General features: G+C 64.0%; 37 protein-coding genes (1 of these 37 running past the window's edge). 21 read left to right on the forward strand and 16 right to left on the reverse strand.

What is annotated here, in order from left to right; all coding sequences use genetic code 11:
- From JH25_RS28960 to JH25_RS23565, 6 genes are all read right to left on the reverse strand, one after another.
- On the reverse strand, nucleotides 1-405 hold a 405-nt coding region (locus tag JH25_RS28960), incomplete at its 3' end, for an ATP-binding cassette domain-containing protein (RefSeq protein ID WP_236648016.1).
- Complete coding sequence (locus JH25_RS23585; protein WP_108240717.1) at nucleotides 402-1,388, reverse strand: substrate-binding domain-containing protein; 987 nt, start codon at nucleotides 1,386-1,388, stop codon at nucleotides 402-404. The genes JH25_RS23585 and JH25_RS28960, both read right to left, overlap by 4 nt.
- Nucleotides 1,389-1,425: 37 nt before the next feature.
- Entirely contained in the window at nucleotides 1,426-2,289 is an 864-nt protein-coding gene (locus JH25_RS23580; protein ID WP_032876464.1) for an SMP-30/gluconolactonase/LRE family protein, read from the reverse strand.
- 16 nt (nucleotides 2,290-2,305) lie between these two features.
- Complete coding sequence (locus JH25_RS23575; protein ID WP_032876467.1) at nucleotides 2,306-3,886, reverse strand: aldehyde dehydrogenase (NADP(+)); 1,581 nt, start codon at nucleotides 3,884-3,886, stop codon at nucleotides 2,306-2,308.
- Between the two features lie 10 nt (nucleotides 3,887-3,896).
- Nucleotides 3,897-4,889, reverse strand: a complete 993-nt coding sequence (gene araD1, locus JH25_RS23570; RefSeq protein ID WP_032876470.1) for an AraD1 family protein — start codon at nucleotides 4,887-4,889, stop codon at nucleotides 3,897-3,899.
- A 16-nt stretch (nucleotides 4,890-4,905) separates the two neighbouring features.
- Entirely contained in the window at nucleotides 4,906-6,210 is a 1,305-nt protein-coding gene (locus tag JH25_RS23565; protein ID WP_032876472.1) for an MFS transporter, read from the reverse strand.
- Nucleotides 6,211-6,401: 191 nt separating this feature from the next.
- On the opposite strand from JH25_RS23565, the gene JH25_RS23560 reads away from it, so the two are divergent.
- Both JH25_RS23560 and JH25_RS23555 read left to right on the forward strand, forming a co-directional pair.
- The gene (locus JH25_RS23560) at nucleotides 6,402-8,138 is read left to right on the forward strand and encodes an IlvD/Edd family dehydratase (RefSeq protein WP_005787482.1); all 1,737 of its coding nucleotides are present in this window, start codon (nucleotides 6,402-6,404) and stop codon (nucleotides 8,136-8,138) included.
- Between the two features lie 48 nt (nucleotides 8,139-8,186).
- Complete coding sequence (locus tag JH25_RS23555; protein ID WP_005787481.1) at nucleotides 8,187-8,909, forward strand: FadR/GntR family transcriptional regulator; 723 nt, start codon at nucleotides 8,187-8,189, stop codon at nucleotides 8,907-8,909.
- A gap of 16 nt (nucleotides 8,910-8,925) precedes the next feature.
- Here JH25_RS23555 and JH25_RS23550 read toward each other — a convergent pair whose 3' ends face one another.
- The 3 genes from JH25_RS23550 to JH25_RS23540 all read right to left on the reverse strand — a co-directional run bounded on the left by JH25_RS23550 (nucleotide 8,926) and on the right by JH25_RS23540 (nucleotide 13,197).
- Nucleotides 8,926-9,576: a hypothetical protein gene (locus JH25_RS23550; protein ID WP_177327391.1), complete on the reverse strand. Its 651-nt coding sequence runs from the start codon at nucleotides 9,574-9,576 to the stop codon at nucleotides 8,926-8,928.
- A gap of 189 nt (nucleotides 9,577-9,765) precedes the next feature.
- On the reverse strand, nucleotides 9,766-11,901 hold the full coding sequence (locus JH25_RS23545; protein ID WP_032876478.1) for a TonB-dependent siderophore receptor: 2,136 nt from the start codon (nucleotides 11,899-11,901) through the stop codon (nucleotides 9,766-9,768).
- Between the two features lie 204 nt (nucleotides 11,902-12,105).
- Complete coding sequence (locus JH25_RS23540) at nucleotides 12,106-13,197, reverse strand: NADH:flavin oxidoreductase/NADH oxidase (protein ID WP_032876480.1); 1,092 nt, start codon at nucleotides 13,195-13,197, stop codon at nucleotides 12,106-12,108.
- A 91-nt stretch (nucleotides 13,198-13,288) separates the two neighbouring features.
- On the opposite strand from JH25_RS23540, the gene JH25_RS23535 reads away from it, so the two are divergent.
- Nucleotides 13,289-13,588, forward strand: a complete 300-nt coding sequence (locus tag JH25_RS23535) for an ArsR/SmtB family transcription factor (RefSeq protein ID WP_050549300.1) — start codon at nucleotides 13,289-13,291, stop codon at nucleotides 13,586-13,588.
- 15 nt (nucleotides 13,589-13,603) lie between these two features.
- Here the strand turns inward: JH25_RS23535 and JH25_RS23530 are convergent, their stop codons facing one another.
- Both JH25_RS23530 and JH25_RS23525 read right to left on the reverse strand, forming a co-directional pair.
- Nucleotides 13,604-14,632, reverse strand: coding sequence for a GGDEF domain-containing protein (locus tag JH25_RS23530; RefSeq protein WP_032876486.1), 1,029 nt, complete (start codon nucleotides 14,630-14,632; stop codon nucleotides 13,604-13,606).
- 2 nt (nucleotides 14,633-14,634) lie between these two features.
- On the reverse strand, nucleotides 14,635-15,486 hold the full coding sequence (locus tag JH25_RS23525) for a hypothetical protein (protein WP_228309729.1): 852 nt from the start codon (nucleotides 15,484-15,486) through the stop codon (nucleotides 14,635-14,637).
- A 331-nt stretch (nucleotides 15,487-15,817) separates the two neighbouring features.
- Here JH25_RS23525 and JH25_RS23520 point away from each other — a divergent pair, with 331 nt between their 5' ends.
- The 3 genes from JH25_RS23520 (at nucleotide 15,818) to JH25_RS23510 (ending at nucleotide 20,516) form a co-directional block, all read left to right on the forward strand.
- Nucleotides 15,818-16,693 carry a bestrophin family protein gene (locus tag JH25_RS23520; RefSeq protein WP_005787467.1) on the forward strand — a complete coding sequence of 292 codons (876 nt, stop codon included), beginning with the start codon at nucleotides 15,818-15,820 and terminating at the stop codon, nucleotides 16,691-16,693.
- Between the two features lie 114 nt (nucleotides 16,694-16,807).
- On the forward strand, nucleotides 16,808-19,216 hold the full coding sequence (locus tag JH25_RS23515) for a glucose/quinate/shikimate family membrane-bound PQQ-dependent dehydrogenase (protein ID WP_032876491.1): 2,409 nt from the start codon (nucleotides 16,808-16,810) through the stop codon (nucleotides 19,214-19,216).
- A 55-nt stretch (nucleotides 19,217-19,271) separates the two neighbouring features.
- Nucleotides 19,272-20,516 carry a carbohydrate porin gene (locus JH25_RS23510; RefSeq protein WP_032876494.1) on the forward strand — a complete coding sequence of 415 codons (1,245 nt, stop codon included), beginning with the start codon at nucleotides 19,272-19,274 and terminating at the stop codon, nucleotides 20,514-20,516.
- On the opposite strand, the gene JH25_RS23505 is transcribed toward JH25_RS23510, so the two are convergent.
- Complete coding sequence (locus tag JH25_RS23505) at nucleotides 20,517-21,500, reverse strand: helix-turn-helix domain-containing protein (RefSeq protein ID WP_236648017.1); 984 nt, start codon at nucleotides 21,498-21,500, stop codon at nucleotides 20,517-20,519.
- 238 nt (nucleotides 21,501-21,738) lie between these two features.
- Here JH25_RS23505 and JH25_RS23500 point away from each other — a divergent pair, with 238 nt between their 5' ends.
- On the forward strand, nucleotides 21,739-23,787 hold the full coding sequence (locus tag JH25_RS23500) for a TonB-dependent receptor (RefSeq protein ID WP_236648018.1): 2,049 nt from the start codon (nucleotides 21,739-21,741) through the stop codon (nucleotides 23,785-23,787).
- Nucleotides 23,788-24,415: 628 nt separating this feature from the next.
- Here the strand turns inward: JH25_RS23500 and JH25_RS23495 are convergent.
- Genes JH25_RS23495 through JH25_RS23485 form a run of 3 tightly spaced genes read right to left on the reverse strand, consistent with a single transcriptional unit; the run spans nucleotide 24,416 to nucleotide 30,540 of the window.
- Nucleotides 24,416-26,563, reverse strand: a complete 2,148-nt coding sequence (locus JH25_RS23495; RefSeq protein WP_032876503.1) for a TonB-dependent receptor — start codon at nucleotides 26,561-26,563, stop codon at nucleotides 24,416-24,418.
- A gap of 33 nt (nucleotides 26,564-26,596) precedes the next feature.
- Nucleotides 26,597-29,659: a membrane protein gene (locus tag JH25_RS23490; RefSeq protein WP_032876504.1), complete on the reverse strand. Its 3,063-nt coding sequence runs from the start codon at nucleotides 29,657-29,659 to the stop codon at nucleotides 26,597-26,599.
- Entirely contained in the window at nucleotides 29,656-30,540 is an 885-nt protein-coding gene (locus tag JH25_RS23485; protein ID WP_032876507.1) for an ABC transporter ATP-binding protein, read from the reverse strand. The genes JH25_RS23490 and JH25_RS23485 overlap by 4 nt, the downstream gene beginning before the upstream one ends.
- Before the next feature lie 300 nt (nucleotides 30,541-30,840).
- Between JH25_RS23485 and JH25_RS23480 the strand changes: the two genes are divergently transcribed.
- Genes JH25_RS23480 through JH25_RS23415 form a run of 14 tightly spaced genes read left to right on the forward strand, consistent with a single transcriptional unit; the run spans nucleotide 30,841 to nucleotide 57,112 of the window.
- Nucleotides 30,841-37,251, forward strand: a complete 6,411-nt coding sequence (locus JH25_RS23480; protein ID WP_032876510.1) for a non-ribosomal peptide synthetase — start codon at nucleotides 30,841-30,843, stop codon at nucleotides 37,249-37,251.
- A 38-nt stretch (nucleotides 37,252-37,289) separates the two neighbouring features.
- Nucleotides 37,290-42,743 (forward strand): non-ribosomal peptide synthetase, encoded by a 5,454-nt coding sequence (locus tag JH25_RS23475; RefSeq protein ID WP_032876513.1) that lies wholly within the window; start codon nucleotides 37,290-37,292, stop codon nucleotides 42,741-42,743.
- Entirely contained in the window at nucleotides 42,740-44,479 is a 1,740-nt protein-coding gene (locus JH25_RS23470; RefSeq protein WP_032876516.1) for an ABC transporter ATP-binding protein, read from the forward strand. The genes JH25_RS23475 and JH25_RS23470 overlap by 4 nt, the downstream gene beginning before the upstream one ends.
- Nucleotides 44,476-46,221, forward strand: a complete 1,746-nt coding sequence (locus JH25_RS23465) for an ABC transporter ATP-binding protein (RefSeq protein ID WP_032876518.1) — start codon at nucleotides 44,476-44,478, stop codon at nucleotides 46,219-46,221. Before JH25_RS23470 ends, JH25_RS23465 begins: the two co-directional genes overlap by 4 nt.
- Complete coding sequence (locus tag JH25_RS23460) at nucleotides 46,215-47,318, forward strand: saccharopine dehydrogenase NADP-binding domain-containing protein (RefSeq protein WP_032876520.1); 1,104 nt, start codon at nucleotides 46,215-46,217, stop codon at nucleotides 47,316-47,318. The genes JH25_RS23465 and JH25_RS23460 overlap by 7 nt, the downstream gene beginning before the upstream one ends.
- Complete coding sequence (locus JH25_RS23455) at nucleotides 47,315-48,343, forward strand: class I SAM-dependent methyltransferase (protein WP_032876523.1); 1,029 nt, start codon at nucleotides 47,315-47,317, stop codon at nucleotides 48,341-48,343. The genes JH25_RS23460 and JH25_RS23455 overlap by 4 nt, the downstream gene beginning before the upstream one ends.
- A 2-nt stretch (nucleotides 48,344-48,345) precedes the next feature.
- Nucleotides 48,346-50,022, forward strand: a complete 1,677-nt coding sequence (locus JH25_RS23450) for a class I SAM-dependent methyltransferase (protein WP_032876526.1) — start codon at nucleotides 48,346-48,348, stop codon at nucleotides 50,020-50,022.
- Nucleotides 50,019-51,197 carry a cytochrome P450 gene (locus tag JH25_RS23445; protein WP_032876529.1) on the forward strand — a complete coding sequence of 393 codons (1,179 nt, stop codon included), beginning with the start codon at nucleotides 50,019-50,021 and terminating at the stop codon, nucleotides 51,195-51,197. The genes JH25_RS23450 and JH25_RS23445 overlap by 4 nt, the downstream gene beginning before the upstream one ends.
- Complete coding sequence (locus JH25_RS23440) at nucleotides 51,194-52,333, forward strand: Gfo/Idh/MocA family oxidoreductase (protein ID WP_032876532.1); 1,140 nt, start codon at nucleotides 51,194-51,196, stop codon at nucleotides 52,331-52,333. The genes JH25_RS23445 and JH25_RS23440 overlap by 4 nt, the downstream gene beginning before the upstream one ends.
- On the forward strand, nucleotides 52,330-53,049 hold the full coding sequence (locus JH25_RS23435; RefSeq protein WP_032876535.1) for a VOC family protein: 720 nt from the start codon (nucleotides 52,330-52,332) through the stop codon (nucleotides 53,047-53,049). Before JH25_RS23440 ends, JH25_RS23435 begins: the two co-directional genes overlap by 4 nt.
- Nucleotides 53,042-54,640, forward strand: coding sequence for a (2,3-dihydroxybenzoyl)adenylate synthase (locus tag JH25_RS23430; RefSeq protein WP_032876538.1), 1,599 nt, complete (start codon nucleotides 53,042-53,044; stop codon nucleotides 54,638-54,640). The genes JH25_RS23435 and JH25_RS23430 overlap by 8 nt, the downstream gene beginning before the upstream one ends.
- Nucleotides 54,637-55,383: a thioesterase II family protein gene (locus tag JH25_RS23425; RefSeq protein ID WP_032876541.1), complete on the forward strand. Its 747-nt coding sequence runs from the start codon at nucleotides 54,637-54,639 to the stop codon at nucleotides 55,381-55,383. Before JH25_RS23430 ends, JH25_RS23425 begins: the two co-directional genes overlap by 4 nt.
- The gene (locus JH25_RS23420; RefSeq protein WP_005787433.1) at nucleotides 55,380-55,688 is read left to right on the forward strand and encodes an isochorismate lyase; all 309 of its coding nucleotides are present in this window, start codon (nucleotides 55,380-55,382) and stop codon (nucleotides 55,686-55,688) included. Before JH25_RS23425 ends, JH25_RS23420 begins: the two co-directional genes overlap by 4 nt.
- Nucleotides 55,685-57,112: an isochorismate synthase gene (locus JH25_RS23415; protein WP_032876543.1), complete on the forward strand. Its 1,428-nt coding sequence runs from the start codon at nucleotides 55,685-55,687 to the stop codon at nucleotides 57,110-57,112. Before JH25_RS23420 ends, JH25_RS23415 begins: the two co-directional genes overlap by 4 nt.
- Here JH25_RS23415 and JH25_RS27795 read toward each other — a convergent pair.
- Nucleotides 57,000-57,671: the 3' portion of a XylR family transcriptional regulator gene (locus tag JH25_RS27795; RefSeq protein WP_081883272.1), read on the reverse strand. Its footprint extends 534 nt past the window's final position; the window shows 672 of its 1,206 coding nt (coding positions 535-1,206); its start codon lies off the right edge, out of view; it ends in the stop codon at nucleotides 57,000-57,002. The genes JH25_RS23415 and JH25_RS27795 overlap by 113 nt on opposite strands.

Consider the following 57,671-nt stretch of genomic DNA (forward strand, 5'->3'; position numbering starts at 1 on the left):
AGGGTCGATCTCATCGGCCAGGCCCTTGAGACATGCCAGCGCCTGCTGGCGCAGCACGCCGCGGTTGACCACACCGAAACGCGTCGGCAAGTGCCCGAGGAACAGGTTCTCGGCCACGCTCATTTCCGGCACCAGGTGCAGTTCCTGGTGGATCACCGCGACACCGTTGGCGATGCTGTCGGCAGCGCTCTTGAACGCCATGACCTGCGCGCCGATCTGCACGCTGCCGCTGCTGGGAATGTAGGCGCCGCCGAGGATTTTCAGCAGCGTCGACTTGCCCGCACCGTTCTCGCCCATCAGGGCGTGCACCTGCCCGGGGTGGGCGGTGAAGCTGATGCCGTCCAGCGCCTTGACCCCGGGAAAGGTTTTGCCGATCGCGTCAAAACGCAGGGCCGCAGCGGTCATTTCCACAACCCGATTTTGGTCAACTCTTCCTTGAAGTTCTCGCGGGTGATCAGGGTGACTTCGTCCATGGCGGTGTACTTCGGTGGTTCAGTGCCTTTGGTGACCCACTCGTACATCATCAGTGCGGTGTTATAGCCCTCGATGTGCGGGCTCGGCAGCATGGAGCCGAAGAAACCGCTGTCGGCTTTCTTCAATTCGCCGATGGCGTCGGTGCCATTAATGCCGATGCCGATCACGTTGGCGGCCTTGAAGCCGGCGCTTTCAGTGGCGCGCACGCCGCCGAGCACGGTGTTGTCGTTCATGCCGCCGATGATCAGGTTTTTAGCGCCGCCGGGCAGCTTGACCAGGGCCGAGTTGGTGGCGTCCATGCTGCCAGGCACGTCAAGAGTCTTGAGGGCAGCGGTGAGGATGTGATCCTTGGGGATGCCGGCTTCTTCCAGGGACTTGATCGAGCCGTCAGTGCGCTTTTTACCGGTATCGAGCTCGTTGAAGGTGTTGATCACCGCGTAAGTGTCCTTCCAGTCCCAACCGCGTTTTTTCGCTTCGGCGGCCATGGCGGCCCCTTGTTTCTGGCCCACTTCAAACGCGGCCATACCCAGGTACGGCACGTCTTCCATGAAGTTGCCCTTGGCATCGACAAAGCGGTCATCCACAGCCATGACTTTCAGGCCATTGACCTTGGCCTTGGCGACGATGGCCGGGCCCAGGGACACGTCCGGTGGGCAGATCACAAAGCCCTTGGCACCGTTGGCGGCGAGACTGTCGATGGCCGAGAGGGTTTTCTCGCCGTCGGGCACGGCGATCTTGATCACGGTGAAGCCATGCTCCTTGCCGGCTTTTTCGGCGAAAGCCCATTCAGTCTGGAACCACGGCTCTTCGGCCTGCTTGACCAGGAAGCCGATCTTCACTTCTTCGGCGGATACGATGCTGCTGAGGCTGCTTAACGCAACAGCGGCAGCCAGAACGCGTAGAACCTTTTTCATGAACGACACCTCTTGTTGTTGTCTTTGAGTCTTGGGTTTAACCGGCGAAACGATGGCAAGGCTTGCCAGGGATATCGACTTCAATGGCCAACAGCGCACCGTCCAAAGGGTGATCCAAGGGACTCGCGGCACTGGTGATATACAAGGTAGTGAGGTCGGGCCCACCGAACACGCAACTGGTGGGACGACTGACCGGCAGCTCGATGATGCGATCGACCTCACCTGCGGGCGTCAGGCGCAGCAGGCAACTGCCGTCCCAACGGGCGTTCCAGATGTAGCCCTCGCTGTCCATGGCCGAGCCGTCCGGCCCACCGCGCTCATGGGGTGCAAACCATACCTGGGCGGGTTCGAGCTGGCCGTCGGACTGGATCGAATGCTGATACAGCGTGCCGTCCATGCTGTCGCCGAAATGCACCTGGCTACCCTCCTCGTTCCAAAGCAACGTGTTGGGAATGCCCAGCCCGGTCAGCAACGGCGTGACCCGCGCATCGGCATCGACACGGAACAGGCCGCCGGAGCGCCGGGTGATGGGCAGGTCTTCGCCCTGCTCACCGATATTGTTCTGCATGGTGCCCAGCCACAGCCGGCCCTGGGCATCGCAGCGCGCTTCGTTGCCACGGTTGCCCGGTTGCGGGTCGGCCACGCACAGCAGGGTCAGCGCCTGGGTAGCCAGGTCGAGGCGATACACACCGCTGCTCAAGGTCACCAGCGCATCGCCGCTTTCACACGGAATGAACGCCGAGACATGCTCGGGCAACTGCCACACCTGCAACTGCCCGTCCATCCAGCGCAGTGCCTGTTTGGCGGCGATATCCACCCAGTAAAGCGCCTGGGATCGAACATCCCAGAACGGCCCTTCGCCCAACCGGGCACGGTGTGGGGTGACTGCGCTCAACGACATGAAGCCTCCTGATGACTTACAGCGATTCTCGAGACGGTGCGCCATCCACCAAGCGCTGGATACGCAACGGGTTGGCGTTTTTCAACGCGTCGGGCAGCAGGCTATCAGGGTAATTCTGGAAGCACACGGGCCGCAGGAAACGGTCGATGGCCAGGGTGCCGACCGAGGTGCCGCGGGCGTCGGAGGTCGCCGGATACGGCCCGCCGTGCACCATCGAATCGCAGACTTCCACCCCCGTGGGGTAACCGTTGAGCAGGATGCGCCCGACCTTCTGCTCCAGCAGTGGCGTCAACTCGGCGAACTGTTGCAGGTCAGCCGGTTCGCCGATGATCGTGGCGGTCAACTGGCCGTGCAGCCCATGCAGGGCGGCGCTGAGTTGAGCCTGGTCGACGACCTCGACAAACACCGTGGTGGGGCCGAACACTTCTTCCTGCAGCACTTCGTCGCCGTCGATCAGCAAGCGTACATCCGCCTTGAACAGTTGCGGTTGAGCCTGGTTGCCCACTTGCGTACTGCCTGCCAGATGCTGGATGCCCGGGTGAGACAGGAGTTTTTCCAGGCCCTTGCCGTAGCTGTCCAGGGTGCCGGTGTTGAGCATGGTTTGCGCCGGTTGCTCACCGATCAATTGCGCGACCTGTTGCGTGAACGCGGTGAACGCAGGCGAAGCGATGCCAATCACCAGTCCGGGGTTGGTGCAGAACTGGCCGCAGCCTTGTACCACCGAGGCAGTCAGGTCGCGGGCGACGCTCTCGGCACGCGTTTGCAGGGCCTGGGGCAGCACGATGACCGGGTTGATGCTCGACATTTCGGCAAATACCGGGATCGGTTGCGGGCGTGCGGCCGCCATATCGCACAGGGCACGACCACCCTTGAGCGAACCGGTAAAGCCCACCGCCTGGATTGCCGGGTGCTTGACCAGCGCTTCACCGACACCGCCGCCGAAGATCATGTTGAACACGCCCGCCGGCATCTCGCTGGCCTCGGCGGCGCGAATGATCGCATCGGCCACGCGCTCGGCGGTCGCCATGTGCCCGCTGTGCGCCTTGAACACCACCGGGCAACCGGCGGCCAGCGCAGCGGCGGTGTCGCCACCGGCGGTGGAAAACGCCAGGGGGAAGTTGCTGGCACCGAACACTGCCACCGGGCCCAGGCCGATACGGTATTGGCGCAGGTCCGGACGCGGCAACGGCTGGCGGTCCGGCAGGGCTTTGTCGATACGCGCCCCGTAGAAATCACCACGGCGCAGCACGGTGGCGAACAAGCGCATCTGGCCACTGGTACGCCCGCGCTCGCCTTTGATACGGGCAGCAGGCAACGCAGTTTCGCGGCAGACCAACTCGACGAAATCATCGCCCAGCGCGTCCAGCTCATCGGCCACCGCGTCCAGAAACCGCGCACGCCGTGCGGCGCTCAAGGCGCGGTAGGCCGGGTAAGCGGCCGCTGCGGCTTTGGCGGCGGCATCCACCTCTTGCGGGGTGGCCTGGTAGAAATCCTGGGGCAAGGCTTCGCCGGTGGTGGCATCGATACTCTGCAGCTTGACGCTGCCGTTGGCGCTGCGCTGGCCGCCGATGTAGTTGTGGCCGAGGAACTGGGTCATGTAGGTCTCCTTAAAGGGTGATGACGTGGCCGGGTTCGAATACCGCGTCGACCGTGCCGATGCCGTTGATCAATGGCGCGCCGAACTCAGCCTGGCTGATCTGGAACACATCGCCCGGTTGAGTACGTATACCGTCGGCGAATGACAGGGTAGCGGTGCCGAAGAAGTGAATATGCACATCGCCCGGTTTGAGAAACTGACTGTATTTGAAGTGGTGGTATTCAAGATTTTCCAGGCTGTGGCACATGTTGGCTTCGCCGCTGAGGAATTCGTTCTGCCAGATCACCTCGCCGTTACGCAGGATGCGGCTGGTACCGGCCAGATGCGCGGGCAACTCGCCCACGCGCAACTCCGGGCCATAGCTGCAACTGCGCAGTTTGGAATGGGCCAGGTACAGGTAGTTCTTGCGTTCCATCACATGGTCGGAGAACTCGTTGCCCACCGCGAAGCCCAGGCGATAAGGCTTGCGGTCATGACCGATCACATACAGGCCGCCGATTTCCGGCTCCTCGCCGGCGTCTTCGGCAAACGGCGGCACCGGGAAGGCGGCGCCTGGACGCACGACAATGCTGCCGTCGCCCTTGTAGAACCACTCCGGCTGCACACCGGCCTGGCCGGCAGCGGGTTTGCCGCCCTCCACGCCCCATTTGAAGATGCGCATGGTGTCGGTCATCGCGCTGTCATCACCGGCCTGCTGGTGCATCTTGTCGCGGGCCGAGGCACTGCCCAGGTGGGTCAGGCCGGTGCCGCTGATCAGCATATGGACCGGGTCCGGGTGGTCCAGCGGTGGCAGGATTTTAAGTTCGGCCAGCAGCGCCGCGTAGTCATGACTGGCGCCCAGGCCCAGGCTCTGTACCTGTTGCTGCAATTTGACCCCGGCTTCGATGGCGGCCAGGGCCAATTCGCGCACGCTGTATGCGCCCTGCACTTCCCGCAGGGTGTTGCCTTCCACCACGCCGACGCGGCGCTCACCGTTGCTCAACTCGAACTGAACTAAACGCATGCAGGTTCTCCTGGATTTAAGTACGTGTGGCGCCACGGGCGCTGGCGGCAAATTGATCGACGGGCAGTACGTGCTTGCGCTCCAGCAAGCGGTAGACCACGAGGGTCAGCAGCAACCCGAACAGCATCACGCCGGATAGGAAATACAGGCCCGAGGCGAGGTTGCCGGTGTACTCCTTGAGCGCCCCGATCACGAACGGGCCGATATAGCCGCCAAGGTTGCCCACCGAGTTGATCAAGGCGATGCCGGCCGCCGCGCTGGCACCGGCAAAAAACCGTCCCGGCAAGGTCCAGAACACCGCAGTGCAGGAAAACATCGCGAAGGCCATCTGCAGCACCGGCACACTCAGCCAGGCACTGCAGAACAGGCCAATGGCGCCGAGCACATAGAGCACGGCGAGATGGCCATAGCGATCGTTCAATCGATCGGAACTGCGCGGGATGATCAGCAGGCCGATGATGCCGAAGATATACGGCACGGCCGAGATGAAGCCGGTGGTGAGGTCACTGCCACCGAACTGCTTGATCAGGGTCGGCAACCACAGGCCCAGGCCGTAGATGCTCAGGGTCACCGGCAGGTAGAACAGCGCCAGCAACAGCACGCGTTTGTCTTTGAGCGCGTGCAGCGGGTTGCCGTGACGGGTCTGGCCGTAGGCTTGCAGGTCTTTTTCCAGCTCGCCGGTAAGCCAGGTTTTCTCTTGCTCGCTCATCCAGCTGACCTGCCTGGGACCGTCCGGCAGGTAGCGCAGCACCGGCCAGGTCAGCAGGATCGCCGGGGTGCCGATCACGATAAACAGCCACTGCCAACCGTGCAGGCCAAGAATGCCGTCCATGCCGAGCAAACCACCGGACACGGGCCCGGTGATCATCATTGCAATGGGTTGGGAGAGAATGAACAGCCCAAGGATCTTGCCGCGATGGCGCACCGGGAACCACTGGGTGATGTAGTACAGCACGCCGGGGAAGAACCCCGCTTCCGCCGCGCCCAGCAGAAAGCGCATCACATAGAAACTGTGCGGCCCCTGCACAAAGGCCATGCCGATGGTGATGGCGCCCCAGGTAATCATGATGCGCGCAAACCAGCGCCGCGCGCCGAAGCGGTCGAGCATCAGGTTGCTGGGGATCTCGAACAGGAAGTAGCCGATGAAGAACAGCCCGGCGCCCAGGCCATAGGCAGCATCACCGATACCAACGTCGGCGCCCATGTGCAGCTTGGCGAACCCTACGGCGGAACGGTCCACGTAGGCGATCAGGTACAGCAGGATCAGGAAGGGAATCAGTTTCAGCGTGATGCGCCGAATAAGCCGCAATTCCTGGCTCATGGGGTCGATCTCCGATTGTTGTTTTTATAGAAGCTCGGGGGACGCCTCTCGCGAAATCCGCCAGGGTCATACCTCAGTTGAGAAAGACTATATAGTAGGACTATTTACAAAACAACACTTCCAAAGCAGCGATTTTGCGCTTATGTTTAAGCACGCATAGAACATATAGTCATACAATAAGAGAATCGATCATGCCTGACAAAAAGCCCGGCCTACGCTCCGCCCAGTGGTTTGGTACCGCCGACAAAAACGGCTTCATGTACCGCAGCTGGATGAAGAACCAGGGCATTGCCGACCACCAGTTCCATGGCAAGCCGATCATCGGCATCTGTAACACCTGGTCGGAGCTGACCCCGTGCAACGCGCATTTCCGCCAGATCGCCGAGCACGTCAAGCGCGGCGTGATCGAGGCCGGTGGCTTCCCGGTGGAGTTCCCGGTGTTCTCCAACGGCGAATCCAACCTGCGCCCTACCGCGATGCTGACCCGCAACCTGGCAAGCATGGATGTGGAAGAAGCGATTCGCGGTAACCCGATTGACGGTGTGGTGCTGCTGACCGGCTGCGACAAAACCACCCCGGCGCTGCTGATGGGCGCCGCCAGTTGCGACGTGCCGGCTATCGTGGTCACCGGCGGGCCGATGCTCAATGGTAAACACAAGGGCCAGGACATCGGCTCGGGCACGGTGGTGTGGCAGCTCAGCGAACAGGTCAAGGCTGGCACCATCACCCTGGATGACTTCCTCGCGGCCGAAGGCGGCATGTCGCGCTCGGCAGGCACCTGCAACACCATGGGCACCGCCTCGACCATGGCGTGCATGGCCGAGGCACTGGGCACGTCCCTGCCCCACAACGCGGCGATCCCAGCGGTGGATGCGCGGCGTTATGTGCTGGCGCACATGTCCGGTATGCGTGCGGTCGAGATGGTGCGCGAAGACTTGAAGCTGTCGAAGATCCTCACCAAAGAAGCGTTTGAAAACGCGATTCGCGTGAACGCGGCCATCGGCGGTTCGACCAACGCGGTGATTCACCTTAAAGCCATCGCCGGGCGCATCGGCGTGGAGCTGGACCTGGATGACTGGACCCGCATCGGGCGCGGCATGCCGACCATCGTCGACCTGCAACCCTCAGGGCGCTTCCTGATGGAAGAGTTCTACTACGCTGGCGGCCTGCCTGCCGTGTTGCGTCGCCTGGGTGAGGCCAACCTGATCCCCCACCCGAACGCCTTGACCGTCAACGGCAAGTCCCTGGGCGAGAACACCAAGGACTCGCCGATCTACGGCCAGGACGAAGTGATCCGCACCCTCGACAACCCGATTCGCGCCGACGGCGGCATCTGCGTGCTGCGCGGCAATCTGGCGCCGTTGGGTGCGGTGCTCAAGCCGTCTGCCGCCAGCGCCGAACTGATGCAACACCGTGGCCGTGCGGTGGTGTTCGAAAACTTCGACATGTACAAGGCGCGCATCAACGATCCGGAGCTGGACGTGGACGCCAACTCGATCCTGGTCATGAAGAACTGCGGCCCCAAGGGTTACCCAGGCATGGCCGAGGTCGGCAACATGGGACTGCCGGCCAAACTGCTGGCCCAGGGCGTGACTGACATGGTGCGCATTTCCGATGCGCGCATGAGCGGCACCGCCTACGGCACGGTGGTCTTGCACGTGGCACCGGAAGCCGCTGCCGGCGGGCCATTGGCGGCCGTGAAGGAAGGTGACTGGATTGAACTCGACTGCGCCAATGGCCGCCTGCACCTGGACATCCCCGACGCCGAGCTGGCGGCGCGCATGGCTGATCTGGCGCCACCGCAAAAGCTGATCGTCGGTGGCTATCGCCAGTTGTACATCGACCATGTGCTGCAAGCCGACCAGGGCTGCGACTTTGACTTCCTGGTGGGCTGCCGCGGAGCGGAAGTCCCACGGCATTCCCACTAATTGGGATGCTATGATGCGGCGAATTCAAGCCAGAGCCTGCCCGTCGTTATGGATCACCAGCCGCCCAAGCCGCGCAAGAGCCAGCATGCCCAGATCGTTCAGGACCTGGGCATGCACATCGTTTCCGGTCGCTTCAAGCCCGAAGAACGGTTGCCCATGGAAGCCACGCTGTGCGAGGAATACCAGGTCAGCCGTTCGGTGTTGCGCGAGGCGACGCGGGTGCTCAGCGCCAAGGGCCTGGTGTATTCCAAGCCACGGGTGGGTGCGGTGGTACGGCCACGCTTGAAATGGCACCTGCTCGACCCGGATGTGCTGTCCTGGTTGATGCAGTCCACGCCCCACAGTGAGTTCTTCAATACGCTGGCCGGGGTACGCCGCATCCTCGAACCGGAAATCGCTGCCATGGCCGCGACAACTGCCACCGATGAAGACATCGCCATCATCGAACAAGCCTACCAGGGCATGGAAACCGCCAAGACCCACGAGGACCTGTTGCAGGCCGACCTGGACTTCCACCGCGCGATTGCCGACGCCACCCGCAACGACCTGCTCGCCTATATGTGCAACATGCTCTCGTTGCCGCTGCGCGAGTCGATCAATATCACCAACCGCCGCCCGGATATCCAGGGCCTGAGCCTGCCCCGGCACAAGGCAATCCTCACCGCGATCCAGAACCGCGATGCGCTGGGCGCAAGGCATGCCTCGCTGGTACAACTGGATGACACGCGGGTGGCGCTGGATACGGTGATGAATGTATTGACGCCGTTGTAACCCCACCCCGTCGCACTCACTCCTGAGTGTTATTGTTGGCTCTGGGGCAGGTGTTATCGCCCTCTTTTTTCAGCGCCAGCACCGCCTGGCGCTCGGACAACAAGTGGGTGATAGCCCCGCCGATAGCGGCAGATATAAGCGCCAGGGCTTCTTTAGGCAGATTGATCGCCGCCCACGTCAAGCCGCCGATCAGCAGGATGACAAACAGGATATTGAAACGTGACACACCCAGTTTTATCGAGCGCACGATATCGGACGTGTCCTGCATCTTTTCAAAGCGTTTAAGGTCTTCGAACTTACGCACCGATTCCAACGTTTCCAGATAGTGGGTTTCGGCCCGTTTCAATTTCTTGATCACGTCGGCTTCGAGCATAACCTCCTCTATCTCGATCCTGACCAGGCTGATATTGGCACCTGGCCGGCCGAGGATTTCGGAGCTCAACGAACTTTCGGCAAGCTCGGCCAACAGATACGTGTATGAGGTCTCGCTGATTTCCTTGGCGTATTTTTGCAAGGCTGACGTGTAGCACTTGGTGGCGTACCGGGTGAACAGACGCTCCGCATCGTTGGTTTTTTTAATCAGTTCTTCAACTTCATTTATGAGTTCCTGTTCCATTTTTAATATCCCTATTAAGCGTGGCTTGGAAAAATAATAAGCGCCGACCACTACGCTGACACGTTAACGGCAAACATCCCTCCATCGCCCTTCACTGTCTACTGTCAAACCTGACAGTAACGCAGCTGCAAATGTGGGAGGGGGTTTGCTCCCGATAGTGGTGTATCAGTCAAAAACATTGAGACTGACTCACCGCTATCGGGAGCAAGCCCCCTCCCACATTGAGTACTGTGTATAGCCTTATAGGGTGTAGGAGATTCCGACCTGCACGGTGCGTGGTGCGCCTGGGTAAGCGTAGATATTGCCGAACGCGCCTTCCTCATACTCGCGGTTGAACAGGTTTTTCACGTCCAGGTTCAGGCGCACCTGCTCGTTGACCTTGTAGTAACCCAGCAGGTCGACCACGGTGTAGGCGTCCATCGAGAAGGCCGTATTGGCGGTCTGGCCGGCGCGCTGGTCGACGTACTTACCACCGGCGCCCAGGCCCAGCCCTTTGAGTGCGCCGTCCTGGAACTCGTAGACGTTGAGCAGGCTGAAGCTGTTGCGCGGGATGTTCATCAAGCGGGTGCCGGCGCGCAGGGTGGTGTCGCGGGTCACTTCGGCGTCCACGTAGGCGTAGCCGCCGATCACACGCCACTCGGGTGTGAGGTTGCCCGCCACGTTGAGGTCAAATCCGCGGCTGCGTACCTGGCCGGTCGCGACACTCAGGGTATTGTCCAAAGGGTCGGTGGCCAGCACGTTTTTCTTTTCGATCTGGTAGATCGCCGCGTCGACGCTCAGTTGACGATCAAGCGCCTCCCACTTGATGCCCATCTCGTAGGACTTGCCTTTCTCCGGCGCGAAACCACCGCCTTCGCGGCTGGCGCCGGTGTTGGGTTTGAACGAACGGGCGGCGTCGGCATAGACCGCGACGGTGTCGGTGAGGTCGTAGATCACGCCCACACGCGGGGTGACGGCGTTGTCGGCGGCGGTCCACGGTTTTACTCCCGCCACATAACTTTGGTAGTCATGTTCAAAACGCTCGAAACGCGCACCTGCCAAGACTTTCAGACGCTCGGTCAGTGCCACCTGGTCCTGCACGAAGGCGGCGTAGGTCTTGAGGTTTTCTTTATCGTGGGTGGGCGTGCGAGTCAGCGCCGGTCGCGTTTGGCCGTACACCGGATTGAAGATGTCGATCGGGTAAGTGCCCAGGGCCGCACTGGAACGCTGGATGATCGACTTGTAGTCGTAATCCTCGTACTCGATACCGGTGAGCAAGGTGTGCTCGAACCCGCCCGTGGAGAAGTGGCCCGTCAGGTTGAGCTGGTAATCCTTGTCGGTCCATTCCAGCTTGCGGTAGTTGAAGTTGCGTTGCAGGGTACGGCCATCGGCGCCCAGGCTGCTCGGTCCATTGGCTTCAATGGCGTTACCTTTCAAGCTGCCGTCCAACCATTGGAAACCGCCGCCCAGGGTCCAGTTGTCGTTGAGCGCGTGCTCGAAACGCAACTGGGCCATGTTGTTGTCGTTGTGCAGCTTGCCGGCATCCTTGTCGCCCCAGAACGTATCGCGCGATGGCGTGCCGCGCTGGTTGGGGAAACGCGTCAGGCCACGGTCCAGCGGGTGGTTGTTGCGCATGAAGTCGCCTTCGAAAGTCACCTTGGTGGCGTCGGTGGCCTGCCAGGTGATCACCGGCGTCACGCCATAGCGCTCGGTCTCGACATGATCGCGGAAGGTATCGCCACCCTCGCCCACCACGTTGAGGCGATACGCCAGACGGCCCTCTTCGTCCAGGGGCCCGGAGGCATCCAGGGTGCCGCGCTTCATGCCCTGGTCATTCACCTGGCTGCCCAGGGTGACGGTGCGTTCGGCCAAGGGTTGCTTGGACACCACGTTGAACGTACCACCGGGGTCGCCACGGCCGTAGAGCATGGTTGCGGGGCCGCGCAACACCTCAAGGCGTTCGATGGTGTTGGCATCCGGCATGTTCGGGTAGCCCCGGTTGATCGGGAACCCATTGCGGTAGAACTCACCGGTGGTGAAGCCACGTACGGTGAAGGTGGTCAGGCCCTGGCCGCCAAAGTTGTTGGCGCGGCCGACGCCGCCGGCGTAGTCGAGGGCATCTTGCAGGCGGGTTGCGCCGATATCCTCGACCACGTCTTTGGAGACAACGCTGATGGACTGTGGGGTTTCATGAATCGAGGTGTCGGTGCGTGTCGCACTGGCTGAACGGGTGGCGTGGTAGCCCTGAACCGGGCCCTGCGCCGATTCGAAATCTGCAGTAGCAGTCACATTGGTGGCTTGCAGCTCGATACTGGCTTTTTCAGCAGGGGCATCCTCTGCCCAGGTCAAAGGGGAAAACGCCTGGAGCACACAGATTGAAATCAGGGTACGACGCATGGATGTAAACCTAGTGAATGAGCCAGATGGGGCGGCAAACCTGCCAATAATTCGCCGCGCATCATATCTCAGCATATTCTCGTTTGATATCAATTCTCATTTGTTATTTTTCAAGTATCGGCGTTGTATCGAGCGGGTACTGCAAAAACCACGGGCGAAAAAAAGCCACTCAATCGAGTGGCTCATATCACCGGCTGGCTGGCCTCAACGGTAGCGTTCCAACCAATGTGCGTAAGGCGCCGGCAAGGTCCAGGAGGACTTGTCCACGCCCAACTCCTTGGCGGCAAAGTACGCCCAGTGCGGATCGGCCAAATGCGCACGCCCTACCGAAACCAGGTCCAGATGACCTGCCTGCAGCGCGCCTTCGGCCAGTTGCGGAGTACCAAAGCCCCACGCCGATGTCACCGGGATACCGGCTTCACGACGTACACGTTCAGCAATTGGCCCCATGAACGCCGGACCCCACGGGATGTTGGTGTCAGGAATCGTGAAACCGACACTGACGCTCAACAGATCCAGGCCACCGGCCTTGAAGCGGCGCGCCAACTCGATGGATTCGGTAAGCGTCTGCTCGTCGCGGCCGTCATATTCGATCACGCCAAAGCGTGCGGTCAGTGGCAGGTTTTCCGGCCAGACTTCGCGTACGGCGGCCAGGGTTTCCAGGAGAAAACGGCTGCGGTTATCGAAGCTGCCGCCGTAGGCATCGGTGCGCTGGTTGGAGTGCTCGGAGAAAAAGCTTTGGCCCAGGTAACCGTGGGCGAAGTGCAGTTCGATCCATTCAAAACCGGCATCGCGGGCGCGACGGGCGGCATCGACGAAGTCTTGCTGGACGCGGGCGATGTCTTCCAGGGTCATGGCACGCGGCACGTTGGGCAAATTGGCGCCGAATGCAATGGCCGACGGCGCGATGGTTTCCCAGCTGCGGGCATCGGAAGCCGGGATGTGGTCATCGCCCTCCCATGGGCGGTTGGCGCTGGCTTTGCGGCCCGCGTGGGCGATCTGGATGCCCGGTACCGAACCTGCGGCCTTGATGGCCTTGACCATCGGCACGAACGCCTGGGCATGGGCATCGCTCCAGATACCGGCGCAGCCTGGGGTGATACGCCCCTCCGGTGCGACTGCTGTGGCCTCGACTACCAGCAGGCCGGCACCGCCCCGGGCCATGCCGGCCAGGTGCACATGGTGCCAGTCGTTGACCATGCCGTCGTCGGCCATGTATTGGCACATCGGCGGGATGGCGATGCGATTGCGCAAGGTAACGTCTTTGAGTTTGAACGGTTCGAACAATGCGGACATCAGATACTCCGAGAGAAGCGTGTGTGATTCGATAGTTCGATGGTAATCGAACTATGGTATTGAACGCTACCCCCCTGTTATGATCCGCCCCATGCGAGCCTTCAAACACCCTACCCTGCAAGAATTGACGCTTGAGCGCGTGCTGTACGCCCTCAGCGACCCCGTGCGCCTGGACATCGTGCGCTGCCTGGCCGGCGTGGCCGAAGCCAGCTGTGGTGAACTGGATGGTGGGCGGCCCAAGTCCAGCATGTCCCACCACTTCAGAGTGTTACGTGATGCAGGCCTGGTACACACGCGCAATGTGGGCACCACCCATATGAATTCGTTGCGCCGTGAAGAGCTTGAGAGCCGCTTTCCCGGGTTGCTGGCGAGTGTTCTTGCGCAATCCTAGCCGGCGTTTTGCCCCTCAGGACGCAACAGGCTGCAGCAACACGCCATTAAGGTGCACGCAGTCCTTGCCATTGCGCTTGGCGCCGTAGAGATTTTTGTCCGCCATCTTGAGCACCGCCGATAACTCGTCACCTGGCGCGAAGCGTGCCATGCCCGCACTGCAGGTGTAGTTGTGAGGCGCGGCAACACTTGAGCGTATGGCCTGCAACAAACCCAGCACGAACTCACGGGCGAAGACCGGGTCATCGTCCTGCAACAACACGCCGAACTCCTCCCCGCCGATTCTTCCAAAGCTGTGGCTGCCTTTGGCGTTTTTCAGGCACACCGCCATGGCCCGCAGGATCTTGTCACCGACATCGTGACCGTACAGATCATTTTTTGCCTTGAAGCTGTCGATATCCAACATGATGAAGTAGCCAGCCTGGCCGCTGTCGAGCAACTGTTCGAAGCTTTGCATAAAAGCGCGACGGTTAAGGATCGAGGTCAAGTAATCGGTTTCGGCCAAGGCGCGAAACTCGCTTTCCACCAACAACACCGAACGCAGGTTCTTCAAATACGAATAACTCAGGATAAAACCGATGGAGACCGAAGATGCGCAAAATATCAGCAGATAAGCCTGTGTTCCTGCATATATATCGGCCTGCATCGGCGACCATAATATGAACCAGACCAACAGGGCGCCGACTAGATAATCCTGAACACTGATAAACAAGATAGCGCTGCCGACCACCAGGGTGACGGCCAGGGGCAAGCCGTAGATACGCAACTCCTGATTAAGGCCAATGACATAGGCAAACCCCACGGACAACATCACGATATAGGCCACTCCCAGCATCCGCCACAGTAGAAAGTTGGCGGTTTTGGAGTGAAACCGGCACACCAGCAACAGGCCAATGGTGACACCCAACATGGACAGGTCGAACTGCATGGCCGGATGAATCAGCCATATACCGACCCAGGCAATGATCCCGATCCATTCCGCTTGGGTCACCGCAGGCGACAACAACCTGCGCATCCTGGGCCTTAACTTCAAGTTAGCAGGCATCCTTACGCTCCCATCTCAATAGCATGCAGGCCCAGCGCAAAAGAAAAGGCCATAAAGCGTTTTACCAGGCTGACAAAAGGCGGCAGCACTTCCAGCCGGGTCTTGGAGTGAGCTTTGAAATACCCCTTCTCGACGCCCTCCTGGACCATTCGAATAATGTGGGTCTTGGACACGGAAAGTTGCTTGGCCAAGGCCAGATAAGACGATGACCGGAACGTGGCCCGATCATTTTCCGGCGCGAAGGCATCGTTATAAATCGCCAGCATCAACAGATGCCCGGCGTCTCGTTTCACCAACCAGTAACACTCGGGAAGCAGTACATCCACCGTGAGATCGGCGTCGAGGATAATGGCAAAGCCCTTGAAATAAAGGGACAGGAAGCCCCGGTCATCCAACTCGCGCATTTGCCGGAAAATCGCCCGCTCAGGGTAAAGCCGCGCCAATGACTCGGTGAGCGAGGTCAACATCAAACGCGCTTCGCGACAGGCCTCATCCGACGGCGCGTAGACCCTGAAGCGACTGTCTTCGGGGTGCGGCGCGACGTCCATGAAGCCCAGCGCCCGCAATAACAGGAACATTGATTCCAGGCTGTTTTTTGAACAATACCTGCGCGTCACACACAGGGTCTTAACTTCCGACAATAACGGTAAGGGTGTGGCGAAGTATTCACTCAATAAGGCAAACGACACCATCAAACGGCTGTATTTAAGTGCACTCTTGTAGAAAAACGGTCTTCGGGAATAGGGCACGAGCAGCACGTGGTAATGCGCTCTCAGGCACGATTCAAAATCCTTATGACGTTCGAGCGCTTGCGCGGTATTACACATAGCCGACTTCAACGAACTGACATGCATGAAAGAGCCCTGATCATCCAACTTGATTCCACTGATCTCAGCTACGAAATCCCTGCAGCCCGGCCCCAAAACAAATCACGTGGTAAACCCTACGGTTAATGGCTTTTTGCCTCGAACGCAATGTACAGCGATTGCCGGACAAGACGTCATCAGTACCAAAGTTGTTCCAGATTGAAGTGGACCCTCTGCGCACACCTGCGCGTAACTTCTCGTTACATCCTCCGAAGCTAGTGACTGGTCGACGAATCGATTCAGCAACCGGCGAACCTTTCTCCCTTGCATGGCGTCGTAACAGAGCATTGTTGCCAACCGCCCGCCGCGAGGTTCTCGTTTGAAAGCTGCCGTCCTGAAGAAATACCGCCTGATCATCAAGACCATGGGCTATGTGGGCTGGGCCCTGTTCTGGCTATTGCTGTGGGATGTGGCAGTAACCGTGGACTTCATGCTGTTTCTGACCACCAAGATCAACCTGCCGCTGATGCCACTGACATTGCTGGGTTCGGCGCTGGTGGTGTTGATCAGTTTTCGCAACAGCAGCGCCTATAACCGCTGGTGGGAAGCGCGCACGTTATGGGGGGCGATGGTCAACAATTCGCGCAGCTTTGCGCGCCAGGTGCTGACGCTGCTGGATGACCCCGACGGCGAAGTGAATCCGATCAAATCCACACTGCTGCGCCGCCATGTGGCGTATGTGAATTGCCTGGCCGCCCACCTCAAGGGCGAACCCTGTCCGGATGAAGTACGAGCGTTTATCCCCGCCGAGGAATTCGCCCGCAATGGCGCGACCAACAATTTTGCCAATGACATCCTGACCGGGTCAGCGGCGTTGCTGGCCAAGGAATACAAGGCCGGCCACCTGGACAGCATCCGCCTGGCGCGGCTGGAGTCGACCCTGGTCGACCTGTCCAATGCCCAAGGCGGCATGGAGCGCATCGCCAATACACCATTGCCCTACCCCTACGTGTATTTCCCGCGGCTGTTCATCTCGCTGTTCTGCCTGATCGTACCGGTGGGCCTGGTGGAATCCCTCGGCTGGTTTACCCCGCTGGCTTCCACGGTAGTGGGTTTTATGCTGCTGGCCATCGAGCGTATCGGCACCGACCTGCAAAGCCCGTTTCACTCCAGCGAGCATCAGATCCAGATGGAGGCGATTTGCGAAACCATTGAGAAGAACCTGCAATCGATGCAGCGCGATGCGTTGGCCTGAGCCAAGGCATCGTCGCCGTAGTTGTAAAAGACTATTACGAGGCGCAATGTACTAACCGGTTACTTATCTTGCTAAAATCGCGTCTTTGCCCTCTCTCACTCGAGTCTATTCGACATGAAACGAGCATCGCGCGCCGCTGGCGTCTCTAGATTTCTACTCCTGGGCCTGGGCGTTGTCATCGCCCTGCTCGGCCTTGCGCTTGCCGTGGGTGGCGCCAAACTAGTCAGCCTGGGAGGTTCCTGGTACTTCCTGGCAGGTGGCGTGGCCATGGCCGTCTCCGGGCTGCTGATCGCTCGGCGCAAGCCTGCCGGGGCGTGGTGGTTTGCCGCGTTCCTCGTCGGTACGGCCGTATGGGCAGTGGCCGACGTGGGCCTGGTGTACTGGCCGCTGTTCTCGCGGCTGTTCATGTTCGCGGTGATCGGCGTGGTGGTGGCGCTGGTGTATCCATTGCTGGCCGGCAAACCGGCGCGTGGCGCTTATGCGGTCGCGACCTTGTTGGCAGTCGGCGTGGCGGTGGCGGCAGGCAATATGTTCGTCGCTCACCCAAGCGTGGCGCCGACCGGTGCCGGCCCTGGCATCACCCCGGTAGCCGAAGCCGATGCACAGAAAGACTGGGCGCACTACGGCAACACCGAGGGCGGCAGCCGCTTCGCCGCGCTGGACCAGATCAATCGCGACAACATCGACAAACTCAAAGTCGCCTGGACCTACCACACCGGTGACGTGGCCATCAGCGACGGCAACGGCGCCGAAGACCAGTTGACGCCCTTGCAGATCGGCAACAAAGTCTTCATCTGCACCCCGCACAACAACTTGATCGCTCTGGACGCCGACACCGGCAAAGAGCTGTGGAAGAACGAGGTCAACGCCCAGTCAGCGGTGTGGCAGCGTTGCCGTGGCATGGCCTACTTCGACGCCACTGCGCCGATTGCCCAGCCGACCCAGCCCAACAGCTCGCCGATCATTGCCGCCAGCGTGCCTGCCGGTGCGCAGTGCCAGCGTCGCCTGCTGACCAACACCATTGATGCGCGCCTGATCGCCGTGGATGCCGACACCGGCAAGTTCTGCGAAGACTTCGGCACCCATGGCCAAGTGGACTTGAAAGCCGGCCTGGGTAATGTGCCGGACAGCTACTACCAACTGTCCTCGGCGCCTTTGATCGCCGGCACCACCGTCGTTGTCGGTGGCCGTGTCGCCGACAACGTGCAGACCGATATGCCAGGCGGCGTGATCCGTGGTTTTGATGTGATCAGCGGCCAGATGCGTTGGGCGTTCGACCCAGGCAACCCTGAAGACAAGCAAGCGCCGGCCGCGGGCAGCACCTATGTGCGCAGCACGCCGAACAGCTGGGCGCCGATGTCCTACGACCCGCTGATGAACACCGTTTTCCTGCCGATGGGCAGCTCTTCCACCGACATTTACGGCGTGGAACGCACCCAGCTGAACCACAAATATGGCGCCTCCGTGCTGGCGCTCGACGCGTCTACCGGTGCGGAAAAGTGGGTCTACCAGACCGTCCACAATGACCTCTGGGACTTCGACCTGCCAATGCAGCCGAGCCTGATCGACTTCACCCCGCCAGGCAGCGACAAAACGGTACCGGCTGTGGTGATCGGCACCAAGGCCGGGCAGATCTACGTGCTCGACCGCGCCACCGGCAAACCGCTGACCGACGTGCAGGAAGTGCCGGTCAAGGCCGCGAACATTCCCAACGAACCATACTCCCCGACCCAGCCAAAATCGGTGGGTATGCCGCAGATTGGCGCGCAGACCCTGACCGAATCGGACATGTGGGGTGCTACGCCGTACGACCAGTTGCTGTGCCGTATCGACTTCAAAGGCATGCGCTACGACGGCCTGTACACCGCGCCGGGCACCGATAAATCCCTGAGCTTTCCGGGTTCGCTCGGCGGCATGAACTGGGGCAGCATCTCCACCGATCCGGTACACGGTTTTATCTTCGTCAACGACATGCGCCTGGGGCTGTGGATCCAGATGGTGCCGTCGCAAAACAAGGCCCAGGCCTCTTCCGGTGGTGAAGCACTGAACACCGGTATGGGCGCCGTGCCGCTCAAGGGCACGCCTTACGCGGTCAACAAGAACCGCTTCCTGTCGGTGGCCGGCATTCCCTGCCAGGCACCGCCATTCGGCACCTTGACCGCCATCGACATGAAGACGCAAAAAGTTGCCTGGCAAGTGCCGGTGGGCACGGTTGAAGACACCGGCCCCCTAGGCATCCGCATGCACCTGCCAATCAAAGTCGGCCTGCCGACACTGGGCGGCACGTTGTCCACCCAAGGCGGCCTGATCTTTATCGCCGGCACCCAGGACTTCTACCTGCGCGCCTTCAACAGTGGCAACGGTGACGAAATCTGGAAAGCCCGTTTGCCGGTCGGCAGCCAGGGTGGCCCGATGACCTACGTGTCGCCAAAAACCGGCAAGCAGTACATCGTCGTCACCGCCGGCGGCGCGCGCCAGTCCACCGACCGTGGCGACTACGTGATCGCCTACGCCCTGCCGTAACCACCCCTCTGTTCGCGCGGTGCTCCCGCACCGCGCTTTGCGTTTGGAACCCCGCATGAACCCTACTTCTCATACGTCCCTTGGGCGCCTGGTGCTCGGCCTGGCGTTGACTGCTGCCCTGCCCGTTCAAGCCGACGACACCACCCTGACCGGCGACTGGGGCGGCCTGCGCCGTGAGCTCGACGCACAAGGCATCCGCTTTACCGGCGACTACAGCGGCGAAACCGCTTACAACGCCCACGGCGGCCAGCATCGCTCGGCGCGCTATTCGCAAAACCTCAAGCTCGGCGTGCAGTTCGACCTGGGCAAGCTCTACGGCTTCAACAACGGCGACCGCATCCAGCTAACCATCAACGACCGACGCGGCAACAGCGCTTCCGAAGACCTGGTGGGCAACCGCCTGCCGATCCAGGAAAACTACGGCGGCCTCTACACGCGCCTCACCGAGTTGAGCTACGAGCGCACGCTGTTCACCCCCGCACTCAACGTCAAGCTCGGCTACATGGCCATGGGCAATGACCTCGGCGGCCTGGACAGCGGCATTTTGTGCAATTTCATGAACGCCGGATTCTGCGGGCATCCGCTGAACATGTCGGGCGGCAGTGGCTGGGCCAATTACCCGAATGCGCACCTGGGCGCGCGGGTGAAATATAACTTTTCGCCAAACTGGCAACTGCGGGTGGCGGCGTTCAACGTCGACCCTTCCAGCAATGGCAACTCCAGCCGCGCCTGGCACCTGGGGCCCAAGCACACCACCGGCACCGTGGTGCCCATCGAGCTGATCTACAAGCACGCGGGCAGCCTGCCGGGTGAATACAAGCTCGGTTATTACTACGACAGTTCCGATGTAAAACGCATTGGCAGCAACAAGGACGTCAGCGGGCGCGGCGGTCACTACCTGTTGATCGACCAGGCGGTGTGGGCCTCCCAATCCTCCCAAGGCCGCAGCTTGCACGCCTTCGGCCAATACTCTGCGGCCAGCGAAGCGGCTTCGCCGTTCACCAAGTGGTATGGCGCGGGGCTGGTGCTGTACAAACCGTTCGACAGTCGCCCACGGGATACCGTCGCCCTCGGTTATGGCCGTGCAGTGCCCAACCCGCGCAGCCGGGATAATGCGGATGCGGCCTACGCCAATCTGGACAACGCTGAACAGCTGATCGAACTCAGCTACGGCTACCAGGCCACACCGTGGCTGACCTTGCGCCCGGACGTGCAATACATCATCGAGCCGGGGGCGTTTTCCGCACAGAACATCGACAACGCGCTGGTGCTGGGACTGCAGGTGAAAGCGACCTTCTAGTCAGCCGACATCCAGGGCTCTGCCGCGCCCGCCATTTTTCAACATCGACGGATTGATCCCGAACTGCTTGCGGAACGCAGTGGCGAAATGGCTGGCGTTGGCATAACCGAGGTCCGAGGCGATGCGCATCACCGATTCATTGCCGCTCATCAAGCGGCTGCGCGCCTGGATCATGCGCGTCTGCTGGAACACGCCATAGACGCTGTTGGAGAACAGCTGGCGAAACCCGCGGGTGAGCTTGGGCTGGCTCAAGCCGGACTCACGGGCCAACTCCGACAGGCTTGGCGCCTTGCCCAGATCTTCCAGCAAACGATCGCGGGCCCGCACCAGGCGCTGGCGGTCGGTGTGGCTGACGCGGCAGGTGCATTCGCCATCCTGGCGCGCTTCGAGGAACAGACTGACCAGCGTGACACTTTGCCCGTACAGCCACAGGCTGCTGCGCGGCGGGGCCGATGGCAGGCTGGCGTCGTGGTCCATGGCCAGGCCGAGCATGTGCGCGGTAGCACTCATTTCACCGCTGCGATGGCCGTCGAGGAAGCAATGTTCGCAGGCCAATGCCTTGTTCAGCAGCGGGTCGAGCTTCAATTCCCACTGGGCCAGCAACTCGGGGCGAATCATGACGGTGATGTTGTCGATCTCGCCGTGCTGATGATATAGGCCATGGCGGCAACGGCCAAAGCTGATGCTGCCCGCGCCTTCATCAATCACATAGCGACGTTGCCGGCGCCCATCGCGAAAGCTGCACGCGGCCTTGCCCTTTAACAGGTTGGTGAAGCTGAAGTGAATGCACTCGCTGTCGTCTTGCAAGGGCAACTCTACCGGCTGCTCAAAGGTGCTCTGCCAACGAACGATGTCCAGGCCCTCCTGCAGGGTCATACGCGTGACCCGGCAATGCGCTCCCGGCCCCAGATCGCTACCAAACCCTCCCGTAATGATTCGCGAGACCGGCATCGGTTCTCCTGCGCCTCCCTGAACGGCTGACATCGTAAATCTCCTGGCTGACCGGATACGGCTCGAATCAGACCACATCGGGGTAGAACTCTGCAATTGATAATTATTAGCATTTGGCGCACCGCACGTGCCAAGCCAGATTGCTGCTGCCCCTGAGCAACGCACGCCGATCAGAACTCTCAGTCAAGGTCCCATCATGTCTGCACGATGCAACACGGCGGCTACCCGTCAATCTTGCTACAAACGTAATAGTATAACAATAGCGATTGCTTTGACACTGACCCCTACCGCCTTCGCCGCCACCCTCAGCGAACCTCTGCAACTGCCCGCCTCCACGGTGACGGCGCGCATGGCCCAGGAAGATTCCAAGGAAGTGCCGATCAGCGTCAGTGTGGTCGATGGCGAACAACTGCGTACCCAACGCCTCGATACCCTGGAAAGCGCACTGCGCAATACCTCAGGGGTCAGCGTCAATTCTTCCGGCGGGCCCAACGACTTCAACGTGTTGATCCGCGGTGTCGGTTCGCTTTACCAGATGTCCATGGACGACAGTTCGGTCGCATTCAATATCGACGGCGTACCTGTGTCGTCGCGCAGCCTGGGGTTCGGCACCCTCGACGTCGACCGCATCGAAGTGCTCAAGGGGCCGCAGGGCACACTGTCCGGCGCAATCGGCCAGGCCGGTGCCGTGAATATCACCACCCGCCAACCCAGCCGGGAACTCGAAGGTTATGTGCGTGGTGAAGTCGGCCAGAAAGGCCAGTTCCTCACCGAAGGCGCCATTGGCGGACCGCTCAGTGACAGCCTCAGCGGCCGCCTGGCGGTGCGACGTGCCGGCTACGACAGCTGGATCGACAACGACCAGACCCATAACCCCATTACCAAACCGCGCAACGAAGCCTATCGCGCCAGCTTGTTGTGGGACCTCAACGATGACACCCACGTGCTGTTCAGCGCCGAACGCCAGCAGACCGAACGCGCCACCAATTCCCTGGTACTGCGGCCCTACGGCAGCCACCCGAGCCTGGACCTGACGCCCGGCCTGTTCGACGACAACGACAAGACCACCGAGCGCTACACGATCAAGGTCGACCACGACTTCGCCAACAGCCGGCTGACCTCCACCACCGCCACTGGCACGGCCGACTTCACCGGCTTGATCGCCTACGACAGCAAGCTGATGGGCGCCCTCTATGGCACGCCCGGTGAGTTCTGGGTGGTGGACAAATCCTTCGAGCGCAGCTGGAGCCAGGATATACACCTGGGCTCATTGCCCGATTCCGACGTGTTCTGGGTCGCCGGCGTCGCCGCCAGCCGCAATGAACGCAGCTACGACACCCCACGCAACACCTACGGCACCTCCGGCGCCAAGTTCCGCGACTTCACTACCACCACCTACGCAGGCTACGGCGAAGTGACTGTCCCGCTCACCGAACGCCTGAAACTCACCACCGGCTACCGCCATTCCTGGGACCGCAAGACCTACGACGGCCAATACTTCGCAGGTTCGAGCGCCGTGGACGACTCGCGCGCACTCACCGACCACTATGGCACCGGCCGCGTCGCCCTGAGTTATGCGATCACCCCACAGACCAACGTCTACGTGCAATTGGCAAGAGGGTATAAATCCGGCGGGTTCAATGATTATGCCTCCCAGGTCAGCGACAGCGAACCCTACAAGGCCGCCGTCAGCAGGGCCGCCGAACTGGGCTTCAAGAGCGAGACCGACGACCGTCGCGGCAGCCTCAACGGCGCACTGTTCTACACCCGCGTGCACGATGATCACTTGCTTGGCTACGACGCGGCGACCTTCGCCACCAACGCCTTCAACGCCGACACCCGCACCCGCGGCGCCGAACTGGAAGGTAGCTGGCGCTTCGACTACGGTCTGACCCTAGCCGCCAGCGCGACCTACCTCGATGCCAAGATCACCAGCGGCGTGCAAGGCATCCAGGCTGGCGACGTCGCCGCCGGCAACCGTACCCCGGACGTGCCCCGCTGGAGCGACAACGTCAACGCCAGCTGGAAACACCCCCTGGGCAACTTCGCCAGCCTTGGCCAGACCAACCTCAACACCAGCCTCAACTACCACCTGGTGGGTGAACGCACGGCTGACCCGCAGAACCACTTCAACCTGGACAACTACGAGAAACTCGACCTGCGGGCGGGCCTGGAGAGCAAGTTTGGCGAGGTGTATGCGTTTGCCGACAATCTGTTGAACCAGACGTATGACACCTATGGTTTCTACAGCGACCCGGTGGCCTATGGTGGGCCGTCGCGTCGGAGGACGGTGGGCGTGGGCTATACCTATCAATTCTGAACCGACGCGATTCGGCCGGCTGTCCTGAGTTCAAATGTGGGAGGGGGCTTGCTCCCGATGGCGGTGGATCAGTCACAAATGTCCTGACTGACACTCCCCCATCGGGGCATGGGTATCTACACAGCTGTGTAGCAGCCGACGGTAACCACGATGCGCAGCGAGCCGCTCTTGATCTTGATCTGCTTTTGATCTTGATCTGCTTTTGATCTTGATCTCAGGCGCCCCGTTAAACCACGCTGGCCGGAATTCGACAGGGATTTGGGGGGTAAACCGGCAGGGATGCCGGTTTAGCCGCCCCGCGCCATGGATGGCGCGTGGCGGCGGCCCCCCAAATCCATGGCGGATTACGGGCACACCGAGCCTAAGCGAGGTGCCGAGTGGTGGGGCAAGAGCGTTTGGTTACTTTGCGCTTTTCAAAGTGACCCGCTGTAAAAGCGGAACCAATAGCAGCCGTTACCTAAATAACGGATATGTACTCGGTCTGATCCAACATCCTGGTCAACTGTCAGGTCGCCATCGGGGGCAAGCCCCCTCCCACATTTGGATCGTAGGGCATCAGTTAGATAGCTATAGGCTGTCAGGTCGCCAGCGGGAGCAAGCCCCTCCCACATTGCACCCAGTGGCTGCCTCAGAACTGATAGCTATACCCCACCCCCGCCGAACGCCCGCGCCCCGGCATCCCGGTCAGCACCGTGTCGGTGGAGTACGCGCCATACAGGTCATACCGCGCATCCAGCAAGTTATCGCCCCACAGATATACCTCCGACCCCCCACTCTCTACTCCAAGGTGCAAGTCCAGCTTGGCATACCCCTTGAGGTCGTAGTGGTTCTGCGGATCCGCCGGGCGGTTTTTCTGGATGCGGTAATTGAGCAAGGTATTCAAGCGCGGCGCCGGCAAGCCCAACAGTTCGCCCAGGGGTTTATTCCAGGCCACGCTGAAGTTGCCACTCCACAACGGCACATCCGGCACGCGGCTGCCCTTGGCCACATCACCACCGGACACACCCGGTGCGTCCGAGGTCACTACCGCATTGGTGTAGCTGATGGCACTGCCCAGGGTCAGTGCATCGGTGACATGCCAGGTGCTCGACAACTCGGCGCCTTTGCTGCGGGTATCAGCATTCACTGCGCTGACTGCCAGGGATGTGAAGTCATAACCCAGCAAGTGATCATCCTGCACACGCGTAATGAACAACGCGCCTTCCAGGCTGAGTGCGCCGCCTTCGCTTTCATGCTTGAAGCCGACCTCGGCGGAGTTCACCTTGGCCGCCTTGTAGGGCTCGCTGTCCTTGATCGAGGTGGCGTAGTCGTTAAACCCGGCCGACTTATAGCCCCGCGACAACACCGCATACACATTGGTCTGCGGCGTCCACGCGTAGTTCAGGGCCACGCGCCCGGTGTTGTAATCGTCCTGCAAGCGTCGGCTGTCGCTGACCAGCTTGCCGCCACCGCTGTAGTCGGCGCCGTAGGTCTTGCGGTCCCAGGTATGGCGCAGGCCGGTGGTGAGTTTCCAGTCTTCGGCAATCGGGAAGGTCACCTCGCCGTAGGCGGCATAACTGTTGGTGGTGAAGTCGCGCAACTGCTTCGCGCCGTTGGTGAAGTTGTTGGAGTCAAAGCTGCGCTCGGAGCGCGACAGGTTCACCCCGGTCACCCAGAACACCTCGGCATCCGCCAGCGAACCCAGGCGCAGGTCCTGGCTCCAGACCCGCTCGTGGGCCGAGTCTTCGATCAGGTATTCAAACGGTTGACCATACAGCGCCTGGGTGATGTTGCGGTCATAACCCTTGACCGCATTGAAGTCGGTGCTGGTGTAGGCGCTGATCGAGGTGATCCGGGCCTGGGCCAGGTCATGGTTGAGCTCGAAGGAATAACGCTCGTTGGTCTTTTTGTTGCCATTGAACGTACCCGGGGTGTAATCGAGGCTCGGGCGATTGCCGAACGGGCGCAGGATCTCCGAGCCGGCATAATGATCGGCGCGCTGGCGTTCGACGGTCAGCAGGCCGGTGGTCCCTTCATCGTTGTCCCACAACAGGCTGCCGCGCAATGCCAGGTCGCGGGGCTTGGTCAGGGGGTCGCCATCCTGCTGGTCATCGACCCAGTTATCAAAGCCGCTGCGCCGCACGGCAAGTCGCCCGGCCAGGGACTCGGTCAGCGGCCCGCCCACTGCGCCCTCGGTCATGAACTGGCCCTGGTTGCCCACTTCGCCGCGCACATAGCCTTCCAGCTCACGGGTGGGTTTGCGGGTGGTGACGTTAATCGCGCCGGCCTCGCTGTTACGTCCGAACAACGTGCCTTGCGGCCCCTTGAGCACTTCCACTTGCTGCACGTCGAGGGTGGCCATTGCCGCGTTGCGCACCGACATCGGCACGCCGTCCACGTTCAGCACCACCGAGCCGTCATCCATGCTCATTTGGTTCAGCGAGCCGACCCCGCGGATGCGTACGTTGGCATCGTTGGCGCCGCCCCAGGAGTTCACATCCACCCCCGGCGTGGTGCGCAAGGCATCCTCCAGGGTGCGCAGGCGACGCGTCTCCAGGGTTTGCCCGTCAAGCACCGAGAGGCCGAACGGAATGTCCTTGGCACTTTCCTGGTTCAACCGCGCACTGACCGTTACTGGCGCCAGCTCGATGGTCTCGCTACTGGCGGCGGGTTGATAGTCAGCGGCATAGGCCGTGCACATCTGGCTGGACAAGGTCAGCGCCATGGCTTGGGTCAATACGTTGGCACGCCAACCGAAAGGACGACGCAACGGCTGGATAGACAGTTCAGATGACATGGCAAAGCTCCAAAAGACAGGGATGATTCAACTTCATTGCACAGGCCCCCAGCGCTTGAGCGCGGCGGCAATCACAGGATCGGAGGGCGCGCCCAGCAGGCCCTGGATCGCAGTTGGCCATCCCTGGCCGTTACGGACATCGGCGGTCAGCGCCGTGAGCTGTTCGGGAGTTTGCCCGGCGACCCAGTCAAGGCTGACCAGTGCGGCATAACTGGCGGCCCACCCCTGTTCGCGGGCATCGGCCAGGGTGCCGACGGGCTCACCGTCATTGCCCAGGGCACGGGTCAGGTCGTCGGCCATCAGCTTGACCAGCGCTGCACGGGCATCAGCACCGTCGATGTCCTCCACACACAGCAGGCCCAGCGCACCTGCCACACCCTGGCTGAGCCACAGGTAGCCGGGGGTTTGGCGCAGGTTGCTCGCCTCGACCAGCGATTGGCGGGCAAGCAGTTCGGCGATATGGGCACGGCGCGTCCAGCGCCCAACGCCTGTCGGCGCCACGTCCCAATTGGGTGACTGGCCAAGCAGTAAATGGCCATGACTCAGACGGCTGGCACCCATGCCGACAGGCCACTGACTCAGTTGTTCGACGCTGGGACGGCTGCCCAGACGCCGCGCCACACAGGCGCTCATCGCGTCCAGGTCCTCCTGCACTTCACGGGCGGTGTTCTCGCGGCTGATATCCTTCTGAGCCGACGTGGCATAGGCAAAGTCCAGCGGCCCCTCACTGCTGCCGGTAATGGCCTGGCCATCGACCTCAAGCTGCCATTGCCAGTGCCCGGCCGGTGCAACGGCATCCACCGCCACCGCAGCGCCCGTCGGCAACCGGGGCACCGCTGTCGGCAACCCGGCTTCGCTGCGCTGGGCCGGTGCACGCAACAACCGCTCGCTGTCCAGGCCCAAGCGTGGCACCACACGGTGCGCTTGCAGCCACACACCCTGAGGCCCAAGCCAGAATGCTTCACCCTCGGCAGGCCAGCCGTCAGCACTCACCGTCCAGTTCAACACCACCTGACAACCGCTCGCTGCGCACCCCTCCAACGGCACCCGCAGGTGCTCGGTGGCGTGTTCAAACACAACGGGGCGCCCCATCACGCTGACCGCGGTCACCTGCATACCCGGTGGCAACTCGACATCGAGGCCGGTAGTGAGCACCCCATCCAACGTCCACTGGCCCACCACCTGCCGGGCGGCCGAATCGACCTGCATCTGCAACTGCCCGCCCGCCACCTGCCAGGCACTCGCCCCGGGCAGCCAGCGCCGTTCCCAGTCGGCGCGTTCGGCGCGTTGCTCGGCGACAGACTGGTAATCGCCCTGCTCCACCAAATGCCGCTGCAACAACACGCCGCTGCCAAGCAAGCCGACAGCACCCAGAGCCAGCAACACACCGGGCAAGCCGAGCAAACCGCGGCGCACGTCGCTCAATCGACGACGCTCCGGCCCACGGGGCAAGGCCAGTGCCGCGATCGCGAGCATGACCAGGCAACCGGCCAGTTTCCAACCGGCCAAGGTCGTCAGAAACGCCAGCCACGGCGCCCAGCCGGTCAGCAGCGACACGCTCACATGCGCAGGAATCGCCATGGCATAGGCCGGATAGGTGACCAGGCCCAACTCATGGTTGAGTACCAGGAAAAACGTCAGCAGCATCGAGGCGGCATACGCCAGCCCGGATCGGCGGATCAGCGCATGCACCAGCACTGTGAGCATCGCCAGCTCCACCAATGGAGGCGCGAACACCAACGCCTGATACACCAGCACAAAGCCCGGCGCCAGGCTGTCGGGCGCGGCAATCGCACTGATCAGCAAGCTGGCCAGGCCCGGCACCAGCGCAAGCGTCAGGGTCGCCAGCAGCACACAAGCCACCCGCCCCAGCAATCGCAACCACGCCGGGGCCGCAGTTGCCTGCAACATAGCGCCAAACCCTTCGACGTCATCGCGCCGGCACACCAGCCCAACCAGCGCCGCAACGATAAAGGCGATCACCAGGAACAACGCACTCGACAACAACGGCAGGGTCAGGTCCGCCCGGGGCACCATCGGCCCTCGCGCATGCCACACGCCGTGGACAAAGCCACTGAGCACACCCATCACCAACAGCAAGCCGAGCGCCACCCACCAGAGGCGCCGGGCAAACAGCTGGCGTACCTGCCAACGTGCCTCATACCACAGGGCGCGCGACCATTGGCTATGGGTCAGCGGGCCAGGCAAGGTCACTGCGCCTGCCAGTAACATCGGCGGCTCCGCCAGCACTGCCCCGCTGCGTTTGCCCATCAAGCCCTGGCGCGTGGTGCGCGCCAATACAGCGGCCAATAACAGCAGCGGCACAACGCACCACAACAGCCGGTTAAGCCAGAACCCCGGGGTCAAGGCCAACAGCGATTGGGATTTCTGCGCGGCGCTCCAGGTCTCGACCTGGGCCTGGGCAAAGGTGAACAGCGACGGGTCCAGGCTGGCAGCCAACAGCGGGTTTATATGCCCCCCCTTGAGCACCACCACGGCAAACATCCACAGCAGCATCAACACCGTCGCCAACCCAAACGGTGCCGCCAGGCCACGACTGCGCAAGGCCAGCAGGTAATACAAGGCCCCAACCCCGGTGCTGACCGGCAACAGCAACGCAACCCAGGCAAACCCCAGCGCCGACCACATCGGTGCGCCGATACTCGCGGCCGGCACCCAGCCGAGCCAGCCCAGTACCGGGCTGACCAGAAAGCCCACGATCAGCGAACTGGCGAGCAAGCCACCCACCAGCGCCGCACCGATAAAGCGCCCCCACAGCAGCGCCGGCAGCGACAGCGGCAAGGCCAGCAGCACCTCTTCCAATTGCGCCTTGCGGTCGCGCAGTGCCGGTTGGGCGAACACCCAGGCCCAGGCGAAAAACAGGAAAAACATGCACCCGCACGACATCAGGTAGATCAGGCTCGGCGCATTGCGTGCGATGTCGCTGGCGCCCATTTTCTGCACATAGTCGGCATTGGTCAGGGACATCAGCAAATAGCCGGTGAGGCCCAGGAACACCAGAAGTGGAATGCCGCTGCGCAGCCCGGCGCGCACTTGCACCCAGGCCTCGCGCATCAAGAGAGCAAAGGTATTCATGCCGCGACTGCCTCGCCAGCCTGGGCCAGCGCCAGGTAATAGATGTCTTCCAGGCGCGGCGCGTGGGGCCTGAAGCGCGGATCAGCCGGACGTTCGCCGTGCACGATCACGCGGCTGCCGTCGGGGCTCGCCGCCACATGCAAGGCGTCGGGCAGCGGCTCACCACGACCGAACGACGCCTCCCATAAACGGCCCTGCTCAGCCTCGAGCAAATCCGCCGGGCGCCCTTCGACAATAATCTGCCCAGCGGCCAGCACCGCCAGGCGGCTGCACAGGTTCTCGACGTCTTCAACGATATGGGTCGAGAGCAACACGATGGACTCGGCCGCCACATCCGCCAACACTCGGTGAAAACGGTTGCGCTCGGCCGGGTCGAGCCCGGCGGTCGGCTCATCGACGATCAGCAAGCGCGGCGAGCCGATCAGGGCCATGGCGATGCCGAAGCGACGCAACATGCCGCCCGAATACGTGGCCAGCGCCCGGTGCGCGGCTTCCTGCAGGTTGACCTTGGCCAGCAAGCCCTCGACTTCCTCGCGGCGCTGGCGAGTGTCGGTACGCCCCTTGAGCCAGGCAAACCGATCAAGCAAATCCCGTGCACTCACTCCCGGATACGCCCCCAGCTGCTGTGGCAAGTAACCCAGGCGACGACGCAAATGCTCGGCATCGGCCAACACATCCACACCATCCAGGTGGATGCTGCCGGCGTCCGGCTGCTGCAAGGTCGCCAAGGTGCGCATCAGGCTGCTTTTGCCCGCGCCATTGGGGCCGAGCAAACCGTACATGCCCGGCCCCACATTCAGGTCAACGCCGCGCAGCGCCTCAACGCCATTGTTGTAGCGCTTGCACAAACCGCGCACCTGCAAGCCCGAATCGACTGACATCCACAACTCCCTCAAGGACAAGCCCTGCAAAAGGGCGGCGAGCGACGGTAGTCAAGGGCGGCGGCGCGGCTCTACCCGATTCAAGTCATTTTCCAACCGTATCCCGCACGCTGATCGGCGTTATGCCCCACCCCTCACACGCCCGAAACCGCGCGAGGGAAACGGATACGGGGCAAAAACGATTCGATCCGGGTAGTCGAGACAATGAGAATGACTAGCATCTCCTTCCACGCAATTACCTGCCCCTCAGCGCCTGGGCCAACGCCGGTCCGGGCCCTAGCGATGAGAAGACGTTGAGCCATGGCCACTCCCAGCACCTCAACCCTAACCCTGCTGCGCCGTTCCCTGTCCGAAGCCCTGGGACAGCCTGCCGAGCAGATCCCTCTGGAGGCCAACCTGATCGAATGGGGCCTGGATTCGGTCACCCTGATCCGCCTGGCAGGCCAATGGCGGCGTCAGGGTCTGGCCGCGCGTTTCGCCGAGCTGGTGGCCGACCCGCGCCTGTGCGCCTGGCTGGCCCTGCTCGACACCGCGCCAGCTCCTGCCGCGCCCGTCAATCACAGCGCCGACGATGGCCAGCCCTTCGAACTGGCCCCCATGCAACATGCGTACTGGATCGGCCGTGCCCCTGGCCAGGCACTGGGTGGTGTGGCTGCACACTTCTATAACGAATTCGACGGTCACGACGTCGACCCGGCCCGCCTGGAAGCCGCCGTGCACGCCTTGTTGGCCCGCCACCCCATGTTGCGGGCGCAATTCCTCGACGATGGCCGCCAGCAGATCCTGCCCCGCAGTCCATGGCCGGGACTCAAAGTGCATGACCTGCGCCAGGCCGATGCCGAACAGCGGCAACACCATCTGCACGTCTTGCGCGCCGAACTTTCCCATCGCCAGTTGGCCGTGGAACACGGCCAGGTGCTGGACATCCAGTTATCACTGTTGCCCCAGGGCACGCGCCTGCACCTGAACCTCGACATGCTCGCCGCCGACGCCTTGAGCCTGCGTACCCTGCTCGGCGACCTGGTGCAGTTGTACCGCCTACAGCCGCTGCCCGCGCTGGATTACAGCTTCCCCCGTTACCTGGCCGACCTGCGCCTGGAGCACGCCAGCCCCGAGCACCGCGAGCGCCATCGACACGCCCGCGACTACTGGTTGCAGCGCCTGGACGCCTTGCCCGGCGCCCCACGCTTGCCCATCAAGAGCCAGGGCGATGAGCGCCAGGTGCGCCGCCGTCACCACTGGTTGTCGGCGTCCCAACGCCAGGCGTTCGAACGCCACGCCCGCGAGCACGCCCTGACCCCGGCCATGGCCCTGGCCGCGGTGTTTTGCGAAGCCCTTGGCGCCTGGTGCGAGACGCCTGAGCTGCTGCTCAACCTGCCGCTGTTCAACCGTGTGCCTTTGCATACCGATGTCGAGCGCCTGATCGGCGACTTCACCTCCTCGATCCTGCTGGCCTGGGATGGCCGCATGACCGGCACCTTCGCCGCCCGAGCCACAGCGCTGCAACGACGCTTTCATGGCGATGCCGCACACAGTGCGTTTTCCGGCCTTGAGGTGTTGCGTGAACTGTCCCGCCATCGCGGCGAGCAAGTGCTGGCGCCGGTGGTGTACACCAGCGCGCTGGGCCTGGGGGAACTGTTCGCCGAGGGCGTGCAGGAGAGTTTCGGCCAGCCGGCCTGGATCATTTCCCAGGGCCCGCAGGTGTGGCTGGACGCCCAGGTCACCGAGCTGGACGGCGGCATTCTGGTCAACCTCGACGCCCGCGAAGGGTTGTTCGCCGAGGGGGTGCTCGATGGCCTGTTCGATGCCTATACCGGCCTGTTGCAGCGCCTGTGCCATGATGCTGCGGCCTGGGATCAGACGGTGCCGGCGCTGGTTCCCGCCAGCCAGCTTGACGTACGCCGCGCCACCCAGGGCCAGCGCACAGCATTACCGGTAACACGCCTGCACGAAGGTTTTTTCACCCAGGCGCAGTTGACGCCCGCCCGGCCCGCACTGCTGCACGGCAACCACATCATCAGCTACGGCGAGCTGGCCGAGCGAGCCCTCGCCGTAGGGGCCTACCTCGAAGGCCAGGGCGTGCTGCGCGGTGACATCGTGGCGTTGCAACTGCCCAAAGGCCCCGAGCAGGTGATCGCTGTGCTGGGCATCCTGGCGTGCAGCGCCACCTACCTGCCCATCGGCGCCGACCAGCCCGAGGCGCGTTGCCGCAAGATCTGCCAGTCGTCCGGCGCACGCTTGCTGCTCACTCGCTTGCCGCACACCGACACCGCGTTGCAGGCGCCGCGCCCCGGTGCGATCAGCGACCTGGCCTATGTTCTTTATACCTCCGGTTCCACCGGTGAGCCCAAGGGCGTGGAGGTCAGCCACCTGGCCGCCGCCAACACCCTGGAAGACCTGCAACGGCGTTTGCAGCTCAATGGCGAAGACCGAATCCTGGCGCTCTCCGCGCTGGAATTCGACCTGTCAGTGTTTGACCTGTTTGCCGCGCTGGCCAACGGCGCGGCGGTGATCCTCATCGAGCCCCAAGCGCAACGCGACGCCCCACGCTGGCGTGAACTGGCCGTGCAGCACCGCGCCACTGTGCTCAATTGCGTGCCGGCGCTACTCGACATGTTGCTGAGTTGCGCCGACGCCCCACTGCCCCTGCGCGCTGTATTGCTCGGTGGTGACAAGGTCGCGCCGCAGTTGGCGCCACGTCTGTGGGCCCAGGCGCCCGGTTGCCGCTTCATGGCCCTGGGCGGCGCAACGGAAGCGGCGATTCACTCGACGCTGTTCGAAGTCGCCCCCGGCCAGGCACTGCACTGGCATTGCCTGCCCTACGGCAAGCCGCTGGATAACGTCAGCCTGCGCATCGTCGACCGGCATGGCCATGACTGCCCGGATTGGGTGGCCGGTGAACTGTGGATCGGCGGCGCCGGGGTGGCCGAGGGTTACCGCGGCGACCCGGTACGCAGCGCCGAACGATTTGTGCAGTACCAGGGCCTGCGTTGGTACCGCACCGGCGACAGTGCGCGCTACCACCCCGACGGCACGGTCGAGTTTCTGGGGCGCACAGACTTCCAACTCAAATTGCATGGCTACCGCATCGAAGCCGGTGAAGTAGAACAGGCGCTGCTGGCGTGCCCCGGCGTCGAACAGGCGGTGGCGCTGCTGGTCGGCCAGCACCTGGCAGCGGTGGTGCGCCTTGCAAATGGCCCGGTGCAGCCCACAGTGCTGGAGCTGCCGGACCTGGCCGAGCGCCTGCCGGCCTATATGATTCCCAGCCTGATCCTCGGCTGCGCGCAGTGGCCCCTGACAAGCAATGGCAAGGTGGATCGCAACGCACTCAACGGCTGGCTGGCCGACCACGGCAGCGCCGTCCCTGCCCAGCTGTCGCCGCCCTGCGGAGCCATCGAACAACAGGTGGCCCGCGCCTGGCAGCAATTGCTCGGCTGTGGCGAGGTCTGCCGTGAGCACAACTTCTTTGCCCTCGGTGGCGACTCCCTGAGCGCCACGCGCCTGGTGCGCCTGCTGGCCGAACAAGGGCTGGGGGGCGCACGGATCGCCCAGGTGTTTGCCAAGCCGGTGCTGGCGCAGTTCTGCACAGGCCTGCATCAACAGGCCCAGGCCGAAACACAACGCACCGTGGTACCGGACCTCGACCAACGTCACGCGCCCTTCCCCATGACCGAGGTGCAGCAAGCCTACTGGCTGGGCCGCGACCCCAGCCTGGTATTGGGCGGCGTGAGCTGCCACTTCTACCGCGAATACGACGTCGAAGACCTCGACCTGCCACGCCTGCAACACGCATTGGCACGCCTGATCGAACGCCACGAAACGCTGCGCACGGTGTTCGACCACACAGGCCAGGCACGCATCCTCCCCCAGGTGCCCACCTTCGTGATCGGCCAGCGCTACGCCTGCCTTGAAGACCTGCGCGAACACTGTGCCCACCGCGTGTTCGATCCCGCCCAATGGCCGCTGTTCGATGTGCAGGCGGTGACCCAGGGCCGGCACACGCGGCTGGCGATCAGCCTGGACAACCTGATTCTTGATGCCCTGAGCATCCTGCGTTTCTATGCCGAACTCGACGCGTTGTACCGCGAGCCGACGCTGGCCCTGGCACCGCTGCAGCTTTCATTTCGCGACTATCAAGTGCAATCCCATGTGGAACCTGACGAATTGCACGCCGCGCAACAGTTCTGGCAGGAACGCCTGCCCACGTTGCCGCCGCACCCGCAACTGCCCCTGGCAACCGACCCCGCCAACGTGGGCCAACCGCGCTTCGAGCGCCTGCAAGGGCAGGTCAAGGCCGATGCCTGGCAAGCGATCCTGGCCAAGGCCCAGCAACACGGCCTGACTGCTTCGGCGGTACTGCTCTGCGCGTTTGCCGAAACCCTCGGGCGCTGGAGTGCGCGCCCCGACCTGAGTCTCAACCTGACCCTGTTTGACCGCCGGCCGGTGCATCCGCAGATCGATCAGGTCATGGGCGATTTCACCTCCCTGACCCTGCTCGGCTATGCGCCCAAGGTCGGCGAACGCTGGATCGACCGCGCACGGCGCACCCAGCAGCAACTCGGCGATGCGCTGGAACACCGCTGCATCGGTTCGGTGAGCTTGCTGCGTCAACTGGCGCGGCAACGCGGCGAACAGCAGGTCAACATGCCGGTGGTCTTCACCAGTGCCCTGGGGGTGCCGGATGGCACCGCCGCACCGGTAGACGGGCCGTTCGCCCGGCAGGTATTCGGCCTGACCCAAACCCCACAGGTATGGCTCGATCATCAGGTGGTGGAAGCCGACGGCGGCATCGCCCTGAACTGGGACCGCGTGGTCGGCCTGTTCCCCGAAGGGCTGGTCGAAGCCATGTTCGACGCCTACCTGCGCAGCCTCCACTGGCTGGCCGAACACGCCTGGGACGACGCGCCGCCAGACTTGCTGCCCCTGGCCCAGGCGCAACTGCGCGCCCAGCTGAATGCACCCGGCCCCGGCGTGCCGGGTGATCCGACCTTGCATCAGGGCTTTTTCCAGCATGCGCACCACGCCCCGCATCGCTCTGCGCTGTTGTGGGGTGAGCATGACAGCCTGAGCTACGGCGAACTGGCCGAACGGGCGTTGCGCATCGCCCGTAGCCTGATGGACGCAGGGGTGACAGCCGGTGACCTGGTGGCGGTGTCCCTGGCCAAGGGCCCGCAACAGATCGCGAGTGTATTGGGCGTGCTGGCCGCCGGCGCCGCCTACCTGCCAGTGGGTGTCGACCAGCCGTTGCAGCGTTGCCAACGCATTCTGCAACAGGCCGGCGTCAGCCTGATCCTCGCCGAGCACGACCCACAGCTGCCAGGCGTCAAGCATCTCAAGCCATCCCAGGCGCAAAGCGCCGAACCGCTATCGGCACCGCTGGCAGTGTGCGCCAACCAACTGGCCTACGTGATTTACACCTCCGGCTCCACCGGCCAGCCCAAGGGCGTGGAAATCACCCACCGCGCTGCCATGAACACCGTGGCCGAGATCAACCGCTGCTACGGCATCGACGCGTCGGACCGCGGTCTGGCGCTGTCGGCGCTGGACTTCGACCTGTCGGTGTATGACGTGTTCGGCCTGCTCTCGGTGGGCGCCGCCCTGGTGTTGATCGACGAAGACCAGCGCCGCGACGCCCGCGCCTGGCTCAAGGCCCTGCGACACCACCGCGTGAGCCTGTGGAACAGCGTGCCGGCGCTGCTCGACATGCTGCTGGAGGCCAACGCCCTTGAGCGCCAACCCCTTGCGCTGAAGGTGGCCCTGCTGTCGGGCGACTGGATCGGCCTCGACCTGCCGCAACGCCTGCGCCAGCAAGCCCCGGATTGCCGCTTTATCGCCCTGGGCGGCGCCACCGAAGCGGCGATCTGGTCCAACCATTACGAGGTACGGCAGCTGTTGCCGGGCTGGCGCTCGATCCCCTACGGCGTGCCGCTGGCGAACCAGGCTTACCGCGTAGTCGACGCCCTTGGCCGCGACTGCCCGGACTGGGTCACGGGCGAGTTGTGGATTGGCGGAGCCGGCGTCGCACGCGGCTATCGCCATGCGCCGCAATTGAATGCCGAGCGCTTTGTCGAGGGTTGGTACCGCACCGGCGACCTGGGCCGCTACCACCCGGGTGGGTTGCTGGAGTTTCTCGGGCGTGCCGACACCCAGGTGAAGATTCACGGCCATCGTATCGAGCTGGGGGAAATCGAAGCCGCGCTGGCCCGTCATCCCTGCGTGAACCGTGCCGTGGTGCTGGTCGAGGATCAGCGCCTGCTGGCTGCTGTCACCGCCAGCACTTGCGCCGAGGTGCTGGCCAAGCACCTGGTGCAATGCCTGCCCGCCTATATGCGCCCGGAACAGATCCTGGTGCTGGAACGCCTTCCCCTGAGCAGTAATGGCAAGGTAGATCGCCGTGCCTTGCTTGCGCCGTTGGCGGCAGCTGCCCGGTCCCACTGCGTCGTGGATGAAGCCCCGCTGAGCGCCGCAGAACAACTGGTCGCCGAGCTGTGGCAGCAGTTGCTCAACGTGCCCAGCGTGTCGCGCCACGACAATTTTTTCCGCCTGGGCGGCGACAGCCTGCTGGCCACGCGGTTTCTCGAAATGCTGCGCAGCCGTGTTGGCCTGGAATTGCCCATGGGCCAGTTGTTCGGCGCCGCCAGCCTGATGGAAGTGGCCCACGCGGTAGAGCGCCAACCCACCCCGCACACCGTTGAAGAGGGCGTCATCTGATGCCCGCGCAACCTGCCCTTATCCCAGGAGCTGCCCCCATGCCCGCCGCCAAACTGTTAAGCGAACTCAAGTCCCTGGGCGTCGAACTCTGGCCCCAGGATGGCCAACTCAAATTCCGCGCGCCCCAGGGCCTGCTTGACGCCGAGCGCCTGGCGCAACTGCGCGAGCACAAGCAGCAGATCCTGCACCTGCTGCAAACCCAGGAGCGGCCCCAGGTAATGGCCGACCCGGCACAGCGCCACGCGCCGTTCCCGCTCACCGATGTGCAGAACGCCTACCTGCTCGGCCGCCAGTCATCATTCGGCTACGGCAACGTGGCCTGCCACGGTTACCTCGAACTGAGCTGGCCGAGCCTCGACCCGCAGCAGGTCGAACACGCCTGGAACCGCCTGATTGCCCGGCACGACATGCTGCGCGCGGTGATCGCCAGCGAAGGCTCCCAGCGCGTGCTGGCCGAAGTCGCCCATTACCCGGTGGAAGTCGCCGACCTGCGCGGCGCCACTCGTGAACAGCACCAGCACGCCGTGCAGCAGATACGTGAGGCCATGGAGCAGAAGCTCTACCCTACCGATATCTGGCCGCTGTTCGAATTGCGCCTGAGCCGCAGCGACAGCGGCGACACCCTGCACTTCTCCATGGACTCATTGATTGCCGACTGGGCCAGCGCGCAACTGCTGTTCAATGAACTGGAACAGCTACTGCACGACCCCCAGGCCAACTTGCCCAGCCTGGACATCACCTTTCGCGACTACCTGCTGGCCGAACGGGGCCTGCTCGAAGGCAGCCGCCACCAACGCGACCGTGACTACTGGATGGCGCGTATCGATGAACTGCCCCCCGCCCCGCAACTGCCGGCGCCCCTGAGCGGCGAAGACACCAGCGTGCCACGCTTCCAGCGCCACTGCGCGCAACTCGACGCGCAACCATGGGCAGCCTTGAAAAGAGCCGCCGGCGCCCTCGGCCTCACCCCGTCCATCGTGGTGCTCAGCGCCTACGTCGGCACCTTGCAACGCTGGAGCCAGCAACCCACCTTCAGCCTCAATCTGACACTGCTCAACCGCTTGCCACTGCATCCGCAAGTGGGTCAACTGGTTGGGGATTTCACCTCGGTCAGCCTGTTGCAGGTCAATGATCCCCAGGGCCAGGATTTCACCAGCCAGGCACGCCAACTGGGCAATCAACTGTTTGCCGACCTGGAGCACCGGCTGTTTTCCGGCATCCAGGTGATGCGCGAAATCGGTCGCCGGCGCGGGCGTGAAGCGGCGTCCATGCCGGTGGTGTTCACCAGTGCTATCGGCCTGGCGATCGAACCACCTCCCGCCAGCCAGCGACAGGTCGGCCACGGCATCACCCAAACTCCGCAGGTGACCCTCGACTGCCAGGTGATGGACGACGCGCAGGGTTTGCACATCCACTGGGATGTGCGCCAAGGCGTGTTCCCCGACGGCCTGATCGAAGACATGCAGCAGGCATTCGTCGCCGAGTTGCAGTTACTGGCCCTCGACCCGGCCGCCTGGGACCACCCCATGCAAGTGCCGTTGCCGGCCTGGCAACAACGTGAGCGCCTGGCCGCCAATGCCACCGCCGCGCCGCTGCCCACCGGCCGCCTGCATGACAGCCTGCTGAGCATGGCCTGGGAACAGCCGCAGGCCCTGGCAGTGATCGATGCCCACGGCAGCCTGACCTACGCCGCCCTGATGGAGCGTGCCTTGGCAGTCGCTGCTGCCCTCAGCGCCGCCGGTTGCCGCGCCCAGGAACCAGTGGCGATCCTGATGCCCAAGGGCCGTGACCAAGTGGTGGCGGCCTACGGCGTGCTCTTGGCCGGCGCCGCCTACCTGCCTCTGGACAGCCATGCCCCGGCCGCCCGCCGCGACCGCGTGCTGCACAGCGCCAAGGTGCGCCACGTGCTCGGCCAGTCCCAGGCCCTGCCCCACACGCCATTGCCGGAGGGCTTGCACTGGCATGCCGTGGATCAACTGGCGCCGACCACTTCAGACTTCCCGGCACCGCACGGCAGCCCCGACGATCTCGCTTATGTGATCTACACCTCCGGCTCCACCGGTGAACCCAAGGGCGTGATGATCAGCCATCGCGCTGCGCTCAATACCGTGCAGGACATCAACCGGCGCTTTGCGGTCAACGCCGCCGACCGCGTGCTGGGCCTGGCGCAACTGAGTTTCGATTTGTCGGTGTATGACCTGTTCGGCCCCCTCGCGGTGGGCGGCACCCTGGTGCTGCCCGACCCGGCACGCGGCGCCGACCCGTCGCACTGGGCCGAGCTGGTGCAGCGCCATCAGGTGACTCTGTGGAACTCGGTACCGGCGCAATTGCAGATGCTGGCCCACTACCTGCAAGCCGAGCCGCGCCCCCTCGACAGCCTGCGCCTGGCGTTGTTGTCGGGTGACTGGATCGCGCTGAACCTGGCGCCGCAACTGCACGCGCTGTTGCCGGGCCTGGCCCTGGTGGCTCTGGGTGGCGCCACCGAGGCCTCGATCTGGTCCAACCTGCACCCCATCGGCGCAATTGACCCCGCGTGGCGCAGCATTCCCTACGGCTTGCCGCTGGCCAACCAGGGCTTTCGCGTGCTGGACAACCAATGGCGCGACGTACCGACCTGGGTGCCGGGTGACCTGTACATCACTGGCGTCGGCCTGGCCCAGGGTTACCTGGGCGACCCGGCGTTGACTGAGGCACGCTTCTTTGCACACCCGCTCGACGGTCAGCGCCTGTACCGCACCGGTGACCGTGGCCGCTATCTGCCGGGGGGTGAGCTGGAGTTCCTCGGCCGTAACGACGGCCAGGTCAAGATCCGTGGACATCGGGTGGAACTGGGCGAAATCGACGCCGCACTGCTCTCCACCCCGGGCGTGGACAGCGCGGTCAGCCTGTTCAGCGACGAACTGCTGGGCTTCGTCACGCCTGCGCGGGCCGAACCCGAACCGCTACCCGGTGCACCGTTGCTGACGGCGGTGCAGCGCTACGCCGACAGCCAGGTCGGCAGCTTTGACCCCCAACAAGTACGCGACTATCAGGCGGACCTCAGTGGCGCAGCGTTGAGTTCGATGCTGGACGTGATGCTCAAGGCCAATCTATTCAGCGGCGCGTGGGCCGAGCCGGATGCACCGACCATCCTGCAGGCCCTGCAAGCGCAGCCCCGCCATCACTGGCTGGTGCGGCGCTGGCTCGCGGCCTTGTGTGACGCGGGCCTGTTGCACGGTGAACAGTCCCGCTATCGCCTGCTCGACAGCGCGCCAAACCCGGCGCTGGCCTGGGGCCGGGTGGAACAGGCGGTCGCGTCCGGGCTGTGCAGCCAGACGCTGCTCGACTACCAGCTCAATCACGTCGGGCAACTGCAGAAACTGCTGCGCGGCGAGGTCAACCCGTTCGACCTGTTGTTCCCTCAAGGCGAGCAAGACCTGGCATTGCAGCTGTATGGCGGGGATGCCGTGTCGCGCTACAACAACCACAGCATCGCTGCGCTGATCAACCGCCTTGCCACCCACCACGACGGCGACGGCCCGCTGCGCATCCTCGAAATCGGCGCGGGCACCGGCGCTACCAGTGCGCCGGTGATCAGCCTGCTCGATGGGCTCGAAGTGGATTACCTGTTCACCGACATGACCGCGTTTTTCCTGCCGGCGGCCAGGCAACGCTTTGCCGACCACGCCTGGGTGCGTTATGGCGTGCTGGACATCGATCAGCCCATCCGCCCCCAGGGCCTGGCCAGCAACAGCGTGGATATCGTGCTGTGCGCGGGCATGCTCAACAGCGTCAAGGACATCGACAACGCCCTCGGCCAGATCACCGAACTGCTCAGCCCGGGTGGCTGGCTGGTGTTCAGCGAGCCGACCGGCGAATGGCCGCCGATTCTGCTGACCCAGGGCTTCATGATGACGCCGTCAGGCGGCGATCACGACCAAGGCCGCAGCGGCTTGTGCAGCGCCGACACCTGGCGTGAGCGTATCCAGGCATTCGGCGGCGAAAGCCTGCCGGCCCTGCCTCACGCCGACCACCCGCTGGCGGCCCTGGGTATGCAGGTGTTTGCCGCACGCTTCAAGGTCGGGTTCCAGCGTCTGAGCGTCGACAGCCTGCGCCGCGCCCTCGCGCAACGCCTGCCGGACTACATGCTGCCCGCGCATGTACAAGTACTCGACCGCCTGCCCTTGACCGCCAACGGCAAGGTCGACCGCAAGACCCTGGCCAGCTGGCGCCCCGCCGTGGATACCCAAGCCGCCAGCAGCGAGCAGGTACCCAGTGACCCACTCACCGCGCAGCTGTGCCAAGTGTGGGCCGAGGCCCTGGGCCTGGCGCAGATCGGTGCCGACGACAGCTTCTACGAAAAAGGCGCCGACTCGCTGATCCTCGCCCGGGTCGCCGGCCAGTTGCGCGAACAACTGCCCCAGGCGCAACGCCTGAGCTACGACACCCTGTTGCGGCAGATGCTCAACGAACCGACTGTCAGCGCACTGGCGCGCCTGCTCAGCCATGGTGAAAGCGCACCGTCTGCGGTCAATCCCGGCCAATCCCAGCGTTCATCCAACAGCAATGCGTTGGTGGTGCCCTTTGGCGGCGGCGACGTCGGCCCGGTGCGGGTGATGTTCCACGCGGCCCTCGGCACCCTGGATTATTTCCAGCACCTGGGCCGCTCACTCGCCGCTCAGCAGGCCGGCCCGGTGATCGGTTTCGCGGTGGCCGACACCGCGCAGTACCTGGCCCTGGAACCCAAGCGCCTGATTGAAAGCGTGGCCCAGGACTACGCCGAACGCTTGATCGCCGACGGCCATCAGCGCTTCCAGTTGATCGGCTACTGCCTGGGCGGCCTGCTCGCCACCGAAGTCGCCCGGCGCCTGCTGGAACGTGGCATGGAGGTGGTGGACCTGAGCCTGATCGACAGTATCCCGATGTTTATCGACACCGACGAAGAGCTGGCCTACGAGGCGATCTTCGTGCCCAACCTCAACCTGGACCCGGTAAAGACCGTGTTCGGCGCGCATATCGAAGACTACGACGTGTACCGCGCCATCGACCTGCTGATGGCCCGCGACAACCGCCGCGTGCCCGCCGGGGCCATGGCTGCCTTGGGCGGTGACCCGGGCCTGGAGGCGCTGGCATTGGCGGTGCAGCAACAGTCGGCGCGCAGCCAGGAAGAACGCCTGGCCGAGTATGCGCGCCTGGCGTCCGGCCAGGCCGGGGTGCCCATCGGCCCGGAGCTGGTGCCCACGCTGTTCCGCGTATGCCGCCACAGTATGCGGGCGGCACGGTTCGATCCGCCGCCGTTCCTCGGCAACATGACCTACCTGCGCTGCCTGGAGCAGCAATCGTTCGGGATCACCGGCGGCGTCGGCCACCTGGCGGCGCCGTTCTGGGAGGACGCGTGCCTGGGGCAATTTAACCTGATCGACGTGCCGGGCAACCACTTCAGCGTGATCGAGCCACCCCACGTGCACACCGTCACCGCGCACCTGCTTGAGGCCCTTCGGAAAAACTCATGAGCACCGCACTCGATACCCTCAAACGCCCGGTCAACCGCCTGATCCGCCTCGGTGTGGTATTCGCCGCCGTCGGCGCACTGGTCAACCTGGTGCCCTTTATCGGCCTGACCGAACTGGGCCGCTTGCTGCTGGCCGGCAATGCCCACAGCCACACGTTGTGGCTGTGGGCGGCGCTGGTAGTGGTCGCCCTGAGCCTTGGCTGGATGGCCAGCGGCGTCGCGCTGTGGCTGACCCACCTGGCCGACCACCGCCTGCAATCGAGCTTGCGCGAAGCCATGGTGCGCAAGCTGGGGCGCGTGCCGCTGGGCTGGTACACCGACACCACCTCCGGCGCGGTGCGCAAAGTGGTGCAGGACGACCTGGAAGACCTGCACCACCTGGTTGCCCATCACGCAGTGGAAGTGACGGCGGCGATAGTCACCCCGCTGGCAGGGCTGATCTGGTTGGCCACATTGAACTGGCGCCTGGCGCTGCTGGCGGTGCTGACCCTGCCGATCTACGCGGTGGCCTACAGCCTGATGATGCGCGGCTTCGGCGCCAAGATGCAGTTGCTCGACAAGAGCATGACCCGGGTCAGCGCGGCGATTGTCGAGTTTGTCCACGGCATTGCCGTGGTCAAGGCGTTCGGCCAGGTGGGCCAGGCCCATCGCAGCTATCAGCAGGCGGTCGACCAGTTCAGCACGCAATACGCTGGCTGGGTGCGGCCGCTGCTGCGCCTGGAAGCGTTTTCATCGATGGCCCTGAGCGTGCCGGTAATTCTGTTGGTGAGCCTGGGGGTGGGCAGCCTGTTGCTGGCCCAGGGCTGGATTACAGCGCTGGAGTTGTTCGCCGAAACCCTGGTAGCCGTGGTGATTCCGCAGTCGTTGCTGGTGATCAACCAGAGCCTCACCGCCCAGCGCACTGCCCTCGCGGCCGCCGACCGCATCGAGGCGCTGCTTGAGGTTGAGGAACTGCCCACGCCCAAGGTGTGCAGGATGCCCCAGGGCAGTGATATTCGCTTTGAACAGGTGCAGTTCGGCTATGACCCCGAGCACCTGATCCTCAATGGCGTCGACCTGTACTGCCCGGCCGGCAGCGTCACTGCGCTGGTGGGTGCCTCCGGCGCGGGCAAATCGACCCTGGCCAAGTTGGTGCCGCGCTTTCACGACGTCAACGCCGGGCGGGTCTGCGTGGGTGGTGTGGATGTGCGCGAGATTGACCCGCGCCAGCTGTATCAACACGTGGGCTTTGTGTTGCAGGACGCGCAACTGGTGCACGGCACCGTCGCCGACAATCTGCGCCTGGGCCGCCCCGAGGCCAGCGATGCCGACGTCGAGGCCGCGGCACGCTCCGCGCAGATTCATCAACGCATCCGCGCCCTGCCCCGCGGCTATCAGTCGGTGATCGGCGAAGACGCGATTTTTTCCGGCGGTGAAGCCCAGCGCTTGTCCATCGCTCGCACGCTGCTGGCCGATACGCCGGTGCTGATCCTCGATGAAGCCACCTCCCACGCCGACCCCGAATCCGAAGCGCTGATCCAGGATGCCCTCTCTGCCCTGGCCCGCGGCCGCACGGTACTGGTGATTGCCCACCGTCTGGCGAGTATCTGCGGCGTCGACCAGATCGTGGTGCTCGACCAGGGCCGCGTGCTGGAAAACGGTACTCACGAGCAATTGCTGGCGGCGAACGGCACCTATGCCCGCCTGTGGCGCGCCGGCACCGAAACCACCGCCCCCGACCTGGAGATGTCCTTGTGATCCGCAGCCTCGTGACTTTATTGGGCCCGGCCCACGCCGCACGCCTGTACCGCTACCTCGCCTGGCTGGTGACCAGTGCCGTGTTGCAAGGGCTGGCCGTGGCGTTGCTGGTGCCGATCCTGCACGCGCTGATTGCCGGTGACCTGCACAGCGCGTCCCTCTGGCTGGCTGGCCTGGCGGCGATGGTGGTGCTGACCTGCATCGCCCATTACCAGCAGGCCATGAAGGGCTTTGCCCTGGCGCTGCTGGTGTTGACCACCTTGCATGACCGCCTTGGCCAGCACCTGGTCAGCCTGCCGCTGGGCTGGTTCAACTCCGAGAAGGTCGGGCGTCTGTCGCGCAGTGCCACCAGCGGCACGCTGATGGTCACCGGCTTGTTTGCCCATTACCTGGGGCCGGTGGTGTCTGGCGTGGTAGTGCCGGCTACCGTGGCGCTGACCCTGTTCGTGTTCGACTGGCGCCTGGGCCTGACCGCCGCATTGTGCGCGCCGCTGATCTACTTCACCCATCACTGGTCGGCCGCCGCCATCGGCAGCAATGATGCGCGCGTGGAAGCCGCCGCGACTCTGGCCGGTAACCGCGTGGTCGAATTCGCCCGCTACCAGCCAGTGCTGCGCGCCTTTGGTCGCACCCAGGACGGCTACGCGCCGTTGCAGGCCGCCAACCTGGCGCAGAAACACGCGGGCGGCTCGATGCTGTCGCAGACCTTTCCCAAGTTGCTGGCCGGTGGCCTGACCGTGCAACTGGCATTTGCGTTGCTGGTGGGCGTGGGCATCGCCCTGGCCGCCCACGGCGAAATCGACGCCATCCAGTTGGTCGCCTTGCTCGCGCTGGCGGCACGTTTTGTCGGGCCGCTGGCCGAAGCGGCGGCGCGCAGTGGTCTGTTACGCATGGCCGCTAACGACCTGGAGCAACTGGTGGGCATCCTGCGCGAGCCGCCGCTGCCGGAACCCGCGGTGAGCCAACCGCTGACGGCACCCGGCACCCTGGCCTTCGACAAGGTCAGCTTCGGGTACCCCAGCGGACCAAAGGTGCTGCATAACCTGACCTTCAGCGCACCGGCGCATTCGATGACCGCGATTGTCGGCGCTTCGGGCTCGGGCAAAACCACTGTCACCCGCTTGTTGATGCGCTTTTTCGATGCCAGCGAGGGCAGCGTCAGGGTTGGCGGTGTAGACGTACGCGAGCTGTCCAACGCAGCGCTGATGGCGCAGTTGTCTCTGGTGATGCAGGACGTCTACCTGTTCGACGACAGCCTGGAGGCCAACATTCGCGTCGGCAACCCGGACGCCAGCGCCGAGCAAGTGGCCGAAGCGGCGCGATTGGCCGGTGTGGATGAAATCGTCGCGCGCCTGCCCCAGGGCTGGAACACCCCGGTAAGCGAAGGTGGCGCGGCGCTGTCCGGCGGCGAACGCCAACGGGTATCCCTGGCCCGGGCCCTGCTCAAGCGGGCGCCCATCGTACTACTGGATGAAGCCACGGCAGCCCTGGACCCGCACAACGAAGCCTTCGTGCAGACGGCGATTCACGCCTTGATGCAAAACGCCACAGTGCTGGTGATCGCCCACCGCCTGCCCACCATCATGGCCGCCGACCAGATACTGGTGCTGGATGAGGGCCGATTGGTGGAATCGGGGACGCACGCACAATTACTTGCCCAAAACGGTCGCTACGCCGGGTTCTGGCATGACCGCCAGCGCGCCGGCGGCTGGCGCTTGAAAGCCGAGGCGCAGCCATGCTGATCGGGGTGTTGGGCGCCAGTGGCGACGTGGGGCTGGCCAGCGCCAAGGCGTTGTTGACGCTGGGAGTGAACGATCTGCGCCTGGGCGGGCGCGATGCCGCCAAGGGCGCGCACTGCGTGCAGGTTCTCCAGCAGCAGTGGCCCCAAGCCCATTTGCAATGGGCCGCAGTGGACTTCAACGATGCCGAGGCTTTGGCCACCTTCGCCCGCGGTTGCGCTGTGCTGCTCAACTGCGCGGGCCCCTCGTGGCGCGTGCAGGACCGTGCCGCGCAGGCAGCGTTGCAGGCCGACGCCCATTACGTCGACGCCGCCGGTCATATGCACCTCGACCCCGCCCAATGGCGTGGCCGCTGCGCGATATTGGGCGCAGGCCTGCAACCGGGGCTCACCGGCCTGCTGCCGCGCTGGCTGGCCGAGCAGGAATTCACCCAGGTGCGCAGCCTGACCAGCTATTTCGGCTTGCGCGATCACTTTACCGCCGTGGCTGCCGACGACTTTTTGCACGGTGCGGTGGACGGCAGCAGCGAGCCGTTGGCGGCCTGGCAACACGGGCGTCGCAGCCGCGCACTGCGGCGCCGGCGCGAGGTGTCAGTGCCGTGCTTTCCCGGCTCGGTTCACCTGTTGCCCTACCTGAACCTTGAGGGTGAACGTCTGGCCATGGACCTGAACCTGGACGTCGGCCAGTGGTTCAACGTGATCACCGACGGCTACGTGCTCAAGGCGTTTGACCAGGCTCACGGCTTGCCAAGGGCAGAAGCGGTGCAGCGCTTGTGCGAAGCCAGCCGCCTGGATCTCAGCGGCCAGGCGCCCTTCGTCACCCTGCTGCTGCAACTGGAGGGCCTGCACGATAGCGAGGTCCGGACCCGCAGCCTGGTGCTCAGTGGCGCAGGCAATGCGGCGCTCACCGCAGCCATGGCCGCGATCACGGTGATCAGCGTGGTGGAGGGAGAGATCAGCGCCGGCTGCCATGAGGCGGCCCAGGCCCTGCCGCCCGCCGCCAGCCTGGAGCGCCTGCTGTGCACCTCGGCGATTCGTAGCCTGAACCTGTTGCACGGCCCGCTCGATCAACTGCATGTCGCCCAAGAAGGTTGCCTATGAACAACGCCCTGAACGAGCTGGAACACTTGAGCCTGGGCGTGATGGCCCAGGTGTTACTGCACAGTCAGGCGTTGCCGTTGCAGGCGTGGCGCACTGCCGAGCACATCAACCAGGCCCTGGGCACGGCGGCCCGCCATGCCTGGGTGGTACGCCGCTGGCTGGCCGCGTTGACCCGTGCCGGCCTGCTGCACGAGGAAGGTAAACGCCTGGGTTGGCAAGTGCCCCCCGATGACCCGCAAGTGGGTGAACTGCCGCGCCTGTATGCCGCATTGGGCTTTCCAGCGAGCATGGCGCGCCTGCATACCCAAGTGATCGAATGCCTGCCCGACCTGCTGCGCGATCAGTTCACCCTCACCCACTTGCTGATGCTTGGCGGGGACCCGGTGAAGGTGATGGGCACCTACCAGCACAACCACTTCACTGCGGCGATCAATCAAGCCTTGGGGGCCCGGGCGCGGCAAGTCAGCGCCGCTGCCGGGCCGCTGCAGGTGCTGGAGCTGGGCGGCGGCGCCGGTTGCACCACCGCTACGGTGCTGACGGCGCTGCAAGAACGCGAGAAGGATTATCGCTTTACCGACATCAGCTCGCTGTTCACCAGTGCGGCCCAGCGTCAGTTTCGTCTTGAGCCGGGGATGCAGTTCGGCCTGCTCGATCTCAATCGCCGCTTCAGCGACCAGGGCATAGCGCCCCGCAGCCAAGACCTGGTGATTGCCGGCAACGCGCTGCACAACGCCCGCGACCTGCCCAACTGCCTCGGCCAGATCCGCACCAGCCTGCGCGACGGCGGCGCCTTGCTGTTCAGTGAATCCATCGCCGACAACCCGGCGATGCTGACCTTCATGCATCTGTTGCTGTCGCCGCCGGCCGATGCGCCGCTGCGTGCTGGCGATGAAGCCTTCATGGCCGTCGACGCGTGGCGCCAGGCCTTGCAGGTTGCAGGTTTTGAGTTGCTGGAGGTGTGGCCTGACGCGGGCGAACCGCTCGCTGCTGCGGGGCAGCGCTTGTTCCAGGCCAGAGGAGTTTGAGCATGAATATCGACACCTTGCTGATCGAACTGCCCGCCGGCAAGCACCCCTGGCGCTTGCCGGTCTTTACCGACCTGGGCCTGCATCAACAGGCCCCGGCCCGTTTGCTGGCAGTGCTCGAACGCCAGCGTCCGGCGGTGGTAATGATGAGCGCCGAACAACTGGAGCGTCTGCTGGACTTTCCCGCCCTGGCCCTGAGTGATCTGAGCCATCTGCAACAACTGTTGTTCATCAGCCTCCGACCGGGCGACTGGCAGTTGGCGGAACGGGCAGCAGCGCAGCTCGATTGCCACGTAGAGGGTTTTACCGATGACGGGCGCGACCTGGTCAGCGTCAAGCGTGAGCACCAGCGCTGGTGCCAGCGGGCACTGGAACATCCCCAGGTGAATGCGGTGGCGCTGCACGGCACGACGCTGTTCGCGGTGCCCCAGCCGTGCGGACCGGCGACAGTGGACGATCAGTTGGACGCGACCGCAGCCGCCGTCGATCAGCAGTTCAGCGTCACGCAGCTGACCGACGCCGTACAGTTGAACCAGCGCTTGAGCTACGCCGCCTTGCTGTCGATGCTCAATGGCCTGGAGCAGTGCGGCCTGCTGCCCGCACCGCTCAACGATGTGGCGCACAGCCTCGCCAATGCCGGCATCGCCCCCGGCCACCGCCCGCTCATCGCACGCTGGCTCGACGTGCTCCAAGCCGAGGATTTGCTGCGCCGCCAAGGCGACCACCTGCATCCCAATCTCGACGCCAGCACCTGGAGCGACGCCAGCCTGGAGGGCATCTGGGCACAGTTGAGCCTGGACTGGGCGCGCAACACCGGCGGCAGCGCCACCCTCGATTACGCGCGCGACAACGCTCGCCAGTTGCCGGCGTTGATGCGCGGTGAGTGCGCAGCGGTGCACCTGCTGTTTCCCGAAGGCCGCACCGAACGTGCGGCAGCGTTGTACCGCGAAAGCCTGGCGGCGCAGTACCAGCATCGCGCCGTGGCTCACTGGATTGGCGCCTGGGCTGCGCGCCAGAGCGGCACCGAGCCCTTGCGGGTGCTGGAAGTCGGTGCCGGCACCGGTTCCACCACCCAGGCCGTAGTGCCGGCCCTGGCCAAGGTCACGGTGGACTATCTGTGCACCGACGTGTCGCGCTACTTCAGCGAACAGGCCGCCGAGCGTCTGCACGCTTGGCCGTGGGTGCGCCACGGGGTGTTTGATATCGACTGCCCCGCCCCTGCCCAAGGCTATCGCACCCAGAGTTGGGACCTGATCGTCGCCGGGGGCGTGCTGAATGCCGCCCGCGACACCGAGCGCTCGCTGGCCACCCTGCTCGCCTTGCTCAAACCCGGCGGCTGGCTGGTGTTCAGCGAGCCGACCCAGGAGGAGTTCTGGGTGATGGCCTCCCAGGCTTTCATGCTCAACCAGGCCAGCGATGAGCGCGCGCTGAGCAGCAGTACCTTCCTGGACCTCAACCAATGGCAAACCGCCCTGGCCCGCGCCGGGTTCCAGGGCAATCGCAGCCTGCCCGCCGCCGACCACCCGCTGGCGTCGCTCGGCCATCGTGTGTTCGTCGCCCAAGTGCCCTGCCAACGCTTGAGCCGCGCCGCGCTGGCCGCGCACCTGGAACACCCAGACCTGCACCTGGAACTGCTCGACCGTTTGCCCGACCTGCCTACCGCCAAGGACTTGCCATGACCCCGCTGGCCTACCCTTTCAATGCCTTCACCGACCTGGAGCTCGCCGAGCCTTACCGCCATGCCCAGCAAGCACCGGGCCTGCTGCGTATCCAGATGCCCATCGGCGCGCCCGCCTGGCTCGCCACCCGCTATGACGATGTGCGCCTGGTGCTGGGCGACCGGCGCTTCAGCCGCAGCGAAGCATTTCGCCGCGACGATGCCCCGCGAGCATTCCCGCGAATTGCCGGCGGCATCGTGATGATGGACCCGCCGCAACTCACTCGGATCCGCTCCCGCGCCGCCCAGGCGTTTACCCGGCGGCGCGTCGAAGCACTGCGCCCCCATGCCCGGGCCTACGCCCATGAGTTGATCGACCGTATGCTCGCCGCCGGCCCGCCCGCCGACTTGGTTAGCGACTATGCCTTACCGTTGCCCCTGGCGTTGATTTGCGAGCTGCTGGGCGTACCGCTGCAAGACCGTGAACGCTTTAAGGTATGGAACGACTCATTGCTGTCGACCCGCGCCGAAGACGCCGCGTTGACCCAACAGCACTTGGGTGAACTGGCCGAGTACATCAAGGGCCTGGTCGCCGAGCGGCGCCGTCAGCCTCAGGACGATTTCATGACCGCCCTGGCCCAGGCCGATGACCAAGGCGAGCGCCTGAGCGAAGACCAACTGCTGCTGTTGTGCATCGCCATCCTCGTCGCCGGCTACGAAGGCAGTGCTTCGCAGATCCCCAATTTCATTCTGGTGTTGCTGGACAACCCCGCACAGTGGCAACAACTCAAGGCCCATCCCGAGCAGATTCCCCAGGCGGTGGAAGAGCTGCTGCGCTATATCCCGCTGGCGTCGGCGGCGATGTTTGTGCATTACGCCCTCGAAGATATCCAGGTAGGTGAAACCCTGGTTCGCCAGGGCGAAGCCGTTTTCGCGTCCATCGGTGCGGCCAACCATGACCCGGCGCGCTTTGCCGACCCGCAAACCCTCAACCTGCAACGCGATGCCGGCGGCCATTTCGGCTTCGGCCACGGCCTGCATCACTGCATCGGCTCGGCGCTGGCGCGGGTGGAGTTGCAAGAGGCGTTGCAAGCCTTGGTAGAACGCCTGCCCAACCTGCAACGCTGCGGGCAGGTGCAGTGGAAAACGGCGACGTTCTTTCGCGGTGCCCACTGCCTGCCGGTGACCTGGTCATGAGCCGCGCTCGTCCACGCGTGATCGTCGCCGGCACCGCGTTCGGCCGCATCTACCTGCAAGCCTTGGCTCGTGCCCATGAGCGCTATGAATTGGTCGGCATCCTGTCGCGTGGCAATGCCTATTCAAAGGCCTGCGCCGATCACTACGGGGTGGCGCTGTACGAGGCCGTCGAGCAGGTGCCCGATAGCGTCGACATTGCCTGCGTGGTGGTGCGTTCCGGCGCCACCGGTGGCGTGGGCAGCGAACTGGCCCAGCAGTTCTTGCGCCGTGGCATTCACGTATTGCAGGAACACCCGGTGCATCACCGCGAAATCGCCGCGTGCATGCAGGCGGCGCGTCAGGGCCAGGCGGCCTATGCGGTCAATACGCTGTACCCGAATATCCTTGCGATCCGGCGTTTTCTGGCGGTAGCCGCGTACCTGCGTGAGCAACAAGGGCTGGCCTATATCGACGCGGCCTGTAACAGCCAGGTGGCCTACCCGTTGCTGGATATTCTCGGGCGCCTGGCCGGTGGTTTGCGGCCCTGGGTATTTGCGGCGCCGGCCGCCAGTGTCGGTGCGCAGCCCTTCACGCGGTTGAACGCCAGCTTCAATGGCGTGCCGATCAGCCTGCGCGTGCAAAACCAGGTACATCCCCAGGACCCGGATAACCACTCGTTCCTGCTGCATCGCCTTGAAGTGGGTTGTGAAGCCGGGGTGCTGAGCCTGTGCGACACCCACGGCCCGGTGCTGTGGAACCCACGCCTGCACGCACCACGGGACGACACCGACCGCCTGATCATGGCAGGCAAAGGCAGTGAACGATTGGCCGGGCCGAGCATGGTGGTGCTCGACCCGCACATACCCGCCAGCTATCACCAGGTGTTCAACCAGCTCTGGCCCGATGCGGTCAGCCTCGCCCTGGATGCGCTGTGCGCCGACATCGCCGAACCGGCGCAGCGCCTGCGCAGCGGCATGTGGGCCACCGAGGTGTCGATGGCCTGGCGTGAAATGAACAGCCTGATCGGCATGCCGGAACTGATTGAACCGCCGATTCCCCGTGCGCTGCCGATGACCGAACTGCATCGCTGCGCCGACGCCGTACAGCCGCCTGGCGCTGACCCCAGCGCGCAACTCGTGGGAGCCCTGCCCTTTTGAACACTGCCCAATCCCGTTCGTCCTGCAGCCATGTGCTGCTGTGGGTTCGCGACCTGCACCAGGCGGTGGCGAACTTTCGCGCCGCCGGTTTCGAGGTCATCTACGCCACCGCCGAGGCCCGCGCGCAACATGCGCATATCTGGTTCAGCCGCGGGCCGATCATCGAGCTGCTCACCACCCCGCGTCATGCCTGGTTGTTCAAGTGGCCCATCGACTGCCTGGCCGGGCGTGGCGCCGGGCGGCGCATGTTGCGCTGGGCTGCCCAGGGTGAGGGGTTTTGCGACCTCGCGCTGCTCTGCGATGACCTGGCCCTGGCACCCCGTCTGACAAACCTGGCGGCCGGCGGCGTGGCCATGGGCCGTGTGGTGAAGTGGCAACGCACCTGTGCGGACGGCAGCCAGACGCGCTTTCGGTTTGTTTACCCACGACATGAGCGCCTGCCGTTTCTGGTCACGCCCTATTCACCCTCCCAGCACCCGCAGCGACTGATCCATCCCAACGGCGCCACGGGGCTGGCGGCCATTCACCTGGGCGTAAGCCCCGCCGACCGCACCGCCCTCAACCTGCTCGCGGGCGATGACCCGATGTTGCACCTGCAACCCGCCGAATTTACCGGCGTACAGGCGGTGCAAGTCGCCGGCCTGGCGCAACCATTGACGTTACACGGTGCGCAATTGCTGAGCTGCCCGACTGCACATGGAGATAGCCATGCTTGATGGATTCACAGACTGGCCCGAAGATTTTATCCGCCGCTACCGCGAGCAAGGCTACTGGCAAGGCGTGCCACTGGGCCAACTGCTGCGTGAGCAAGCCCAGCGTACGCCGCAGCAAGAGGCGCTGGTGGACGGCAACCGACGCTGGAGCTACGCCGAGCTGGACCAACACGCCGACCGCCTGGCCGCCGGCCTCGCCGCGCGCGGGCTGGTCGCCGGCCAGCGAGTGCTGGTGCAACTGCCCAATATCGCCGAGTTTTTCAGCCTGACCTTCGCTCTGTTGCGCCTGGGAGCGATCCCTGTGTTTGCGTTGCCGGCCCACCGCGAACATGAATTGGCCCACTTGGCGCACCTTAGCCAAGCGGTGGCCTATGTGATTATCGACCAGCACTTGGGCTTCGATTATCGGCCCCTGGCGCGCACGTTGCGTAGCCAAGTGTCGAGCCTGCAACAGGTGTGGGTGGTAGGCGCAGCCGAGGAATTCGTGGCCCTGGCCGACTGCGTCGCCACGCCTCACCCGTTCCCGGCGCCGGACGCTCGCGATGTGGCGGTGCTATTGCTGTCCGGCGGCACCACTGGCCTGCCCAAGCTGATCCCGCGCACCCATGACGACTATGCGTGCAATGCCCGGCTGGCGGCGCAAGCCTGCGGTTTCGACCGCCACACCCGTTACCTGGCGGCGCTGCCGGTGGCACATAACTTCCCGCTGGCCTCGCCGGGGGCACTCGGGGTGTTCAGTGTCGGCGCCACCCTGGTACTGGCGCCGGAACCAAGCCCCGACACCGCCTTCGAACTGATCGAGCGCGAACGCATTACCCACACGGCGTTGATTCCGCCATTGGTGTTGCTGTGGCTGGAAGTGGCGCAATGGTCCGACAACGACCTCAGCAGCTTACAATGGCTGCAAGTCGGTGGCGCACGCCTCAAGGCCGAGATCGCCGCACGCATCCGCCCCACCCTGGGCTGTGGCCTGCAACAGGTGTACGGCATGGCCGAAGGATTGCTGTGTTTTACCAGGCTGGATGACCCGCAGGCGCTGGTCTTCGACACCCAGGGCCTGCCGCTGACCGGCGCAGACGAGATCCGTATCGTCGATGCCGACGATGTGCCGGTGGCTCCCGGCGCCGTCGGTGAATTGCTGGTGCGCGGGCCCTACACCATTCGCGGTTACTACAACGCTCGCGAGCACAACCAGCGCGCCTTTACCGCCGATGGCTTTTATCGCAGCGGCGACCTGGTACGGCGCCTGCCCGAAGGGCACTTGATCGTCGAGGGGCGCAGCAAGGATGTGATCAACCGGGGCGGCGAAAAGATTCCGGTGGAAGAGATCGAGAACCTGCTGCTCGGCCATCCGCTGATCCGCGATGTGGCGCTGGTGGCGCTGGCCGACGAGTTGCTGGGTGAGCGCAGTTGCGCCTGCGTACTGGCCCACGGCGCGCCATTGGACCTGGCGTCGATCAACGCCTGGCTGCGCGAGCGTGGGCTGGCGGCCTACAAGTTGCCAGACCGCTTGCAGGTGCTGCGCGAGTTTCCGCTGACGCGCCTGGGCAAGGTCAACCGCAAGGCCCTGGCGGAACAGGTGCTGGCCTTATGAGCCCGTGGCTACGTGTATTGCGTGAGGGGCAACAGCCCCGCGCACGCCTGGTGTGCCTGCCCCACGCCGGTGGCAGCGCGAGCTTTTTTCGGCCGTGGCTGGCGCATTTGCCGGGTGACATTGACCTGTTGGCAGTGCAGTACCCCGGGCGCGAAGAGCGCTTCAACGAAGCGCATATCCCATGCCTGGCGACCCTCGCCGAGCACATCAGCCAGGCGTTGCTGACCTTGCCTGCGCGGCCCCTGTGGCTGTTCGGCCACAGCATGGGCGCGGCGCTTGCCTATGCCGTCGGCACGCTGCTGGAGGCCGGCGGTGTCGGCCCTGACCACGTATTTGTTTCGGCCCACGCACCGCCGCACCGGCAACCCTCCAGCGACCTGCATCGCCAGGACGACAGCGCGTTGATTGCCGACATCCTGCGCCAGGACGCCCAGGCCGCAGACCTGTGGGCCAACCCGCAGTTACGCACGCTGTTTCTGCCGGCGTTGCGCAGCGACTACCAGGCCATCGAAACCTGGCGCCCCGCGAACCTGCGGCCGTTGACGGCACCGCTGGATGTACTGCTGGCCCGCGATGACGCCGAAGTCAGCCTGGAGCAGGCTCGCGCCTGGGCCGACCTGAGCCGCCATACCCCGGACATCCGCCTGTTCGACGGCGACCACTTTTACCTCAAGCATCAGCCGCGACCGGTGATCGACCACCTGTTGCAGCGCACCGCCTACCTTCAGGGAGACGCACGATGAAAACCCCGGAACACTGCACTGGCCTTCACGACATTCGCCATGCCATCGACAGCCTCGACAAGCAGATCATCGACGCCCTCGGCCTGCGCATGCAATACGTCAAGGCCGCCTCCGCATTCAAACCCGACCAGGCCAGCATTGCCGCACCCGATCGCGTTGCGGCGATGTTGCCCCAGCGCCGGCAGTGGGCGCAGGAGGTCGGGCTGGATGGCGAGTTTGTCGAGGGCCTGTTCAACCAGATCATCCACTGGTACATCGCTGAGCAGACGGCCTTCTGGCTACAGAAAAAGAGCCAGTGCGTATGAACGCGGCCGATTTGCTCAAGACCTTCCAGGCCGCGCACCAACGGGCGGTGGCGTACCAGCGCCCCGTTATTGCCGTCAGCGCCTACCCCGCGCCGACGCTGGCGCCCCTGGCACTGTACGAGGCCCATCGCCAGGGTTTCTTCTGGTGTGCGCACTCGCCGGACTTGAGTTTGTTCGGCCTCGGCTGCACCTGGCAGATCGAAGCCTGGGGGCCCCAGCGCATGGCCGAAGTGGATCGCCAATGGTTCGCACTGTGCGCCGATGCGCTGGTGGACGGCCCGCATCCGCCCTTGCTGCTGGGCGGTATGCGCTTTGATGAGCAGCAGCCCTGCGCATCCCATTGGGCGCCGTTTGCCGATGCCAGTTTCCACCTTGCCCACTGGTTGCTCAGCGAGGACAGCCACGGGCGCTGGCTGCGCTGCCAGCGTGTGGTCGAGCCCGGCAGCGATCCTGCGACCTTGGTGCAAGCAAGCCTGGCCGCCCTTGAACAACTGCTCAACCCAGCCACCCACGTTGCCCCCGCCCCCCATGTAGTGGAACGCGTCGCACTGCCGGGGGATCAATGGCAGGCCAAGGTCGACACCGCCTTGAACGTCATCGCCCGGGGTGACTTGAGCAAGGTGGTGCTGGCGCGGCATATCGACCACCACCTGGACGCCGCGCTCGACACTGGCGCGGTGATGGGCCGCCTGCACGCTCGGCGTAACGCCTCGCACTTGTTCGCGATTCACCGGGGCGAACACTGCTTCATGGGCGCCACACCCGAGCGGTTGCTCAGTTGCGAGGCGGGCCGTCTCACCACCCACGCCCTGGCAGGCAGCACCCGTCGTGGGTTAAAGCCCAATGAAGATCAGGCGCTGGGGAAACGTTTATTGGCCGACCCGAAAGAGCAGCACGAGCATCGACTGGTGGTGCAGACCATTACCCAAGCCTTGGGTGACAAGGTCAGCGACCTGCACGCCGCGCCGCACCCCAACTTGCTGAAACTTGCCACCGTGCAGCATTTGAGCACGCCCATCACCGCGAGGCTCAACACCGGCAAGCGCCTGCTGGACGGTATCCAAGCCTTGCACCCTACCCCCGCGGTCGGCGGTCTACCGCGCGCGCCTGCGCTGGATTTTATCCGTGAACACGAAGGCTTTGATCGCGGCTGGTATGCCGCGCCAGTGGGCTGGCTGGACGCCGAGGGCAATGGCGATTTTCTCGTGGCCCTGCGCTCGGCGCTGATCACCCCCAGGCACTGCCATGCGTTTGCTGGCTGCGGGATTGTCGAGGGCTCGCTGCCAGCCAATGAGTACGAAGAAACCCAGATCAAGCTGGCAAGCATGCAACAGGCGCTGCAACTGGCATGCCCTGCTGATACTGACGTGGCGTACAGCCAAACTCGCGGCGAAACACCGTATGCAAGTACTGCGCAGAGGTGAAGCCGCAGCGGGCGGCGATGTCGGCGATGGCCAGGTCCTGGTTCTCCAGGCCCTTGGCGGCGGCGGCGAGTTTGAAGCGCAGGATTTCGTCATGCACGCTGCACCCGCGCACCTTGCGAAAGTGCGCTTCCAATGACGAGCGTGAGACCCCGACATAGGCGGCGACCTGGTCGGTCTTGATCCCCTGGCACGCGTACTGACGGATAAACAGCAATGCCTGCATCACATAAGGGTTGCCCAAGGGCTGATGCAGGCTGGAGGCCTGCACGTTGATCGCGTCCGGCGGCACCAGCACCTGCGTGCCGGTGCAGGGCTTGCCGTGCAGCATCTGATGCAGCAAGGCCGCGGCAGTACGGCCCATGGTCTCGGTGCCCTGGATCACCGAACTCAGCGGCACCCGCGTGAGGGTGCGGGTCAGCGGGTCGTTGTCGATCCCGATCAACGCCACCTCCTCCGGCACCGCAATGCCCGCCGTCAGGCAAGCTTGCAACAACTGCCGGGCACGAGCATCGGTGACCGCGATAATACCGATGGGCTTGGGCAGGCTGTGCAGCCAGGC

The sequence above is a fragment of the Pseudomonas sp. BRG-100 genome (genome assembly GCF_000737955.1).
Lineage (GTDB): Bacteria > Pseudomonadota > Gammaproteobacteria > Pseudomonadales > Pseudomonadaceae > Aquipseudomonas > Aquipseudomonas synxantha_A.

Bases quoted from the DNA above. Each gene is read 5' to 3' on its own strand.
- JH25_RS23585 (WP_108240717.1), bottom strand. From the start codon at position 1,388: ATGAAAAAGGTTCTACGCGTTCTGGCTGCCGCTGTTGCGTTAAGCAGC.
- JH25_RS23580 (WP_032876464.1), bottom strand. From the start codon at position 2,289: ATGTCGTTGAGCGCAGTCACCCCACACCGTGCCCGGTTGGGCGAAGGG.
- JH25_RS23575 (WP_032876467.1), bottom strand. From the start codon at position 3,886: ATGACCCAGTTCCTCGGCCACAACTACATCGGCGGCCAGCGCAGCGCC.
- araD1 (WP_032876470.1), bottom strand. From the start codon at position 4,889: ATGCGTTTAGTTCAGTTCGAGTTGAGCAACGGTGAGCGCCGCGTCGGC.
- JH25_RS23565 (WP_032876472.1), bottom strand. From the start codon at position 6,210: ATGAGCCAGGAATTGCGGCTTATTCGGCGCATCACGCTGAAACTGATT.
- JH25_RS23560 (WP_005787482.1), top strand. From the start codon at position 6,402: ATGCCTGACAAAAAGCCCGGCCTACGCTCCGCCCAGTGGTTTGGTACC.
- JH25_RS23555 (WP_005787481.1), top strand. From the start codon at position 8,187: ATGGATCACCAGCCGCCCAAGCCGCGCAAGAGCCAGCATGCCCAGATC.
- JH25_RS23545 (WP_032876478.1), bottom strand. From the start codon at position 11,901: ATGCGTCGTACCCTGATTTCAATCTGTGTGCTCCAGGCGTTTTCCCCT.
- JH25_RS23540 (WP_032876480.1), bottom strand. From the start codon at position 13,197: ATGTCCGCATTGTTCGAACCGTTCAAACTCAAAGACGTTACCTTGCGC.
- JH25_RS23535 (WP_050549300.1), top strand. From the start codon at position 13,289: ATGCGAGCCTTCAAACACCCTACCCTGCAAGAATTGACGCTTGAGCGC.
- JH25_RS23530 (WP_032876486.1), bottom strand. From the start codon at position 14,632: ATGCCTGCTAACTTGAAGTTAAGGCCCAGGATGCGCAGGTTGTTGTCG.
- JH25_RS23525 (WP_228309729.1), bottom strand. From the start codon at position 15,486: ATGCATGTCAGTTCGTTGAAGTCGGCTATGTGTAATACCGCGCAAGCG.
- JH25_RS23515 (WP_032876491.1), top strand. From the start codon at position 16,808: ATGAAACGAGCATCGCGCGCCGCTGGCGTCTCTAGATTTCTACTCCTG.
- JH25_RS23510 (WP_032876494.1), top strand. From the start codon at position 19,272: ATGAACCCTACTTCTCATACGTCCCTTGGGCGCCTGGTGCTCGGCCTG.
- JH25_RS23505 (WP_236648017.1), bottom strand. From the start codon at position 21,500: ATGTCAGCCGTTCAGGGAGGCGCAGGAGAACCGATGCCGGTCTCGCGA.
- JH25_RS23495 (WP_032876503.1), bottom strand. From the start codon at position 26,563: ATGTCATCTGAACTGTCTATCCAGCCGTTGCGTCGTCCTTTCGGTTGG.
- JH25_RS23490 (WP_032876504.1), bottom strand. From the start codon at position 29,659: ATGAATACCTTTGCTCTCTTGATGCGCGAGGCCTGGGTGCAAGTGCGC.
- JH25_RS23485 (WP_032876507.1), bottom strand. From the start codon at position 30,540: ATGTCAGTCGATTCGGGCTTGCAGGTGCGCGGTTTGTGCAAGCGCTAC.
- JH25_RS23480 (WP_032876510.1), top strand. From the start codon at position 30,841: ATGGCCACTCCCAGCACCTCAACCCTAACCCTGCTGCGCCGTTCCCTG.
- JH25_RS23475 (WP_032876513.1), top strand. From the start codon at position 37,290: ATGCCCGCCGCCAAACTGTTAAGCGAACTCAAGTCCCTGGGCGTCGAA.
- JH25_RS23470 (WP_032876516.1), top strand. From the start codon at position 42,740: ATGAGCACCGCACTCGATACCCTCAAACGCCCGGTCAACCGCCTGATC.
- JH25_RS23460 (WP_032876520.1), top strand. From the start codon at position 46,215: ATGCTGATCGGGGTGTTGGGCGCCAGTGGCGACGTGGGGCTGGCCAGC.
- JH25_RS23455 (WP_032876523.1), top strand. From the start codon at position 47,315: ATGAACAACGCCCTGAACGAGCTGGAACACTTGAGCCTGGGCGTGATG.
- JH25_RS23450 (WP_032876526.1), top strand. From the start codon at position 48,346: ATGAATATCGACACCTTGCTGATCGAACTGCCCGCCGGCAAGCACCCC.
- JH25_RS23445 (WP_032876529.1), top strand. From the start codon at position 50,019: ATGACCCCGCTGGCCTACCCTTTCAATGCCTTCACCGACCTGGAGCTC.
- JH25_RS23440 (WP_032876532.1), top strand. From the start codon at position 51,194: ATGAGCCGCGCTCGTCCACGCGTGATCGTCGCCGGCACCGCGTTCGGC.
- JH25_RS23430 (WP_032876538.1), top strand. From the start codon at position 53,042: ATGCTTGATGGATTCACAGACTGGCCCGAAGATTTTATCCGCCGCTAC.
- JH25_RS23425 (WP_032876541.1), top strand. From the start codon at position 54,637: ATGAGCCCGTGGCTACGTGTATTGCGTGAGGGGCAACAGCCCCGCGCA.
- JH25_RS23420 (WP_005787433.1), top strand. From the start codon at position 55,380: ATGAAAACCCCGGAACACTGCACTGGCCTTCACGACATTCGCCATGCC.
- JH25_RS23415 (WP_032876543.1), top strand. From the start codon at position 55,685: ATGAACGCGGCCGATTTGCTCAAGACCTTCCAGGCCGCGCACCAACGG.